This is a genomic window from Ramlibacter sp. bp-362, assembly GCF_054956735.1.
The window spans coordinates 109,928-165,754 of record NZ_JBUDXE010000010.1; the positions used below are offsets into that span (position 1 = coordinate 109,928).

Sequence of the window (55,827 nt, forward strand, 5' to 3'; positions counted from 1 at the left end):
GCTCCTCGGATAGACAAACCAGAAGCCGCCGCCGCCGCGGGCCGGCTCGAGTCCCGCCGGCGCCTTTCCAGATTCGATGAAGAAACAATTCAAGCGCTTCCGCGTGCGGGCCGTCACGGCCGTCGCCATCCTGGCCTTCGCGGCGAACACCTGGGCGGTCGAGCCCTTCACGGTGCGCGACATCCGCGTCGAGGGCCTGCAGCGGGTGGAGCCCGGCACCGTGTTCGCCTCGCTGCCGTTCCGCGTGGGCGACCAGTACAACGACGACAAGGGCTCCGCCGCGATCCGCGCGCTGTTCGCCCTGGGCCTGTTCAAGGACGTCCGGCTGGAAGTCAACGGCGACGTGCTGATCGTCGTCGTCGAGGAGCGCCCCACGGTCGCCGACGTCGACTTCGTGGGCACCCGCGAGTTCGACAAGGACACGCTCAAGAAGGCGCTGCGCGACATCGGCCTGGCCGAGGGCCGCCCCTACGACCAGGCGCTGGCCGACCGCGCCGAGCAGGAGCTCAAGCGCCAGTACATCAACCGCAGCCTGTACGGCGCCGAGGTCGTGACCACCGTCACGCCGATCGAGCGCAACCGCGTCAACCTCACCTTCACCGTCACCGAAGGCGAGCCGACGCGCATCCGCCAGCTGGACATCATCGGCAACAAGACCTACAGCGACGACACGCTCAAGGGCCTGATGGACCTGGACACCGGCGGCTGGCTGTCCTGGTACACCAAGAGCGACCGCTATTCGCGCACCAAGCTCAACGCCGACCTCGAGGCGCTGCGCTCGTACTACCTGCAGCGCGGCTTCCTGGAGTTCCGCATCGACTCCACGCAGGTCGCGATCTCGCCGAACAAGCAGGACATCAGCATCACGATCAACATCACCGAGGGCGAGCGCTACGTCGTCTCCGGGGTGAAGCTCTCCGGCGACTACCTGGGCAAGGAAGACGAGTTCAAGTCGCTGGTGAAGATCAAGCCGGGCGAGCCCTACAACGCCGACCAGGTGACGGAGACCGTCAAGGCCTTCACCGACTACTTCGGCAACTTCGGCTACGCCTTCGCGCAGGTCGAAGCGCGGCCCGAGATCGACCGCGCCAACAACCGCGTGGCCTTCACGCTGGTGGCCGAGCCCTCGCGCCGCGCCTACGTGCGCCGCATCAACATCGCCGGCAACAACCGTACGCGCGACGAAGTGATCCGCCGCGAGTTCCGGCAGTTCGAGTCCAGCTGGTATGACGCCGAGAAGATCAAGCTCTCGCGCGACCGCGTCGACCGCCTGGGCTTCTTCAAGTCGGTGAACATCGAGACCAGCGACGTCCCCGGCGCGCCCGACCAGGTGGACCTGAACCTCACCGTGGAAGAACGCCCCACCGGCAGCCTGCAGCTGGGCGCGGGCTTCTCCAGCGCCGAGAAGCTGGGACTGTCCTTCGCGATCAAGCAGGAGAACGCCTTCGGCACCGGCAACTACCTGGGCGTGGAGGTGAACACCAGCAAGTACAACCGCACGCTGGCCTTCAACACGGTCAACCCGTACTTCACGCCCGACGGCATCTCCCGCACCGTGGACCTGTACCACCGCACCTCGCGGCCGTACGACGAGCAGGGCGGCAACTACCAGCTGGTGACCTCCGGCGCCGGCCTGCGCTTCGGCGTGCCCTTCAGCGAGGTCGACACGGTGTTCTTCGGCGGCAGCGTGGAACGCACCGAGATCAAGCCCGGCACCAACATCCCGGCGGCCTACCTGCAGTACGCCGAGCGCTTCGGCTACACCAGCACCGCCGTGCCGCTGTCGATCGGCTGGTCGCGCGACGACCGCGACAGCAGCCTGGCGCCCACGCGCGGGCGCTTCCAGCGCTTCTCGGGCGAATGGGGCGTGGGCGGCGACGCGCGCTACCTGCGGGCCAACTACCAGTACCAGCAGTACCTGCCCCTCAACCGCAAGTACACCCTGGCCCTGAACGGCGAGCTGGGCTGGGGCAAGGGCCTGAACGGCCAGCCCTTCCCGGTGTTCAAGAACTTCTATTCGGGCGGCCTGGGCTCGGTGCGCGGCTTCGAGCAGGGCACGCTGGGCCCGCGCGACGTGACCGGTTCCTCCATCGGCGGCCCGCGCAAGATCACCCTGAACACGGAGCTGATCACGCCCTTCCCGGGCGCCGGCAACGACCGCACGCTGCGCATGTTCGGCTTCGTCGACATCGGCAACGTGTACGGCGAGAACGAGCCGGTGCGCTTCGACAGCCTGCGCGCGTCGGCCGGCTTCGGGGTGTCGTGGCTCTCGCCGATCGGGCCGCTGCGCATCGCCATCGCGCAGCCCATCCGCAAGGAGGCTGGCGATAGAATCCAGAGATTGCAATTCCAGATCGGAACCTCCTTCTGATGAAGTATCTGACCCGTACCTGGCTGGTGCTCCTGATGGGGGCCCTGGCGCTCGGCGCGCAGGTGCGGGCCGAGGACTTCCGCGTGGGCTTCGTCAACACCGACCGCATCTTCCGCGAGGCCAACACCGCCAAGGCGGCGCAGGCCAAGCTGGAGCAGGAATTCGCCCGCCGCGAGAAGGAGCTGAACGAGCTGGGCAGCGCGCTCAAGGCGGCCTCGGAGCGCTTCGAGCGCGAGGCGCCGACGCTCACCGAGATGCAGCGCGCGCAGCGGCAGAAGGCCCTGATCGACCAGGACCGCGAGTTCCAGCGCAAGCGCCGCGAATTCCAGGAAGACCTGAACGCCCGCAAGAACGAGGAACTGCAGCAGGTCCTGGACCGCGCCAACCGCGTCGTGCGGCAGGTCGCCGAGCAGGAGAAGTACGACCTGATCCTGCAGGAGGCGGTCTACATCAACCCCAAGCACGACATCACCGACAAGGTGATCAAGGCGCTCAACGCGTCGCGCTGACGCGCCCGCCATGGCGCTGCAACTCGGCGAGATCGTCGCGGCCCTCGGGGGCGAACTGCGGGGCGACGCCGCCCTGCGCATCGAGGGCCTGGCGCCGCTGGAGTCCGCCGGCCCCGCGCAGCTCGCCTTCCTCAGCCACCCGAAATACCGCTCCCAGCTGGATGCCTCGCGCGCCGGCTGCGTGATCGTCGCGCCGGCCCTGCGCGAGGCGGCGCTGGCGCGTGGCGCCTGCATCGTCGCCGACGATCCTTACCTCTACTTCGCCCGCGTGACGCAGCTGTGGAAGCGCGCGCACGCGCGGCCCGCCGGCCCGGCGGTCCACCCGAGCGCCGTGATCGACCCCGAAGCCGTGGTCGCGCCGGACGCCCGCATCGGCCCGCACTGCGTGGTGGAGCGGGGCGCCCGGATCGGCGCCGGCACGGTGCTCATGGCCCGCGTGCACGTGGCGGAGGACTGCGTGGTCGGCGCGCGCTGCATCCTGCACCCGGGCGTGGTGATCGGCGCCGACGGCTTCGGCTTCGCGCCGCACGCCGGCGGCTTCGAGAAGATCGAGCAGCTTGGCGCCGTGCGGATCGGCGACGACGTGGAGATCGGCGCCAACACCTGCATCGACCGGGGCGCGCTGGCCGACACGGTGGTGGAGGACGGCGTGAAGATCGACAACCTGGTGCAGGTCGGCCACAACTGCCGCATCGGCCGCCACACCGTGATCTCCGGCTGCACGGGCATCGCCGGCAGCGCCACGATCGGCGCGCACTGCATGATCGGCGGGGCGGCCATGATCCTCGGGCACCTCGCGATCGCCGACCGCGTGCACATTTCCGCGGGTTCCTTCGTGGCCCGCTCGATCGCGAAGCCCGGCCTCTATACCGGCATCTTTCCCATCGACGACAATGCGGCCTGGGAAAAGAACGCCGCGACGCTCAAGCAGCTGCACACGCTGCGCGAGAGGATCAAGGCGCTGGAAAAGAAAGCCTGAAGAACGCCTCCATGGACATCCACCAGATCCTCACCAAGCTTCCGCACCGCTACCCCTTCCTGCTGGTGGACCGCGTGCTGGCCGTCGAGCCCGGCAAGAGCATCCGGGCGCTGAAGAACGTCACCATCAACGAACCCTTCTTCACGGGCCACTTCCCGCACCGCCCGGTGATGCCGGGCGTGCTGATGCTGGAAGCCATGGCGCAGACGGCGGGCCTGCTCGCCTTCGCCGACGACACGACCACGCGCGACGCCAACTCGGTGATCTACTTCGCCGGCATCGACGGCGCGCGCTTCAAGCGGCCGGTGGAACCGGGCGACCAGCTGGTGATGGACGTGGAGATCCTGCGCCACAAGGCCGGCATCTACAAGTTCAAGGCGGTGGCGCGCGTGGGCGAGGACGTCGCCTGCGAGGCCGAGCTGATGTGCACCATGCGCAGCGTCGCCTGACGCCTTCCCCTCCCATGGCCACGATCCACCCGACCGCCATCGTCGATCCCCAGGCGGAACTGGACGCGAGCGTCACCGTCGGGCCGTACACGCTGGTCGGCCCGCACGTGAAGGTGGGCGCCGGCACCACGATCGCCGGCCACGTGGTCCTGGAAGGCCACACCACCATCGGCCGCGACAACCGCATCTGGCAGTTCGCCTCGATCGGCGCGGCCAACCAGGACAAGAAGTACCAGGGCGAGCCGACCGAGCTGGTGATCGGCGACCGCAACACGATCCGCGAATTCACGACGCTGCAGGTGGGCACGGTGCAGGACAAGGCCCGCACCACCATCGGCAGCGACAACTGGATCATGGCCTACGTGCACGTGGCGCACGACTGCATCGTCGGCGACAACGTCACGCTGGCCAACAACGCCACGCTGGCGGGCCACGTGGAGGTGGGCGACTGGGTCACGGTGGGCGGCCTGACCGGCATCCACCAGTTCGTGAAGATCGGCGCCTACGCGATGCTGGGCTTCGCGAGCGCCGTCGCGCAGGACGTCCCGCCCTTCATGCTGGTGGACGGCAACCCCCTGGCCGTGCGCGGCATCAACGTGGTGGGCCTGCGCCGGCGCGAGTTCAGCGCGGCGCGCATCGCGGCGGTCAAGCAGATGCACAAGCTGCTGTACCGCGAAGGCCGCACGCTGGAGGACGCCCGGGCGGCGATCGCCGCGCTGGCCAGCGCGACCCCGGAGGCCGCGGACGACGTCGCCCGCATGGACGCCTTCCTGGCCGCCGCCACGCGCGGCATCGCCCGCTGACGTGATGGCGGGCGCGCCGCGCGCCGCGCTGGTCGCGGGCGAAGCGTCGGGCGACCTGCTGGCGGGACTGCTGCTGCAAGGCATGCGCAGCCGCTGGCCGGAGCTGGCCGCCGCGGGCATCGGCGGGCCGCAGATGGCGGCGCAGGGCTTCGAGGCCTGGTGGCCCGCGCAGAAGCTCTCCGTCAGCGGTTATGTCGAGGTGCTGCGCCACCTGCGCGAGATCCTGGGCATCCGCGACGCGCTGCGCGAGCGGCTGCTGCGCGAGAAGCCCGACGTCTTCATCGGCGTCGACGCGCCCGACTTCAACCTGGGGCTGGAAGCGCAGCTGCGCGCCGGCGGCGTCAAGACCGTGCACTTCGTCTGCCCCTCGATCTGGGCCTGGCGCATGAAGCGCGTGGAGAAGCTCAAGCGCGCCTGCGACCACGTCCTGTGCATCTTTCCCTTCGAGCCCGAGCTGCTGGCGCGGCACGGCGTGGCCGGCACCTACGTGGGCCATCCGCTCGCGGGCGTCATCCCGATGGAGCCGGACCAGGCGGCGGCGCGGCGCGCCCTGGGCTTGCCGGCCGACGGCGAGGTGATCGCGCTGCTGCCCGGCAGCCGCGCTTCGGAAGTCGAGGCGCTCGCCGGCCGCTTCCTCGCGGCCGCGGCCTTGCTGGAGCGCACCCGCCCCGACGCGCATTTCGTGCTGCCGGCCGTGCCGGCGCTGCAGCAGCGCATCGCGGCCATCGCGGCGCGGGGGCCGGCGCCGAGACGCCTCACGATCGTCGCCGGGCAGTCGCACGCCGTGCTGGCCGCCTGCGACGTCACGCTGGTGGCCAGCGGCACGGCGACGCTGGAGGCGGCGCTCTTCAAGCGACCGATGGTGATCTCCTACCGCACGCACTGGCTCACGTACGCGCTGATGAAGCCGCGCCACCTGCAGCCCTGGATCGGCCTGCCGAACATCCTGTGCGGTGAATTCGTCGTGCCCGAGTTGCTGCAGTCCAACGCAAAACCCGAGTTGCTCCGCGGGGCGCTCGCCGGCTGGCTCGACAGCCCTGAGAAAATGCGCGCCGTGCAGGGGAAATTCCGCGACCTGCACCAACTCCTGCAGCGCGACACCGCCCGACTCGCCACCGATGCCATCGAAAAAGTCCTCGCCTCCTGAAGCGGAGGCGCGCATCCGGACCACCACGATCCGGACCCGGGCGGCCCGGCCGCGGCAGGTGCCGCTCGTGTTTCCGGAACCGGTCGGCCTGCACGCCGGCGTGGACGAGGCCGGGCGCGGCCCGCTCGCCGGTCCCGTCGTGGCGGCCGCGGTGATCCTGGACGACAAGAAGCGCATCCTGGGCCTGGCGGACTCCAAGGTGCTGACGCCGCTGCAGCGCGACAAGCTGTACGACAAGATCCGCGAGAAGGCCCTGTGCTGCGCCGTCGGCGTGGCGAGCGTCGAGGAAATCGACGGCCTGAACATCTTCCACGCCACCATGCTGGCCATGCGGCGGGCCGTGGAAGGCCTGCGGCTGAAGCCGGTGAAGGTGCTGGTGGACGGGAACCGCCTGCCCAAGCTGGACATCCTGGCCGAGGCCATCGTGGACGGCGACGCCAAGATCAAGTCCATCTCCGCGGCTTCGATCATCGCCAAGGTCACGCGCGACCGCATGCTGGTGGAACTGCACGAGCAGTTCCCGCAGTACGGCTTCGCGGCGCACAAGGGCTACAGCACGCCCGAGCACCTGGAGGCGCTGCGCGTGCACGGGCCCTGCGTGCACCACCGCAGGCATTTCGCGCCGGTGGCGGCGCAGTTCGCCATCGAACAGGGCGCGACGGTCTCCGTGCAGGTCCCGTGACGGACACGGCGCCCCAGCACATCCATTCGCGCGACAACGGCCTCCTGAAGGAGCTGCGCCGCCTCGCGCAGGACAGCAGCGCCTACCGCAAGCAGGGCCGCATCTGGCTGGAGGGCGACCACCTGTGCCGCGCCGCGCTGCAGCGGGGCGTGCATCCCGCGCAGGTGGTGTTCCAGTCCTCCTATTTCGACGCGGCGGGCCACCAGTGGGCCGACGCCGGCGGCAAGGTGGTCACGATCGAGGACGGCCTGTTCGCCACGGTGAGCGGCCTGGAGTCGCCGGCGCGCATGGGCTTCGTGCTGCCGCTGCCGGCCGCGCCGGCGATCCAGGCGGACGCGCCGACCGTGGTCCTCGACGGCCTGCAGGACGCCGGCAACGTCGGCACCATCCTGCGCAGCGCCGCGGCCTTCGGCTTCCGCCAGGTGCTGGCGATGAAGGGCACGGCCGCGCTGTGGAGCCCCAAGGTGCTGCGCGCCGGCATGGGGGCGCACTTCGGGCTGGCGCTGGTCGAAGGACTGGAGCCGGCGGCGCTGGCCGCCTTGCGGGTGCCGCTGCTGGCCACCAGCTCGCACCAGGGCGACTACCTGCACCAGGCGCAGCTGCCCTGGCCCTGCGCCTGGGTGCTGGGACACGAAGGGCAGGGGGTGAGCGCGGCGCTGTCGTCGCTGGCCCGGCAGTTCGTCCGCATCATCCAGCCGGGCGGGGAAGAATCGCTCAACGTGGCGGCGGCCGCGGCGATTTGCCTGCATGCCAGCGCGGCGGGCAGCGGGTAGAACATCCAGGACGCAAAGGTCGCAAAGGTTCCGCAAAACGAACCGCAAAAGAAAACCTTGAAAGGCTGTTCTTTTGCGACCTTTGCGAAACCTTTGCGACCTCTGCGTCCGGATGTCCGCTCCCGACTCCTCAGCCGAGCGGCACTGGCAGCGCCAAGCTATAATCAGGGGCTTTCCCGCAAACCCCAGCGTACGCCTAGCGCCGTCCAGCCACTCCCCCGACAAAAGCAACATCGAGAGTCCGCTTTCGATCGCGTCCCGGGCGTACCCGTAACCATCCGGAGAACCCAGTGCTTTCGTCGCTTCAGGGAGCTTTCCCGCCCGCCATCCTGGCGCTCGCAGACGGCACGGTCTTTCTCGGCAATTCGATCGGCGCCCCAGGCTCCACCACCGGTGAAGTCGTGTTCAACACGGCGCTGACCGGCTACCAGGAAATCCTGACCGACCCGAGCTACTGCCAGCAGATCGTCACGCTCACCTATCCGCACATCGGCAACTACGGCGTCAACGCCGAGGACGTCGAGGCCACGAAGGTGCACGCCGCCGGCCTCATCATCCGCGACCTGCCGCTGATCGCCTCCAGCTTCCGCGCCGACATGACGCTGCAGCAGTACCTGCAGCGCGAGAAGACCGTCGCGATCGCCAACGTCGACACCCGCAAGCTCACCCGCCTGCTGCGCAACAAGGGCGCGCAGAACGGCTGCATCCTGGGCCTGGAGCCCGGCCAGGAAGCGACGCCCGCGCTGGTGGACGAGGCCGTCGCCCGCGCGCGCGGCGTCCATCCGATGTCCGGCCTGGACCTCGCCAAGGAGGTCACCGTGCCCAGGCCCTACGGCTGGGACCAGACCGAATGGGAGCTGGGCGCCGGCTACGGCCAGCTGGAGAACCCGAAGTACCACGTGGTCGCCTTCGACTACGGCGTGAAGAAGAACATCCTGCGCATGCTGGCCGAGCGCGGCTGCAAGGTGACCGTGGTGCCGGCGAAGACGCCCGCCTCGGAAGTGAAGAAGCTCGATCCCGACGGCGTGTTCCTGTCCAACGGCCCCGGTGACCCGGAGCCCTGCGACTACGCGATCGAGTCGACCCGCGAGCTGATCGAGGCGGGCTATCCCACCTTCGGCATCTGCCTGGGCCACCAGATCATGGCGCTCGCCTCCGGCGCCAAGACCTTCAAGATGAAGTTCGGCCACCACGGCGCCAACCACCCGGTGAAGGACCTCGACTCCGGCCGCGTGAGCATCACCAGCCAGAACCACGGCTTCGCGGTGGACGAGAAGACGCTGCCGGCCAACCTGCGCCCGACGCACGTCTCCCTCTTCGACGGCACGCTGCAGGGCCTGGCCCGCACCGACAAGCCCGCCTTCTGCTTCCAGGGCCACCCGGAAGCCTCGCCGGGACCCCACGACATTGGTTATCTGTTCGACCGCTTCACGGGTCTGATGGACGAGAAGAAGAAGTAGATCATGCCGAAGCGTCAAGACATCAAATCGATCCTGATCATCGGGGCGGGCCCGATCATCATCGGGCAGGCCTGCGAGTTCGACTACTCCGGCGTGCAGGCCTGCAAGGCCCTGCGCGAGGAGGGCTACAAGGTCATCCTGATCAACTCCAACCCGGCGACGATCATGACGGACCCGGCGACGGCCGACGTCACCTACATCGAGCCGATCACCTGGCAGACGGTGGAGAAGATCATCGCCAAGGAGCGGCCGGACGCGATCCTGCCGACCATGGGCGGCCAGACGGCGCTGAACTGCGCGCTGGACCTGTGGCGCAACGGCGTGCTGCACAAGTACAAGTGCGAGCTGATCGGCGCCACGCCGGAAGCGATCGACAAGGCCGAGGACCGCCAGAAGTTCAAGGAGGCGATGACGCGCATCGGCCTGGGCTCGGCGCGCTCCGGCATCGCCCACACGATGGACGAGGCCTGGGAAGTGCAGCGCAACGTGGGCTTCCCCACCGTGATCCGCCCCAGCTTCACGCTGGGCGGCACCGGCGGCGGCATCGCCTACAACCCCGAGGAATTCGAGACCATCTGCAAGCGCGGCCTGGAGGCCTCGCCCACCAGCGAACTGCTGATCGAGGAGTCGCTCCTCGGCTGGAAGGAGTTCGAGATGGAGGTGGTGCGCGACCGCAAGGACAACTGCATCATCGTCTGCTCGATCGAGAACCTCGACCCGATGGGCGTGCACACCGGCGACTCGATCACCGTCGCCCCGGCGCAGACGCTGACCGACAAGGAATACCAGATCATGCGCGACGCCTCGCTGGCGGTGCTGCGCGAGATCGGGGTGGACACCGGCGGCTCCAACGTGCAGTTCTCGATCAACCCGAAGGACGGTCGCATGATCGTCATCGAGATGAACCCGCGCGTCTCGCGCTCCTCGGCGCTGGCCTCGAAGGCCACCGGCTTCCCGATCGCCAAGGTCGCGGCCAAGCTGGCCGTGGGCTACACGCTCGATGAACTGCGCAACGAGATCACGGGCGGCGCGACCCCCGCGAGCTTCGAGCCCAGCATCGACTACGTCGTCACCAAGATCCCGCGCTTCGCCTTCGAGAAGTTCAAGGACGCCGACGACCGCCTGACCACGCAGATGAAGTCCGTGGGCGAGGTGATGGCCATGGGCCGCACCTTCCAGGAGAGCTTCCAGAAGGCCCTGCGCGGCCTGGAAGTCGGCGTCGACGGCCTGAACCAGAAGACGACGGACCGCGAGGTGCTGGAGAAGGAACTGGGCGAGCCCGGTCCCGAGCGCATCTGGTACGTGGGCGACGCCTTCGGCATGGGCCTGTCGGTCGACGAGGTCTACGAGCTCACGAAGATCGACAAGTGGTTCCTGGTGCAGATCGAGGAGATCGTGAAGATCGAGCTCGAGCTGGACCAGGTCGCCGAGAAGCACGGCGCCCAGGCGCTGGAGCAGCTGGACGCCGCCACCATGCGGGCGCTCAAGCGCAAGGGCTTCTCCGACCGCCGCCTCGCCAAGCTGCTGCACACGACCGACAAGGCCGTGCGCGACCACCGCCGCAAGCTGGACGTGCGTCCGGTCTACAAGCGCGTGGACACCTGCGCCGCCGAATTCGCGACCAACACCGCCTACATGTACTCGACCTACGAGGACGAGTGCGAAGCCGAGCCGACCGACCGGAAGAAGGTCATGGTGCTCGGAGGCGGCCCCAACCGCATCGGCCAGGGCATCGAGTTCGACTACTGCTGCGTGCACGCGGCGCTCGCCCTGCGCGAGGACGGCTACGAGACCATCATGGTCAACTGCAACCCGGAGACGGTCTCGACCGACTACGACACCTCCGACCGCCTGTACTTCGAGCCGCTGACGCTCGAGGACGTGCTGGAGATCGTGGACAAGGAGAAGCCCACCGGCGTGATCGTGCAGTACGGCGGCCAGACGCCGCTGAAGCTGGCGCTGGGGCTGGAGGCCGAGGGCGTGCCGATCATCGGCACCTCGCCGGACATGATCGACGCCGCGGAAGACCGCGAGCGCTTCCAGCACCTGCTGCAGCAGCTGGGCCTGCGCCAGCCGCCGAACGCGACGGCCCGCACGGAGGCCGAGGCGCTGGAGAAGGCGCAGGCGCTGGGCTACCCGCTGGTGGTGCGTCCCAGCTACGTGCTGGGCGGCCGGGCGATGGAGATCGTCCACGAGCAGCGCGACCTCGAGCGCTACATGCGCGAGGCCGTGAAGGTGTCGAACGACTCGCCGGTGCTGCTGGACCGCTTCCTGAACGACGCGATCGAGTGCGACGTCGACTGCATCGCCGACAGCACGGGCGCCGTGTTCATCGGCGGCGTGATGGAGCACATCGAGCAGGCCGGCGTGCACTCGGGCGACTCGGCCTGTTCGCTGCCGCCTTATTTGCTGTCGAAGGCGACGGTGGACGAACTCAAGCGCCAGACCGCCGCCATGGCCCGCGCGCTGAACGTCGTGGGCCTGATGAACGTGCAGTTCGCCATCCAGGAGCAGGACGGCCAGGACGTGATCTTCGTGCTGGAAGTGAACCCGCGCGCCTCGCGCACCGTGCCCTTCGTGTCCAAGGCCACCGGCATCCAGCTGGCCAAGGTCGCGGCCCGCTGCATGGTGGGCCAGACGCTGCAGGCGCAAGGGATCCGCGAGGAGGTCACGCCGCCTTACTTCAGCGTGAAGGAAGCCGTGTTCCCGTTCGTGAAGTTCCCGGGCGTGGACACCATCCTCGGCCCGGAGATGAAGTCCACGGGCGAGGTGATGGGCGTGGGCCGGACCTTCGGCGAGGCCTTCGTCAAGAGCCAGATCGGCGCCGGCACCCGCCTGCCCAAGCCGGTCGACGCCGACGGCAAGCCGAACGGCAAGGTCTTCCTGACGGTGAAGAACAGCGACAAGCCGCGCGCCGTGGAAGTGGCCCGGCAGCTGCACGCCCTGGGCTTCCCGCTGATCGCCACCAAGGGCACGTCGGCCGCCATCAACGCCGCCGGCATCCCCTGCGAGACGGTCAACAAGGTCACGGAAGGCCGTCCCCACGTGGTGGACATGCTGAAGAACAACGAGATCGCCATGGTCGTCAACACCGTGGAGGAGCGCCGCAACGCGATCGCCGACTCCCGGGCCATCCGCACCTCGGCGCTCGCCGCCCGGGTGACGGCGACCTTCACGACCATCGCCGGGGCGGAAGCCGCCGTCGAGGGCATGAAGTGCATGGACAATCTCGACGTGATCAGCGTCCAGGAGATGCATGCGCAGCTGGCGGCCTGAGCTTCTATAATCAGGCCATCCCCATGAACCGCCGGGCGGCAACGTTCGGCGGTTTTGCTTTAGGAGACGAGAAACGATGGCCACCATTCCCATCACCACCCGCGGTGCCGAGAAGCTCAAGGCCGAACTGCACCGCCTCAAGACCGTGGACCGCCCCGGCGTGATCCAGGCGATCGCCGAGGCACGCGCCCAGGGCGACCTGTCCGAGAACGCGGAGTACGACGCCGCCAAGGACCGCCAGGGCTTCATCGAAGGCCGCATCCGCGAGCTGGAGGGCAAGCTGGCGGCCGCCCAGGTCATCGAGCCGGCGGCGCTGGACGCCGGCGGCAAGGTCGTGTTCGGCGCGACCGTGGAGCTGGAGGAGGAGACCTCCGGCGAGACCGTCAAGTACCAGATCGTCGGCGAGGACGAGGCCGACCTGAAGCAGGGCCTGATCAACGTGTCCAGCCCGATCGCCCGCGCGCTGATCGGCAAGGAAGAGGGCGATACCGCCGAGGTGCAGGCCCCCGGCGGCGTGAAGCGCTACGAGATCGTCGCCGTCCACTACGTCTGATGGACACCAAGGCGCGGCTGGCGGTGCTCGCGGCGGCCCTCTGGTGGGGCAGCCTGGGGGCGATCGGCTTCCTGGCCGTGCCGCTGCTGTTCGCCAACGCCGGCTCGCCGGCCGTCGCCGGTGCGCTGGCGGGCAAGCTGTTCAGCGCGCTGTCCTGGCTGGGCGTCGGCTGCGGCGCGGTCCTGCTCATGGCGGCCCGCAGCCGCGACGGGACGGCCACCCTGGGCTGGGCCGGCGGGGCCGTCGGTTACGTGCTGCTGGGGATGCTCGCGGCGCTGCTGCAGGAATTCGCGATCGCGCCGCGCATCCTGGCCCGCGAGAACCTCGCTGTCTGGCACAGCGCCGGCACCGCGGCGCTCGCGGTGCAGTGGCTGTGCTCGCTGGTGGTGCTGTGGAAGCTCACCACCTCGCGCGATTAGTCGGCCCGCGTCTTCTTCACCGACTTCTGCTTGGGCTTCGCCTTCTTGACCATGCCGCCCGGCGTCAAGCGCTGGTTGCCCAGCACGCGCACGCGCTTCACCTCCGGCCGCTGGCCGCCCCGGCTGGAGTTCTTGACGACCTTGAACTCGCGCGGGCCGGGCTTGCGGTCCTCGTCCTCCGCCTTCACCTTCTTCGGCTTCGGCCGCCACAGGACCAGCAGCTTGCCGATGTGCTGGATGGGCGCGGCGCCCAGGGCGTCGCACAGCTCCTGGAACATCGCCTCGCGGGCCTCGCGGTCGTCGCCGAGCACGCGGACCTTGATCAGGCCGTGCGCGTTCAGCGCCGCGTCGGTTTCCTTCTTCACCGCCGGCGTGAGGCCGTCGTTGCCGATCATCACCACCGGGTCCAGGTGGTGGGCTTCGGCCCGATGCGCCTTGCGCTCGGCCACACTCAGTTGAATCGCTGCCATCCGCCTATTATCGGTTGCACATGAAAGTCCGCACCAAGAGCAAGAAGGTCAACAAGGCATGGCTGAACGACCATGTCAACGACCCGTACGTGAAGCTGGCCCAGAAGGAGGGCTACCGCGCCCGCGCCGCCTACAAGCTCAAGGAGATCGACGAGGCGCTCGGGCTGATCAAGCCGGGGGCCCTGGTCGTCGACCTGGGCTCGACCCCGGGCGCCTGGAGCCAGTACGTGCGGCGCAAGCTGGCGCCCGAAGGCGCGGCCGCCGGCGTGCTGCAGGGGCAGATCCTGGCCCTGGACATCCTGCCCATGGAGCCGATCGAGGGCGTCACCTTCATCCAGGGCGACTTCCGCGAGCCGGAGGCGGCGCAGCAGCTGGAGCAGGCCCTGGCCGGCCGCAAGGCCGACGCCGTGGTCTCGGACATGGCGCCCAACCTCTCGGGCATCCCCTCGTCCGACTCGGCCCGGATCGCGCACCTGGTGGAGCTGGCCGTGGATTTCGCCCGGGCCCACCTGAAGCCCGAGGGCGCCCTGGTCTGCAAGGTCTTCCACGGCAGCGGCTACAGCCAGCTCGTGAAATTGTTCAAGGAACAATTCCGCACCGTGAAGCCCGTGAAGCCCAAGGCGTCCCGGGACAAGTCCGCCGAAACCTTCCTGGTCGGGATCGGACTGAAGCCCGCCCGATGAGCGGGCCCTTGTCCTATACCAATGGAGACCTTCATCCTATGGGGCCGTCGGCAAATCGGCGCCGTTCCATACCTTGAAACCCCTAGAATGGGCGTCAACTGGCCCGTACAGATGGGCCAAACCGTCCCCGGAGATTCGTTTTGAACAATCAGTGGTTTTCCAAGATCGCCGTCTGGCTGGTGATCGCACTGGTGCTATTCACCGTCTTCAAGCAGTTCGACACGCGCGGGGCCGCAGGAGCCTCGGTGGTCGGCTACTCCGACTTCCTCGACCAGGTGCGCAACCACCAGATCAAGAACGCGGTGATCCAGGAAGGGCAGGGCGGCACCGAGATCATCGCCATCACCACCGATGACCGCAAGGTGCGCACCACCGCCACCTACCTCGATCGCGGCCTCGTGGGCGACCTGATCAACAACGGCGTCAAGTTCGACGTGAAACCCCGCGAGGAGGGCTCGCTGCTCATGACGCTGCTGGTCAGCTGGGGGCCGATGCTGCTGCTGATCGGGGTCTGGATCTACTTCATGCGCCAGATGCAGGGAGGCGGCAAGGGAGGCGCCTTCAGCTTCGGCAAGAGCAAGGCGCGCATGCTGGACGAGAGCAGCAACCAGCTCACCTTCAGCGACGTCGCCGGCTGCGACGAGGCCAAGGAGGAAGTGAAGGAAGTCGTCGACTTCCTGAAGGATCCGCAGAAGTTCCAGAAGCTGGGCGGCCGCATCCCGCGCGGCCTGCTGCTGGTCGGCCCTCCCGGCACCGGCAAGACGCTGCTGGCCAAGGCGATCGCCGGCGAGGCGAAGGTGCCCTTCTTCTCGATCTCCGGCTCCGACTTCGTCGAGATGTTCGTCGGCGTGGGCGCGGCCCGCGTGCGCGACATGTTCGAGAACGCGAAGAAGAACGCCCCCTGCATCATCTTCATCGATGAAATCGACGCGGTCGGCCGCCAGCGCGGCGCGGGCCTGGGCGGCGGCAACGACGAACGCGAGCAGACGCTCAACCAGATGCTGGTCGAGATGGACGGCTTCGAGACCAACCTGGGCGTGATCGTGATCGCCGCGACCAACCGCCCGGACATCCTCGACGCCGCCCTGCTGCGCCCGGGCCGCTTCGACCGCCAGGTCTACGTGACGCTGCCGGACATCCGCGGCCGCGAGCAGATCCTGAACGTGCACATGCGCAAGATCCCGATCGGCCAGGACGTGAAGGCCGAGATCATCGCGCGCGGCACGCCGGGCATGTCCGGCGCCGACCTCGCCAACCTCTGCAACGAGGCCGCCCTGATGGCGGCGCGCCGCAACGCGCGCGTGGTCGAGATGCAGGACTTCGAGAAGGCCAAGGACAAGATCATCATGGGCCCGGAGCGCAAGTCCATGGTGATGCCGGAAGAGGAGCGCAGGAACACCGCGTACCACGAGTCCGGCCACGCCATCATCGGCAAGCTGCTGCCCAAGTGCGACCCGGTGCACAAGGTGACCATCATCCCGCGCGGCCGCGCGCTGGGCGTCACCATGAGCCTGCCCGAGAAGGACCGCTACAGCTACGACCGCGAGTACATGCTGAACCAGATCAGCATGCTGTTCGGCGGCCGCATCGCGGAAGAGGTGTTCATGAACCAGATGACCACCGGCGCTTCCAACGACTTCGAGCGGGCCACCCACCTGGCGCGCGACATGGTGATGCGCTACGGCATGACCGACGCGCTGGGCCCGATGGTCTACGCCGAGAACGAGGGCGAGGTCTTCCTCGGCCGCTCGGTCACCAAGACCACCAACATCAGCGAGCAGACCATGCAGAAGGTCGATGCGGAAGTCCGCCGCATCATCGACGAGCAGTACGCCCTGGCCCGCAAGCTGATCGAGGACAACAGCGACAAGATGCACGCCATGGCCAAGGCGCTGCTGGAGTGGGAGACCATCGACTCCGAGCAGATCGACGACATCATGGCCGGCAAGGAGCCGCGTCCGCCCAAGGACTTCATGCCGCGCTCCACGCCCGGCGGCACCGGCGGCCCGACCGTGGGTCCGGACCCGGCGCCCAACGCCGCGTAAAGCCGCGGCGAACCGTGAAAGGGGCCCTTCGGGGCCCTTTTCGTTCGCCCCGGTGACGCACAATCCGTCCATGCTCTGGCAGACCGCGCGCTACGCGATCCCGCTCGACCGTCCGCAGGTGATGGGGATCGTCAACGTGACGCCCGATTCGTTCTCGGATGGCGGGCGGTTCGTGAGCACGCGCACGGCGCTCGAACACTGCGAACAGCTGCTCCGCGACGGCGCGGACATCCTGGACCTCGGCGGCGAGTCGAGCCGGCCGGGCATCGCGCCCGTGTCGCTGGACGAGGAGCGGGCCCGCGTCCTGCCCGTGCTGCGCGAGGCGGTGCGCTTCGGCGTGCCGATCTCGGTGGACAGCTACAAGACCGAACTGATGCGCGACGCGCTGGACCTCGGCGCCGACATCGTCAACGACATCCGCGCCCTGCAGGAGCCGGGCGCGCTCGACGTGGTGGCGGCCCACCCGTCCTGCGGCGTCTGCCTGATGCACATGCACGGCGACCCGCAGACCATGCAGCAGGCGCCGATGCAGGGCGACCCCGTGCCGCAGGTGCGCGACTTCCTGCACGACCGCAGCGAGGCCTTGCGCCAGCGCGGCGTGTCGGTGGCGCGCATCGCCTGGGACCCGGGCATCGGCTTCGGCAAGACGGTGGAGCAGAATTTCGCCCTGCTGGCGCGCCAGCGGGAACTGCTGCACGACGGCTATCCGCTGCTGGCGGGCTGGTCGCGCAAGTCCTCGCTCGGCACGGTCACCGGCGCGCCGGTGCACCAGCGCGTCGTGCCCAGCGTGGCGGCGGCGCTGCTGGCGGTGGAGCGGGGGGCGGCGATCGTGCGGGTGCACGACGTCAGGGAAACGGTGGCGGCGCTCAAGGTATGGAGCGCGATGCAGGCGGCCGCGGCAGGCCAGGCAGGAAACAAGACATGAGCAGAACCTATTTCGGCACCGACGGCATCCGTGGCACCGTCGGCGAGGCGCCCATCACGCCCGACTTCGTGCTGCGCCTCGCGCACGCGGTGGGCCGCGTCCTCAAGCGCAGCGAGGAGCGCCCCACGGTGCTGATCGGCAAGGACACGCGCATCTCCGGCTACATGCTGGAAAGCGCGCTGGAGTCCGGCTTCAACTCCGCCGGCGTCGACGTCGTGCTGCTGGGGCCGCTGCCCACGCCCGGCGTCGCCTACCTCACGCGCGCGCAGCGCGCCAGCCTGGGCGTGGTGATCAGCGCCAGCCACAACCCGTACGCCGACAACGGCATCAAGTTCTTCAGCGCCCAGGGCACCAAGCTGCCCGACGAGTGGGAGGTCGACGTCGAGCGGGCCCTGCAGGAGCCGCCGCAGTGGGCCGACTCGGCCACGCTGGGCAAGACCCGCCGCCTGGACGACGCGGCCGGCCGCTACATTGAGTTCTGCAAGAGCACCTTCGCGCACGAGCTCACGCTGAAGGGCATGAAGATCGCCGTCGACGCGGCGCACGGCGCGGCCTACCACATCGCCCCCAAGGTGTTCCACGAGCTGGGCGCCGAGGTCTTCTGCATCGGCTGCGCCCCCGACGGCCTGAACATCAACGACAAGGTCGGCGCCACGCACCCGGAGGCGCTGGTGAGCGCCGTCAAGGCCAACCACGCCGACTTCGGCATCGCCCTCGATGGCGATGCCGACCGCCTGCAGATGGTGGACGCCGCCGGCCGCCTCTTCAACGGCGACGAGCTGCTGTACCTGATGGTCATGGACCGGCTGCAGCAGGGCCAGCGCGTGCCCGGCGCCGTCGGCACGCTCATGACCAACATGGCGGTGGAACTCGCCCTGAAGGCGCACGACGTGGAGTTCGTGCGGGCCAAGGTCGGCGACCGCTACGTGCTGGAGGAACTGGAGAAGCGCGGCTGGCTGCTGGGCGGGGAGGGCTCGGGCCACCTCCTGTGCCTGGACCAGCACACCACCGGCGACGGCCTGATCAGCGCGCTGCAGGTGCTCAAGGCCTGCGCCCGCAGCGGCAAGCCGCTGGCGGACCTGCTGGCCGACGTGCGGCTGTTCCCGCAGACCCTGATCAACGTGCGGCTCGCGCCCGGCCAGGACTGGAAGAAGAACGACCGCCTGTCGTCCGAATGCGAGCAACTGCAACAGGAGCTCGATGGCTCCGGCCGCGTCCTGATCCGCGCGAGCGGCACCGAGCCCGTGCTTCGCGTGATGGTGGAGGCGAGCGATGCGCAGGTGGCGCAGCGCGGCGCCGAACGGCTGGCGCAGGCGGTGCGCGCCGGCTGAATCCATTTGGTGTAAATCACACCAAATGGGGCGCCCGTACGGCGGCAAACGGCGCCCGCCCGTCGCAGCATCGCCACATAGGAAATCCGTGACTGTGCGGCGGCGCGGGCGTCCGTCTACATTGGGTTCATGCGCCGCACCGCCACCTCCCGTCTCGCCGCCTGCCTGCTGGCCGGCGCGCTCGTGGCCGGCGCCGCGCCGGCCGCGGCGCAGGTGCTGTCGCCCGACTACGCGCTGACCACGCCGGCATGGCTGGCCGAACCCGAGATCTCGCCCGGCGTGGCGCTGGCTTCCTGGGGCCCGCTGCGGCTGGCCGCCTCCGGCTCCGGCACGGGCAGCGGCCTGTCGCTGGAAGCGGGCGAGAAGTGGTTCGCCCGCGGCGGCATCGGCCGCAGCCTGGACTACGAGGTGCTGAGCGTCGGCGGCGGCTACCGCTTCCCCCGCGGCGACGCGCTGTCCATGCACGTGACGCGCCAGCTCGGGCAGGAGCGCCTGGGGCTGGCGGTGCGCTACGACTGGCAGCGCACCTGGCTGCGGTTCGCCTACGACCAGCCGCTGCGCGCGCCGGGGGCGGGCGACCGCCTGCGGTTCTCGGCGGGCGTGCGGTTCTAGCCTTCCCGTCGCCGAGCCGCGCAAGCGGGTGTCACGGAGCTGTCACGCACGCTCCCTAGAGTCCTGCGCATCCCTTCCACGAACGAGGTGCGCATGAATCTCCGCTTTCCCCTGGCCGCCATCGCCCTGTCGGCGCTGGCCTGTTCCGCCGCCGCCCAGGACGTCACCGGCGCCGGCGCCAGCTTCCCGGCCCCGCTGTACGCGAAGTGGGCCGCCGACTACCACAAGGCCACGGGCGCCAAGGTGAACTACCAGTCGGTCGGTTCCGGCGCCGGCATCAGGCAGATCGACGCCGGCACGGTGGACTTCGGCGCCAGCGACATGCCGCTCGCGGACGAGAACCTGGCGAAGAAGGGCCTGGTGCAGTTCCCCACCGTCATCGGCGGCGTGATCCCCGTGGTCAACATCCAGGGCATCGCCCCGGGCCAGCTGCGCCTCAGCGGCCAGGTGCTGGGCGACATCTACCTGGGCAAGATCAGGAAGTGGAGCGACCCCGCGATCACGGCGCTCAACCCGGGCCTGAAGCTGCCCGACGCCGCGATCGCGCCGGTGCGCCGCGCCGACGGCTCGGGGACCACCTTCCTCTTCACCAACTACCTGTCGAAGGTGAACGCGGAGTGGAAGGCCAAGGTGGGCGAGGGGACCGCGGTGAACTGGCCCGTGGGCGCCGGCGGCAAGGGCAACGAGGGCGTGGCCGCCTTCGTCGGCCGCCTGCCCAACGCGATCGGCTACGTCGAGTACGCCTACGTGAAGCAGAACAGGATGAGCTACGCCCTGATGCAGAACGCCGAAGGCAAGGTGGTGGCGCCTGACGACACCGCGTTCAAGGCCGCTGCCGCGAAGGCCGACTGGAGCAAGAGCTTCCACCAGGTCCTCACCAACCAGCCGGGCGCGCAGGCCTGGCCGATCACGGGCGCCACCTTCATCCTGATGCGCAAGGAGCCGCGCAAGCCCGCGCAGGCTGCCGCCGCCCTGAAGTTCTTCGACTGGGCCTACAGGAACGGCGACGCCACCGCCGGCGCGCTGGACTACGTGCCCATGCCCGCCGCGGTGAAGGCGCAAGTCCGCCAGCTCTGGGCCGGCCTGGCACAGTGATCCTGCGCGCGCTTCCGGATCGCCTGTTCGCCGGCGCCGCCCGCGCCGCCGCGCTGCTGACGCTGGGGCTGCTCGCCGGCATCCTGGTGTCGCTCGCGATCGGCGCCTGGCCGGCGATCGAGCGCTACGGCCTCGCCTTCCTCGCCAGCGGCGTGTGGGACCCGGTGAGCGAGGAGTTCGGCGGGGCCGTGATGATCTACGGCACGCTGGCCACCTCGCTGATCGCGCTCCTCATCGCCGTGCCGGTCAGCTTCGGGATCGCGCTGTTCCTCACGGAGCTGTCGCCGGCCTGGCTGCGGCGGCCGCTGGGTACGGCGATCGAGCTGCTGGCCGCCGTGCCCTCCATCGTCTACGGCATGTGGGGCCTGCTGGTGTTCGGGCCCCTGCTGGCCACCTGGGTGCAGCAGCCGCTGCAGTCCGCCTTCGCCGACGTGCCCATCCTGGGTGCGCTGTTCTCCGGCCCGCCGGTGGGCATCGGCCTGCTGTCGGCCGGGATCATCCTGGCCATCATGATCATCCCCTTCATCGCCGCCGTCATGCGCGACGTGTTCGAGGTGACGCCGCCCATGCTCAAGGAGTCGGCCTACGCGCTCGGCTCCACCACCTGGGAAGTCGTGTACAAGGTGGTGCTGCCCTATACCAAGGGCGGCGTGATCGGCGGGATCATGCTGGGCCTGGGCCGCGCGCTCGGCGAGACCATGGCGGTGACCTTCGTCATCGGCAACTTCAACCAGCTCGACACGCTGAGCCTGTTCGCGCCGGCCAACAGCATCACGTCGGCGCTCGCCAACGAGTTCGCCGAGGCGGGCGAGGGCGTGCACCAGGCGGCGCTGATCTACCTGGGCCTGGTGCTGTTCTTCATCACCTTCGTCGTGCTGTCCCTGTCCAAGCTGCTGCTGGCGCGCCTGCGCCGCAACGAGGGGGTGCGCGCATGACGCAGGAGCGCGAGCGCCGCTACCGCCGGCGCCAGCGCACCAACCGGGTGGCGCTGGCCCTGTCGCTGGCCGCCATGGCCTTCGGCGTGTTCTGGCTGGTCTGGATCCTGTGGGAGACGGTGCGCCTGGGCCTGGGCGGCATGGCCTGGTCCACGCTCAGCCAGATGACGCCGCCGCCGAACGAGGCGGGCGGCCTCCTCAACGCGATCTGGGGCTCGCTGGTGATGGTGCTGCTGGCCACCTTCGCCGGCACGCCGGTCGGCATCATGGCCGGCATCCACCTCGCCGAATACGACCCCAAGGGCTGGCTCGGAAACGCCACCCGCTTCGTCAACGACATCCTGCTGTCGGCGCCCTCCATCGTGATCGGCCTGTTCGTCTACGCCGTCGTCGTGGCGCGCTTCCAGCACTTCTCCGGCTGGGCCGGCGCGATCGCGCTGGCGCTGATCGTCGTCCCCATCGTGATCCGCACCACCGAGAACATGCTGCTGCTGGTGCCGCAAGGCCTGCGCGAGGCCGCCTACGCGCTGGGCGCACCGAAGTGGAAGGTGATCCTGAAGATCACGCTGCGGGCGGCCCGCGCGGGCGTCGTCACCGGCGTGCTGCTGGCCGTCGCCCGGATCGCCGGGGAGACGGCGCCGCTGCTGTTCACGGCGCTGAACAACCAGTTCTTCACCTCCGACCCGGCCGAACCCATGGCCAGCCTGCCGGTCACGATCTTCAAGTTCGCCATGAGCCCCTACGAGAACTGGCAGCAGCTCGCCTGGGCCGCCGTGTTCCTCATCACCCTGGCCGTGCTCGGCCTCAACATCCTGGCGCGCGTGCTCACGCGCAGCCGGACCTGAACCACCATGGATGCAACCCCCGCCCCCGCCAAGATCGCCGTGCGCGGCCTGGACTTCTACTACGGCGCGTTCAAGGCGCTGAAGCACATCGACCTCGACATCCCCGAGCACAAGGTGACCGCCTTCATCGGGCCGTCCGGCTGCGGCAAGTCGACGCTGCTGCGCACCTTCAACCGCATGTACGAGCTCTACCCGGACCAGCGCGCCGAGGGCCGCATCCTGCTGGACGGCGAGGACCTGCTGGCCTCGCGCAAGGACGTGGCGCTGCTGCGCGCCAAGGTGGGCATGGTGTTCCAGAAGCCCACGCCCTTCCCGATGTCGATCTACGAGAACATCGCCTTCGGCGTGCGCCTGTTCGAGCACCTCGGCGCGGCCGACATGGACGACCGCGTCGAGTGGGCGCTGCGCAAGGCGGCGCTGTGGGAGGAGGTGAAGGACAAGCTGCAACAGAGCGGCGCCAGCCTCTCCGGCGGGCAGCAGCAGCGCCTGTGCATCGCGCGCGGCATCGCCATCAAGCCGGAGGTGCTGCTGCTGGACGAACCCTGTTCCGCGCTGGACCCGATCTCCACCGCCAGGATCGAGGAGCTGATCGTGGAGCTGAAGAAGGACTACACCGTCGTGATCGTCACGCACAACATGCAGCAGGCCGCGCGCGTGTCCGACGTCACCGCCTACATGTACCTGGGCGACCTGGTCGAAGTGGGCGAGACCGAGCAGATCTTCTTCAAGCCGCGGCGCCAGGAGACCGAGGACTACATCACCGGCCGTTTCGGCTGAGGGAGGCCCCATGACGGAGAAGCACCTTTCCACCCAGTTCGACAGCGAGCTCGCCGCGCTGTCCTCGCGCGTGATGGAGCTCGGCGGCCTGGCCGAATCGCAGATCCGGCAGGCGATCCAGGCGCTGGGCGCCTTCGACGCCGACATCGCGCGCCAGGTGATCGCCACCGAGGACCGCGTGAACCAGATGGAGGTGGACATCGACCGCGAGCTGTCCACCGTGATCGCGCGGCGCCAGCCCACGGCGCGCGACCTGCGGCTGCTGATGGCCATCTCCAAGACCACGGCCAACCTGGAGCGCGTGGGCGACGAGGCCCGGCGGATCGCCCGCATGGTGCTGTCGATGCTGGAAAAGGGCGGCGCCGCGCGGGCGCTCCCGGCCGGCGAGCTGCGCAAGGCGGCGGACCTCGCCTCGGGTCAGCTGCGCAAGGTGCTGGACGCCTTCGCGCGGCTGGATACCGTGGCGGCCGTGGCCATCATGAAGGAGGACCACCTCCTGGACGACGAGTTCGACGGCTTCGTGCGCAAGCTCATCACCTACATGATGGAAGACCCCCGCACCATCTCCAGCGGCCTGGACCTGCTGTTCGTGGCCAAGGCGATCGAACGGATCGGCGACCACGCCAAGAACATCGGAGAATTCATCATCTACGTGGTCGAGGGCGCCGACGTGCGCCACAGCCCCATGGAACACATCGAGTCGGCGATCCGCCAGGGACAGGAATGAAGCAGCAGCCCCGCATCCTCATCGTCGAGGACGAGGCGGACATCGCCGAACTGGTGGCGGTGAACCTGCGCCACAACGGGCTGTCGCCCGTGTGGGCGGAGGATGCGGCCGCGGCGCAGCGCGAAGTCGATGCCGTGCTGCCCGACGCGATCCTGCTGGACTGGATGCTGCCGGGGCAGAGCGGCCTGGAGCTCGCCCGGCGCTGGCGTGGCGACGCCCGCACCCGGGCGATCCCCATCCTGATGCTGACCGCGCGCGGCGACGAGCCCGACAAGGTGGCCGGGCTGGACGCCGGCGCCGACGACTACATCACCAAGCCGTTCTCCACGCAGGAGCTGCTCGCGCGCATCCGCGCCGTGCTGCGCCGGCGCGCGCCCGAGAAGACCGACGAGAGCGTCACCCTGGGCGGCCTCACGCTCGACGCCGCGGCCCACCGCGTGAGCTGGCAGGGCCAGCCGCTGAAGGTCGGCCCGACCGAATTCCGCCTGCTGCACTTCCTGATGAAGCATCCGGAGCGGGTGCACAGCCGCCAGCAGCTGCTCGATCGCGTCTGGGGCGACCACGTGTTCCTCGAGGAGCGCACGGTGGACGTGCACGTCAAGCGCCTGCGCGAGGCGCTGGGCGCCGCCGGCGTGCTGGTGGAGACGGTGCGCGGCGCCGGCTACCGCATCACCGCGCAGCCCACGCGATGACGGCGCGCTTCGTGCTGTTCGCCTGCTGCCTGGCCGCCGGGGCGCTCGCCGGCTGGCTGCTGGAACGCCTGCCGGGGCTCGCCGCGGGTATCGCGGCCGGGGCGCTGCTGTGGTTCGTGATGGACGCCGCGCAGGCCGAGCGGGTGCTCCGTTGGCTGCGCTCCGGCCAGTTGCGCGGCGCGCCGGCGCTGCAGGGCGCCTGGGGCGAGGCGGCCGAGCGGGCCCGGCGCGCGATCGCGCAGCGCGAGCAGCGCGCGGAGGACGCCGGGCACCGGCTGGAAGCCTTCCTCGACGCGATCCGCCACTCGCCCAACGGCGTGGTGCTGCTGGACTCGCAGGGCCGCATCGAGTGGTGCAACGAGACGGCAGCCGGCCACCTGGGGCTGGACCCCGTGCGCGACCTGCAGCAGCACGTGGTCAACCTGGTGCGCGACCCCGGCTTCGCGGCCTTCTACCACGCGGGTCGCTACGGGCAGGACGTCGCGATCGAGGCGCCGGCCAGCACGCCAGCGCGGCCGCGCAAGCTGGCGCTGCACATCCATCCGTATGGCGAGGGCCGGCGGCTGCTGCTGTCGCGCGACATCACGGCGCTGGAGCAGGCCGAGGCGATGCGGCGCGACTTCGTGGCCAACGTCTCGCACGAGGTGCGCACGCCGCTCACCGTGCTGGCCGGTTTCGTCGAGACGTTGCAGTCGCTGGATCTCACGAAGGAGGAGCAGTCCCGCTACCTCGCCATGATGGGCCAGCAGGCGAAGCGCATGCAGGCCCTGGTGGAGGACCTGCTGACGCTCTCGCGCCTGGAAGGCAGCCCGCCGCCGGGCGCGCAGGAGTGGACGCCGCTCGCGAGCCTGATGGCGCAGGGCGAGCAGGAGGCCATCGCGCTGGCGCGCGCCGCGGGCAAGGACCTGCGTCTGCGCTTCACGCAGGCCGGGCCGCTGGAGGTCGCGGGCGCGGCCGGCGAGCTGCAGAGCGCGCTGTCCAACCTGGTGGGCAACGCCGTGCGCTACACGCCCGACGGCGGCAGCGTGGAGGTGCGCGCGCAGGCGGCCGGCGGCGCGCTCGAGATCGCGGTGCAGGACAGCGGGCCGGGGATCGCCCCCGAGCACCTGCCGCGGCTGTCGGAGCGCTTCTACCGCATCGACCGCAGCCGCTCGCGCGAGAGCGGCGGCACCGGCCTGGGGCTGGCGATCACCAAGCACGTGGTGCAGCGCCATGGCGGCGAGCTGCGGATCGCGAGCACGCCGGGCGCGGGCTCGACCTTCACCATCGTGCTGCCGGCCGCGCGGGTGCGTCCGCTCACGCCGGCCGGTAGCGCCGCACCGAGCGCCACACGATCAGCGGCAGGATGAGCGCGAGCAGCGCCAGGGCGAAGCTGCTCGCGATCCAGAACGCCGCCGGCGTGTGCAGGGCCGGCCAGGCGCCGATGCCGCGGTAGGCGAGCAGGTAGCCGCCCAGCACGCCGATGCCCCACAGAAGGACGCAATAGGCCACCAGCGGCGCGATCGTGACGCGGTAGGAGCGCAGCACGAACACCGACAGCGCCTGCGTCGCGTCGCCCAGGTGGTAGGCCGCCACCAGGGCCAGCAGGCCGGAGGCGACGGCGGCGACCTGCGCGTCGGCGGAGTAGAGCGAGGCGATGCCGCCGCGCGCCGCGAGCATGGTCGCGGCCATCAGGATCGCCAGCGAGAAGCCCATGCGGAAGCCGGTGCGGATGCTGCCGCGGGCCCGCGCCGGATCGCCCGCGCCCAGCCAGAAGCTCACGCGAGCGCTGGTGGCGATCGCGATCGAGAGGGGCACCATGTACATCACGGCGGCGAGGTTCGCCGCGATCTGGTGCGCGGCGGCGGCCAGCGTGCCCTGCCGCGCGATGAACAGCGACATGAGCGTGAACGAGGTGACTTCCACCGTGATCGCCAGCGCCGCCGGCACGCCCAGGCGCGCGAACTCCAGGATGGTCGGCCAGTGCGGCGCTTCCAGCGGCCGCCAGATCGCGTAGGGCCGGTACAGCGGATCGGTGCGCACCAGCCAGGCCGCGACGCCCAGGAACAGCCAGTTCACGACCACCGTCGCCCAGGCGCAGCCGACCACGCCCATCGCCGGCACGCCGGCGCCGCCGAACGCGAACCAGATCGTCAGCGGCACCTTCACCACGAGCGAGGCGAGCTGCAGCCAGGTCACCAGCTGCGGCTTGCCCAGGCCCTGGTTGAGGGTGCTGTACATGCGGAACAGCAGCGCCGGCGGCAGCGCCAGCGCGAGCACCGCGAGGTATTCGCGCACCGCCTGCTGCAGCGCCGCCGGGACCTCGGTTCCCTGCAGCAGCGGGTCGGGGAACAGCAGGCCCAGCACGCCGGCCAGCGTCGCCATGAAGGCGAGGTACAGCGCCTGGCGCACCGAGCGGCCGACGTCCACGTGGCGCCGCGCGCCGTGCAGTTCCGCCCAGACCGGCAGCAGGGCCTGCAGCACGCCCATCAGCGCGACGAAGACGGTGATGTAGACGGCGGCGCCCACCGACAGCGCCGCCAGCGCCTGCTGCGAATAGCGCCCCGCCACGATCGTGTCCGTCACGCCGAAGGCCATCGTGGCCAGCTGGCCGGCCAGCACGGTGCCGGCGTGGCGCGCGATGATGCCGCGTTCGCTCAAGGCTTCTTCTGGTACAGCAGCAGGTTCTCGCGCGCGTCGGTCGGCCGCGGGATCTTGGCCACCAGCTTCCAGCGGCGCGCGTCGAAGGCCATGGGCACCGACTGCTCCAGGTCCGCGGCGGCCACGAGCCAGGGGCAGGCGCTGGGCGCGGTGGCGATGCGCAGGTCCAGGCGGCCGTGGAAGCGCAGCGCGGCGATCTGCGGGCGCGTGAGGCCGAACACCTCGACGCAGCCGGGCTTGTCGATGTGCGGCACGAGCCGCTGCACCACCGCGGTGTAGCTGCGCGCGTAATCGAGCACCGGCAGCCACAGCGTCATCACCAGCAGCCAGCCGAGGGCGGCGCCGCCGGCCGGCAGCACCACGCTCTTCCAGATCGCCTGGCGGTTCCGCATGGTGCGCCAGCGCACCAGCGCCACCCAGGCGACGGTGGCGGCGAGCGCCACGAGGAAGGGCAGCAACGAGAAGCTCGGGACGAAGCCGGGCGCCAGCTTGGCCACGTTGGCGGCGGGCTTGGCCGGCACGCCGGTCTGCAGCGAGATCCAGATCACCCAGATCACCAGCGCGCAGCTGCTGAAGAACAGCAGCGTGAACCAGTCGATCAGCGCGGAGAGGCTGCGCCCCAGCGTGGGCAGCGCGAAGGCCGCGAGCGTCGCCAGGGCCGGCAGGCTCAGCAGCAGCGCGCGGTCGGGGTTGGGCGAAAGGACAGCGGTGAGCACGCCCACCACCGTGAACCACAGCGGCAGGGCCACGTGGCGACGTCCCAGCTGGCGGCGCCAGCGCCACACCGTCCACAGCGCCAGCGGCCAGGCGGGCCAGGTGAACCACACCAGCAGGCGGGCGATGGAGCGCCATTCGCGCTGCGCGCCGAAGGGCCCCGTGCCCAGGCGCCATTCCCACATGTGCAGGCCCGCGGCGATGCCGGCGGCCGCCAGCGCCACGCCGACGATGATCGCCGCGCCCGGGCCGCCGCGTGCCTGGGGCAGGCCGTCGTCCGGTCCGTCGCCGAGGTGCAGCACCACGCCGCCCGCGGCGAACAGCGCCGCCATGGCGGGCGCGCCGCTGAGGCCCAGCCCCACCAGGCCCCCGGCGAGGCACAGCGTGGGCAGGGCGAGCCGGTAGGGCAGCGCCGCCAGGCCGAAGAAGGTCAGCGCCGTGAATCCCAGCTGCGCGAGGGCCGGCGTCGTCTCGTGCGACAGCTGCATCAGGCCCAGGCAGGCAATCAGGGCCAGCAGGCCGCCGTCGGCGATGGCGCGGGCGTAGTCGGACGGGTGCGCCTCGCCGCCGAACGCGAAGGGCACGGGCTGCGCGCCCGGCGTGCGCGCGAGGTAGTACACGCCGTACCAGGCGGCCACCAGGCTCAGCACCAGCAGCGCGATGAAGGGGATGCGGGCGGCGAAGTCGGGCGGCATCCATGCCGGCGCGAGCCGCATCGCCCAGGCGCCCATCCAGTAGGGCAGCAGGGCCTCGAACTCCGGCGGCTGGCCGAGCACTTCGGGGCGCAGCCAGGCCGAATGGCCCAGGGCCAGCTCGTTCATGTAGCCCAGCGCCATGATGTCCGCGTTCTTCCACGGGGCGCGGCCCACGAAGCCGGCCAGGACGTAGGCCGCGCACAGGAGCAGCAGCGCGAGGCGCGGCAGGCGCCGCACGGCGCTCTGGGCCACGATCGCGGGGGTCGGCTGGTTCACGCGCGGGAGTGTGTCAGATTCGACGGCACCAAGAAAAAAGGCAGCCTGCGCTGCCTTTGTCCTGGGTTGACCGGTTCTTCTTACTTGCCGGCGGGCTTGCCGAACTTCTTGAAGAACTTGTCGACGCGGCCGCCCATGTCGTTCACCGACTTCTGGGTGCCCGTGTAGAACGGGTGCGACTCGCTGGAGGTGTCCAGCTTGAACAGCGGCAGCTCGCGGCCGTCGTCCATCTTCACCGTCTCGCGGGTCGCCGCGCAGGAACGCGTGACGAACTTGAAGCCGTTGGACAGGTCCACGAAGCAGACTTCGCGGTAGTTGGGGTGGATGCCTTCTTTCATGGTGTCCTCGTCAGGTTGCGGCAGCCGCGCCAGGCGTTCTGGCGTACTTTCCGGGAAGCCCGCCATTATAGCTGCCGGGCGGGGGTAGTGCTTAGGTCGGATTCAGAACGCAGAGGACGCAGAGGTTTCGCAGAGGACGCAAAGAACAGCCAGATTCCTGTCTTCTCTGCGTCCTCTGCGTGACCTTTGCGTCCTCTGCGTTCTTCATCTCGGCGAGCCAGCCCCGTCGATCTCAGCCGCCGCGCCGCATCATGTCGAAGAACTCCACGTTGGTCTTGGTGGCCTTCATGGACTTCAGGACCATCTCCATCGCCTCGATCTCGTCCATGTTGTACATGAACTGGCGCAGGATGCGGGTCTTCTGCAGGATCTCGGGGGCCAGCAGCAGCTCCTCGCGGCGGGTGCCCGAGCGGTTCAGCTGGATCGAGGGGAACACGCGCTTCTCGTAGAGGCGGCGGTCCAGGTGCAGTTCGCAGTTGCCGGTGCCCTTGAACTCCTCGAAGATCACTTCGTCCATGCGCGAGCCGGTGTCGATCAGCGCGGTGGCGATGATGGTCAGCGAGCCGCCTTCCTCCACGTTGCGCGCGGCGCCCAGGAAGCGCTTGGGCCGCTGCAGCGCGTTGGCGTCCACGCCGCCGGTGAGCACCTTGCCCGAGGAGGGCACGACGTTGTTGTAGGCGCGGGCCAGGCGGGTGATCGAGTCCAGCAGGATCACCACGTCCTTCTTCAGTTCGACCAGGCGCTTGGCGCGCTCGATCACCATCTCGGCGACGTGCACGTGGCGGGCGGCCGGCTCGTCGAAGGTGGAGGCGATCACCTCCGCCTTCACCGAGCGCTGCATGTCGGTCACTTCCTCGGGGCGCTCGTCCACCAGCAGCACCATCATGTAGCTGTCCGGGAAGTTGGCGGCGATGGCGTGCGCGATGTGCTGCATCATCACCGTCTTGCCGCTCTTGGGCGGCGCCACGATCAGCGCGCGCTGGCCCTTGCCGATGGGCGCGATGATGTCGATGATCCGCCCGGTGATGTTCTCGTCGCCCTTCAGGTTGTCGCGTTCGAGCTTCATCTGCTCCCGCGGGAACAGCGGGGTCAGGTTCTCGAACATGATCTTGTGCTTGTTGGCCTCGGGCGCGTCGCCGTTGACCTTGTCGAGCTTGGTCAGCGCGAAGTAGCGCTCGCCGTCCTTGGGCGTGCGGACCTCGCCCTCGATCATGTCGCCGGTGTGCAGGTTGAAGCGGCGCACCTGCGAGGGCGAGATGTAGATGTCGTCGGTGCTCGCGGTGTAGCTGGTGTCCGGGCTGCGCAGGAAGCCGAAGCCGTCCGGCAGGATCTCCAGCACGCCGTCGGCGAAGACCTGTTCGCCGGCGCGGGCGCGCTTCTTGATGATCGCGAACATCAGCTCCTGCTTGCGCATGCGGGCAGGGTTCTCGATCTCGAGCTCTTCGGCCTGCTTGAGGATTTCGGAGACGTGCAGCGCCTTGAGTTCGTTCAGGTGCATGGGGGACCCTTCGGGGGAGTGTTCTTGAAGGTCTTTGGGGGAAGGTTCGTTGCCGGGCGAGAGCTGCCCTGCGAACCGGATCTCGAACTGCCCGCCTGGGTGGGCGGATCAGTGATGGGGCGGATTATGCAGCAAAACCGCGGCGGCGGGGTTTCGCGGGATCGGGGTCAGGATTCGGGGGCAAGGACGCAAAGGTCGCAAAGGATACGCAAAGGTCGCAAAAGACATCCAACAAAGGATTCCCTTTTGGCTTCCTTTCGCGAAACCTTTGCGTCCGGTATCCGGCTTCAGGCGAGCTGCTGGTCGATGAACGCGGTGAGCTGCGCCTTGCTCATGGCGCCCACCTTGGTGGCGGCGAGCTGGCCGTCCTTGAACAGCATCAGCGTGGGGATGCCGCGGATGCCGAACTTCGCGGGGATGTCGCGGTTGTCGTCGACGTTCATCTTGGCCACCTGCAGCTTGCCCTTGTAGGTCTCGGAGACCTCGTCGAGGATGGGCGCGATCATCTTGCACGGGCCGCACCACTCCGCCCAGTAGTCCACCAGGACCGGCGTCTCGGCCTTCAGGACGTCGGATTCGAAGGAAGCGTCGGAGATGTGCTTGATCAGGTCGCTAGCCATGGTTTTCCTCTCGGTGCGGGGGCCTCCCCGCAGCAGCTACAGTCAGGGCATTGTGACAGAAACGATGACCCCTCGCCGGGTGCGGTCCGGGCCCGCGATGCTATGGATGCGATAGCAATTTCCCATCCTGCGGCGCGGCACTGGGAGGAACTCATGCAAGCCCTGCGGGCGGCCATCGCCGCCCGCGGCGCGCATCCGGCACGCACCGTCGTGCTGCTGCCCTACGCGCAGCTGATGCCCGTGGCCCGCCGTGCCTGGGCCGCGCTGGCGCCCGATGGCTTCGCGCCGCGGTTCGAGACCACGATGAACTGGGCACGCCAGCTCGCCTGGGCGCCGGGCGAGGCGGACCTCTCCTTCGAGATCGGCCGCGACCTGCTGGCCGCGCGCGGCTGGCTCGAGCAGGGCGGGCTGCGCGCCCAGGCCGATGCCCTGGCGGGCACGCTGGTGGACGCCGCCTGGCAGGCCGCCGAGGCGGCCCGCGCCGTGCCGCCGGGCCAGCGCGCCGCCTGGGCCGCGCGGCTGCGCCCCCAGCTGCTGCAAGGGATGGAGGCCGCTGCGCTCGCCACCGAGGCCGCCATCGCCCGCATCGCCTTCGAGTGGGCCGTGGCCTCGGGCTACGCGACCGATGCCCTGCTCGATGGCCGCCTGACGCAGGACCTGGACCTGCTGGTGGTGCTGCGGGGATTCCAGGAAGAGGCCGTGCCCCGCGCGCTGGCGCAGCAACTGGGCGACCGCGCGCTCACGCTGTCGCTGCCCGTGCAGGCGCGGCGCGGCGCGATCGCGCTGCATGCGGCCGCGGACGCCAGCGAGGAAGCGGAACGCGCGGCCACCTGCGTCCTGGAGCGCCTGCGCCAGCAGCAGGTGCCGGTGGCCCTGGCCGCCACCGACCGCGTGCTGACGCGGCGCATCGGCGCGCTGCTGTTCACGCGCGGTGTGGCCGTGCACGACGAGACCGGCTGGAAGCTCTCCACCACGCGCGCCACGGCCAACCTGATGGCGGCCCTGCGCGCCTGCGCCTGGGACGCCCCGGCCGACGCCGTGCTGGACTGGCTGAAGAACGTGCCGGCGCTGGGCTCCGGCACCGTGCAGGCGATGGAGCGGCGGGTGCGCCGCGCCGGCCAGCGCGAATGGCGCGGGCTGCGCGAAAGCGACTGGGGCGAATCGGAAGGCCTGCGCGCCGCCGTGCAGAAGGTCGACGCCTGGCGCGCCGGCCTGCAGGCGACGCGCACGCTGCTGGAGTGGCTGGCCGCCGTGCGCGAACTGCTGCAGCAGTGCGGCCAGTGGGAAGCGCTGCGCGCCGACGCGGCGGGCCTGAAGACGATCGAAGCCCTGCACCTGGATGCCGCGGCCGCCGCCGACTGGGCGGGCTGGCGCGAGGCGCAGCGGCGCCTGGGCCTGCGCGAGTTCACGGCCTGGGCCAGCGACGTGCTGGAAAGCGCCAGCTTCGTGCCGCCGCACACCGGCGAGGAGCCGGTCGTCGTCCTGCCCCTCAGCCAGTTGCTGGGCCATCCGTTCGCGGCGCTCGTGCTGCCCGGTTGCGACGAGCGCAGCCTGCCCGCGGCGCCCGAGCCGCCCGCCGGCTGGACGCAGGCGCAGCGCAAGCTGCTGGGGCTCGCGTCGCGCGAGGAACTGGAGGCGGCCCAGCGCGCCGCGTGGGACTACGCCTTGCAGTCGCCGCAAGCCGACGTGCTCTGGCGCGCGAGCGACGACACGGGCGAGCGCAGCCTGGCGAGCCCGCTGGTGCAGGCGCTGCGCCTCGAAGGCGCCGCGCCGCTGGCAGACGACCCGCGCACGCCGCGCGAGGAAGAGGCGCAACCGGTGCGGCCGCCCGCCATCGCCGCGGCCGGACTCGTGCCCACGCAGCTCTCCGCCAGCAGCTACGAGGACCTGCGCCGCTGCCCCTATCGCTTCTTCGCCCTGCGCATGCTGGGCCTGAAGGAAGCCGACGAGATCGAGGCCGAGGTCGACAAGCGCGACTTCGGCACCTGGCTGCACGGCGTGCTGAAGACCTTCCACGAGGCGCTCGCCGAACGCGGCGCGCTGCCGCTGCCGGAACGCACGGCGCTGCTCGATGGGATCGCGCGCGACGCCATGGAGGCGCAGCGCCTGGGCGAGGGCGAGTTCCTGCCCTTCGCGGCGGGCTGGCCGGCGCTGCGCGACGGCTACCTGCAGTGGCTGCAGAAGCACGAGGCCGCGGGCGCGAGCTTCGCCGCGGCCGAGAGCGAGCACAAGGTGCAGCTCGGCACCCTGACGCTGGAAGGGCGCATCGACCGCATCGACGCGGTGTCCGGCGGCGGCACGCTGGTCATGGACTACAAGACCGAGGGCGTGCAGGCCACGCGCGCGCGCATGGCCGCGCCGCTGGAAGACACGCAGCTGGCCTTCTACGCGGCGCTGCTGCCTGGCCGCGAGCCGCAGGCCGCCTATCTCAACATCAGCGAGCGCGGGGAGGTCACCGAGGTGAAGCACCCGTCGCTCGCCCAGGCCGCGCACCTGCTGCAGGAAGCCGTGCAGGCGGAACTGCGCCGCATCGCGCAGGGCGCGCAGCTGCCCGCGATCGGCGAGGGACGGGCCTGCGAGTTCTGCGCCGCGCGCGGCCTGTGCCGCAAGGATGGCTGGAGTGATTGAGCCCGCCTACGAACACAACGGCCGCGCCGTCACGCGCGAGCAGTTCTATGCCATCGCCTGCGACCCGCGGCGGCACGTGGCGGTGGAAGCCTGCGCCGGCGCCGGCAAGACCTGGATGCTGGTGTCGCGCATCCTGCGCGCGCTGGTGGCCGGCGCGCAGCCGCACGAGATCCTGGCGATCACCTTCACACGCAAGGCGGCCGGCGAGATGCGCCAGCGCCTGCAGGACTGGCTGGCCCAGTGGAGCGAGGCGCCCGACGAGGTGCTCGCGGAGCAGCTGCGTGCCCGCGGCCTGCCGCAGGCCGATGCCGCCACCCGCGCGGCATTGCGCGGCCTGTACGCTCGACTGCTGGCGGCCGGGCGGCCGGTGCAGATCCGCACCTTCCACAGCTGGTTCGCGGCGCTGCTGCGCGGCGCGCCGGTGGCGGTGCTGCAGCAGCTGGGCCTGCCGACGCGCTTCGAATTGCTGGAGGACGACCAGGAAGCGGTGGCGCGCGTGTGGCGCCGCTTCCATGCGGCCGTGGAGCGCGACCCCGAGGCGCGCGCCGACTACGAAGCCTCGGTCGCCGCCTTCGGCCGCTTCAACACGCTGAAGGCGCTGGACTCCGCGCTGGCCAAGCGCGTGGAGTTCGCGATGGCCGACGCCGCCGGCGTGGTGGACGAGTCCGTGCGGCCCTTCGGCGAGCTGTTTGAGGAATTCCAGGGCGCCGAGCATCCCGAGGCGATGCTGGCGCAGGAGTGGGTGCGCAACGCGCTGTACGAAGCCTCGCGTGCGCTCGGCCGCGCCTCCGCGCCCACCTTCTCGGCCAAGGGGCGCGAGCTGGAGCAGGCCACCACCGCCGGCGACTTCGCCGGCGTCGCCGCCGCGCTGCTGACCAAGGAGCAGGCGCCGCGCAAGTTCAACGACAAGCTCGCCGGCATCGACGACGTGCGCGGCGCCCAGGAGCTGGTGCAGCGCCTGTGCGCCGCCAGCCACCAGCACGAGGCCTGGCTGCACCACCGGCGCATCGCGCGCCTGGCGCGCCGGCTGCTGGAGTCGTATGCCGCGCTCAAGCGCGAGCAGGGCTGGGTGGACATGAGCGACGTGGAGCGCACGGCCCACGTGCTGCTGTCCGACGAGGTGCTGGCCGGCTGGGTGCAGGAGCGCCTGGACCAGCGCGTGCGCCACCTGCTGATCGACGAGTTCCAGGACACCAATGCCCTGCAGTGGCAGGCGCTGAACGCCTGGCTCTCCAGCTATGCGGGCGCGGGCGGCGACGGGCCCAGCGTGTTCATCGTCGGCGATCCCAAGCAGAGCATCTACCGCTTCCGCCGAGCCGAGCCGCAGGTGTTCCGGGCGGCGCAGGAGTTCATCGCGCAGGAGCTCGGGGGCGACCGCCTCGCCTGCGACCACACGCACCGCAACGCGCCGGACGTGCTGGCGGCGGTGAACACGGTGATGCAGGCGGCGCAGCAGGAAGGCCTGTACACCGGGTTCCGCGCGCACACGACGCAATCCGAGGCGGCGGGCGCCGTGCTGGCGCTGCCGCCGATCCCGCGCCCGGACAAGCCCGCGCAGGCGGAGGACGAACCGCTGGACTGGCGCGACAGCCTCACGGTGCCCCGCGAGCTGCCCGAGGAGCGGCTGGTGACGCTGGAGTGCCGCCAGGCCGCCGCCTGGATCGCGCAGGAGCTGCGCGCCGGCCTGCGGCCCGGCGACGTGATGGTGATGGCGCGCAAGCGCGAGCGGCTCGCCGCGATGGAAGAGGAGCTGCGCGCGCTGCACATCCCGGCGCAGCAGCCGGAGAAGACGGACCTGTGCGAGGCGCCGGAGATCCAGGACATCGCCGCCTTGCTCGACGTGCTGGTCTCGCCCGGCCACGACCTCTCGCTGGCGCGCGCGCTGAAGTCGCCGCTGTTCGGCTGCGGCGACGATGCGCTGGTGGCGCTCGCGCTGCGCGCCCGCGCCGCCGCCGCCGAAGGACCGCCGCGCGCCTGGTCCGAGCTGCTGCAGCAGGACGGGCTGCCCGAGCCGCTGCCCGCCATCGCGCAGACGCTGCGCCGCTGGCAGCGCTGGCTGCAGGCCCTGCCGCCGCACGACGCCCTGCAGGCGATCTACGACGATGGCGACGTGCTGGCGCGCTTCGCCCGCAACGCGCCGGCGCCGCTGCGCGCCGGCGTGCTGGCCAACCTGCAGGCGCTGCTCGGCGCCGCGCTGCAGGTCGGCGGCGGCCGCTGGCTCACCCCCTATGCCTTCGTGCGCGCGCTCAAGGCCGGCGGCATCCGCGGTCCCGCCGTCGCCGCCGAGGGCGTGGTGCGCCTGCTGACCGTGCACGGCGCCAAGGGCCTGGAGGCGCCGGTGGTTCTGCTGCTCGACACCGACGGCGCGCCGCCGCGCGCCGAGACCATGGGCGCGCTGTGCGAGTGGCCCGGCGAGGCGCCCAATCCCTGGCGCTTCGCCTTCATCGCCAGCGAGACGCGGCCGCCGGCCTGCAGCGCGGAGGCGCTGGCGATCGAGCAGGCCGCCCGCGCGCGCGAGGAGCTCAACGCGCTGTACGTCGCGATGACGCGGGCCGAGCGCCGGCTGGTGATCTCCTCGGTGGTGCCGTCCAGCGCGGCCGCGGGCAGCTGGTGGCAGCGGCTGCTGCCCTGTGCCACGCCGCTCTCGGCGCCGCAGCCGGCCGCGGCCTTCGGGGACGCCGATGCCGCCGCGCGCTTCACGCTGCGCGTGGTCCCCGGCGCCGCGCAGCCCGCCAGCATGGAGTGGCTGCGGCCCGCGCAACCCGAAGGCAGCGACAAGTCGCGCCTGGGCGAGGCCATGCACCGGCTGCTGGAGACGTGGCGGCCGGGCGCGGTGATGGGCGCGGCGCAATTGCGCGAAGTGGAGCGCCTGTTCGCGCTGGATGCCGAAGCGGCGCAGCAGGCCGCCGCGATGGCGCAGCGCATCCTGCACGGCGAGGGCGCCTGGGCCTGGGACCCGGCGCAGGTGGACTGGCAGGGCAACGAGGTGGAACTGCACGCCGGCGGCGAACTGCTGCGGCTGGACCGCCTGGTGCGCCGCCGCGACAGCGGCGAGTGGTGGGTGCTCGATTACAAGTCGGCGCCGGACCCGGAGCGGCGGGCCGACCTGCTGGCGCAGATGCGGCGTTATCGCGAGGCGGTGGCCGCGGCGCATGCGGGCCGTGCCGTGCGCGCCGCCTTCCTCACCGCGGAGGGCGCGCTGGTGGTGCTGCCCTGAACCTTCAGAAGGTCGTGCGGTAGTAGATCATCGGCCGCCCGTCCTTGCGCTTGAACGTGATGCGGGCGCCGCTTTCCAGCTGGAAGCCGATGAAGCCGCGGTCGAAGGCGAAACCGGGCTTGGGCGGGGCCTTGGCGGACAGGTTCATCTCGACCCGCGCGCCGTACACGGGCTCGTGCATCTGGATCAGGCTGTAGGCGTCGTCGGGGGTGTTCATGCGGCGCCAGGCCGTGATGTCGATCTGGCGCTGGCCTTCCAGGCGGTGGCTCCAGCGCAGGCCGAGGTCGATGCTGGTGCGCTGCGGCTGCAGTCCGGGCAGCTGCCGGTTCTGCGAGAAGCCGCTCACGCCGATCACGGGACCGAGGCCGAGCGCGTTGCGCGGCACCAGCGACAGGTCCACGCGCGGGGCCTGGAAGCCCGTGTCCTGCGCGTCCATGCGGGGCAGGGTGCTGGTCTGCACCTCCAGCCGCAGCGCAGGCTCGTCCGTGCGGGCCTGCGCGACGATGACATCGGCAGGCGGCGAGGCGTCTTCCTGCGCCTGCACGGCCGGGCTGCACAAGCACGCCACCAGGGCCGCGACGGTGCACGGCCCCAGGGCGGACTCCCGACGAGAACCGGCTTTCCTGCCGGTGACAGCGGCCTTCTCCATGGCTCACCTCCCAAGATGCGAGGCAGTCTGGCGCGTCAGCAGGCGGAAGTTTGTGGGAGCCCGGGACCGGGCCGTGTAAGAAGGAAGCCGGGCAGCCCGGTGAAGGCGGCGGACAGGGCCGTAGGCGGCGTGTCGCGCGGGCACCGCGTGGGCGCCGGAAAGGCTACTCGCCGATGTGGTGCCAGCGGTTCTCGGGCAGCTTCTTCAGCGCCTCGTACACCTGGCGCAGCACGCCCTGGCTCGCGGCCCATTCGATGTGTTCGCGCAGGCGCGCGCGCTTCTGCAGCGGCGGCACCTGCGCCCACTCGGCGTGCGTGGCCGGCACCTTGGCCAGGTGCGGACCGGTGTTGGGAAGGTAGGCGTAGAGGCGCTGCCAGATCGCGGGCAGGGGGCAGACGCGGTTGTTGCGGCGCGCTTCCACGAGCACGTCGTCCACGGTGAGGTCCTCGGCGGCGGCGGGCTGCGCCGCGGCCTCGCTGGCGAGCTTCGTCGGGCGCGTCTTCTCGAAGCCGCGCTGCTGCTGGCCCTGGAGCGCGTGGAACAACGCCCACGACGTATCGGTGTTCTTTTCGACCACGTCCACCTGCGGCACATCGTCGATGCGCAGCGGAACGCGGGCCGGCTTCGCCTTGCTCACGGAATGGTCCCCAAACCCTCTCTGCCCTGTTTGTGTACAAATGTAGCGCACCGGCGGCCCGCCTGTGAATGGCCCGAATGGGGAATGCGTGCCAAATCCCACACAGTGGGGCGGCCTCTCAGGCGACGGGCAGGGGAACCTGTTGCGCGGGATCGCAGGCGCCATGGGCGTACAGGTCGCGGGCGGGCAGGCGGACCAGGGCCGCGGCCTCCGCCGGCGTGCCGTGCAGCCAGCGCTCCCAGTCCGCGCGCTCCAGGGCCACCACCGTTCGCTTGTCTTGCAGGGGGTCGGGCAGCGGCCGGCCATCCGGCCCGAGGTCGGGCCGGTGCATCAGGCGCAGCAAGGGATGCGCGTTGCAGTTGATGGTGAGCATGGTGTAGCTCGGGACCACCTCGCCGGTCTGCGGGTCCGTCCATTCGTTCCAGAGCCCCGCGAGCGCGAGCGGCTGTCCGTCCGCGCGCCGGAAGCGCCACCAGATGCACTTGCTGCCACCATGGCCCCAATACGGCTCGTCGAAGTCGTCGACGGGCACGATGCAGCGCTGGCCGCGGCTCCATGGGCCCTGGAAGGTGCGCGCCTCGGGCTGCATGCGCGCGGGGTCCCAGCGGGCGTTGTTGGTGCTGAGGGGGCGGCCGGTGCGCTGGTTCTTCGGTTGCAGCGTGGGGCTGCCGTCCGGCGTCAGGCCCCACTGGCCGATGGCGAGCCCGCCGCGATGCACGAAGGGGCCGGGCTGCAGCGGCCCGATGCCGGTGGTCTTGTAGCGCTCCTGCAGGGGCGGCCCGGATTCGATGTAGGTGAAGCCGAACACGTCCCGGATGCTCACGACGCTGCTCGCTCGGTAGCGGTTGCACATTTGGGGGGAAATCGAGGAAGGAGGCGCTACGGAATGGCCTCACATCTCCTGATTGTCTCCGAATGTAGCGGACCCTGGCCTCACGGCGGGCTTGCTGGTACCATTTCTTATCAGCAGATGATAGGGTCGGATCGTTGATTCCAACGGATCACTCCATCGCAACGCTCCTCGATCTGGACGGAAGCATCCTCGAACAGGAGGGTGATTGCCTCTGCGACGCAGGGAAGTTGACATGAAGACCATCGTGATCGGCGTGATGCCGCAAGACAAGATCCGGGCCCGGGCGATTGCCATTGCCAAGGGTGAGTACAAGCCAAGGCCCGGCGAGCCCAAGATCTGGTTCACGTCCATGCGCTCGGTGGCAGAGGTTCTGAGCGATTCGAACCGCGCCTTGCTCAAGGTGATCCAGGAGACCGCGCCGCAGTCCATGGCGGAGCTGGCACAGGTCACGGGCCGGCAGCCGAGCAACCTCTCTCGCACGCTCAGGACGATGGAGCGGTACGGCCTGGTTTCATTGCGCCGTGAAAAACAGCAGGTGCGTCCGGTCGCCAACGCTACGGAGTTCAAGATCTGGGCGACGGCTTGACCATGCCGATGGTCACGATCCCCCACAGATCGGGCCGGGCGCGCGATGAATGAAGTTGACGAGCCTTACCCCCGGCACTGGCTCCACAGTTAGGGCTGCTTGGTTCCCCACCTGACCCGGTTGGCCGCTTCACCATGCGGGGAGGCCCGTCACCCCGTATTGTAGGCGAGGTGCACGGACGAGTTCGCCGGACGCCACCTTAGAATCGAGCGGATATGTCGTACCTCGTGCTCGCCCGGAAGTACCGGCCCCGGACCTTCAGCCAGATGGTGGGGCAGGAGCACGTGGTGCAGGCGCTGACGAATGCGCTGCAGCAGCAGCGGCTGCACCACGCCTACCTCTTCACCGGCACGCGCGGCGTCGGCAAGACGACGGTCTCGCGGATCCTGGCCAAGTCGCTGAACTGCCAGGGCCCGGACGGGCAGGGCGGCATCACGTCCGAGCCCTGCGGCGTCTGCCAGGCCTGCACCGACATCGACAGCGGCCGCTTCGTGGACTACACGGAGCTCGACGCCGCCTCCAACCGCGGCGTCGACGAAGTGCAGTCGCTGCTGGAGCAGGCGGTCTACAAGCCGGTGCAGGGTCGCTTCAAGGTCTTCATGATCGACGAAGTGCACATGCTCACGGGCCACGCCTTCAACGCGATGCTGAAGACGCTGGAGGAGCCGCCCGAGTACCTGAAGTTCGTGCTGGCGACGACCGATCCGCAGAAGGTGCCGGTGACCGTGCTTTCGCGCTGCCTGCAGTTCAACCTGCGGCCCATGGCGCCCGAGACCGTGCAGGCGCACCTGGCGCACGTGCTCGACGCCGAGGGCGTGGCCGCCGATCCGCAGGCGCTGCGGCTGCTCGCGCGCGGCGCGCGTGGTTCCATGCGCGACGCGCTGTCGCTCACCGACCAGGCCATCGCCTTCGGCGGCGGCCAGCTGCAGGAAGCGGCCGTGCGCCAGATGCTGGGCAGCGTCGACCGCAGCCACGTGTTCCGCCTGGTCGAGGCGCTGGCGCAGGGCGACGGCAAGGCGGTCGTCGAGACCTCCGAGGCGCTGCGCCTGCACGGCCTGAGCGCCGGCGCGGCGCTGGAGGAGATGAGCCTGGTGCTGCAGCGCATGGCGGTGCTGCAGGCGGTGCCCGACGCGGCGCAGGGCGCGGACCCGGGCGACGACGAGGCGGCGGCGATCGCGCGGCTGGCGGCGCTGATGCCGGCGGACGAGACGCAGCTTCTCTACAGCATCTGCCTGCACGGGCGGGCGGAGCTGGGGCTGGCGCCGGACGAATACGCCGGGTTGACCATGGTGTTGCTGCGGCTGCTGGCGTTCAAGCCGGGGGTGCAGGAAAAAAAAACTTTGAATGAAGGCGGGGGTGGTGCTGGGGTTCGCCTGGCGGCTCACCACCAGCCTACGGCGGCGGGTGCCGCCGGCGGTGGGGTTCCTGCGTCACCCCACCCTACGAAGCCCACGAACCCCACCACGAACGCCACCTCGCACCCCGACGCATCCCGTAGGGTGGCGGTGAGCGAAGCGAACCCCACCGCCAACCCCGTCCCCCAACCCGACCCCCGTAGGCTGGCGGTGAGCCCGCAGGCGAACCCCAGCAACGCCCCGGCGCGTCCCACCGCCCCGCCCGGCCACGTCCTCCCGGTGGTCGAACCCCGCCAAACCCCGCCCCGCCAGGCCGCCCCCGCGCGCGCCAACGGCGACGTCATGGGCGTGCCCGTGCGCGTGCAGCCCGAACCCTTGCGCGAAGCGCCCGCCGGCGTGCCCACGGTCGTCCCCACGCCCGATGGCGACTTCTGGCAGGCGACCGTGCAGCAGCTGGTCGAGCGCGAAGCGATCACCGCGCTCGTGCGCGAGCTCGCGCTGCAGGCGCAGCTGGTCGCCCGCGACGAGGGCCACTGGATGCTGCGCGTCGAGCGCGAGTCGCTGAACCAGCCCGCGAGCCGCGAGCGGCTGCGCGCCGCGCTGCAGGCGGCCGGCCATGCGGTGGACCTTTCGGTCGAGGTCGGGCCCATCACCGACAGCCCCGCCCGCCGCAACGCGGCCGCCGCGGCCCAGCGGCAGCAGGCGGCGGAGCAGATCATCCTCAACGACCCCTTCGTGCAGCGGATGCAGCGCGAGTTTGGGGCGAGAATCGTTCCCGGCAGCATCAAACCGATCGCCAAACACTAGAGAGAGCAACCATGTTCAACAAGGGACAGCTGGCCGGCCTGATGAAGCAGGCGCAGGCAATGCAGGACAACCTGAAGAAGGCGCAGGAAGAGCTGGCCACGATCGAGGTGAGCGGCGAGTCGGGCGCCGGCCTGGTGAAGGTCGTCATGACCTGCAAGCACGACGTCAAGCGCGTCACCATAGCCCCGGAGCTGCTCGGGGACGACAAGGACATGCTGGAGGACCTGGTGGCCGCCGCCTTCAACGCCGCCGTGCGCAAGGCCGAAGAGACCACGCAGGAGAAGATGGGCAAGCTCACCGCGGGCCTGCCCCCCGGCATGAAGCTGCCCTTCTGAGCCCTTGGCCGAAGCCTCCCTCCAGGCCCTGGTCGAGGCCCTGCGGCGCCTCCCCGGCGTGGGGGTGAAGTCCGCCTCGCGCATGGCCTTCCACCTGCTGCAGCACGACCGCGAGGGCGCCCACGTGCTCGCGCGCGCGCTGGAGCAGGCGGCCACCCGCGTGCGCCACTGCAGCGAGTGCCACACCTTCACCGAGGACGAGGTCTGCGCCACGTGCCGCAGCCCGCAGCGGGACCGCAGCAAGCTGTGCGTCGTCGAGACGCCGGCCGACCAGGCGGCCATGGAGCGCACGCAGGCCTTCAACGGCCTGTACTTCGTGCTGATGGGAAAGCTCAGCCCGCTCGACGGCATCGGCCCCAGGGACATCGGCCTCGCCAAGCTGTTCGCGCGCGCCACCAACGGCGAGGTGCAGGAGGTGATCCTCGCCACCAACTTCACCGCCGAAGGCGAGGCCACGGCGCACGTGATCGCCGAGGCGCTGAAGCAGAAGGGCCTCAAGGTCACGCGGCTCGCCCGCGGCGTGCCGGCGGGCAGCGAACTCGAATACGTGGACCTGGGGACCATCGCGCACGCGCTGGTGGACAGGAGGACCCAATGAACTACGCGCGCTTCACGGTGGCGTACTGGTGCGTGCTGATCGCGGCGCTGCTGCCTTACGCCTGCGCCTACCTCGCCAAGTTCCGCGGCCTCGGCCGCCCGCGCAGCCAGGGCGGCTTCGACAACGCCGACCCGCGCGGCTGGCTCGCGCGCCAGCAGGGCTGGCAGGCGCGCGCCAACGCGGCGCAGGCCAACAGCTTCGAGGCGCTGCCCTTCTTCATCGGCGCGGTGATCATCGCGCCCCAGCTGGGCGCGCCGCAAACGCGGCTGGACATCCTGGCGGTGCTCTTCGTCACGCTGCGCGTCATCTACATCGCCATGTACGTCGCCGGGCTGCCCACCACGCGCTCGGCGATCTGGGGCCTCGCCTTCCTCGTCAACATCGCCATCTTCGTCAGCGGCTGGCACTAGGCGAACGCCTCCGCCCCCGTGTTACGGTGGAAACCCGCAGGGGGATCGTCCCGATGCGGCGTCGCAGCACGGTGGCTAAGCTCCCGGCAGTCCAAAAAAAGTCCAAAGAGAGGTCCGCCATGACGACAACTTCCCTCACGCGGCGCCGCTTCGCCGCGCTCGCCGCCGCCACCGTGGCCGTGCCAACGCTCCGCGCGCAAGGCAAGCTGGAAAAGAGCAAGGTCTCCATCGCCGTCGGCGGCAAGGCGGCGTTCTACTACCTGCCGCTCACGATCTCCGAGCAGCTGGGCTACTTCAAGTCCGAGGGCCTGGACGTCGAGATCTCCGATTTCTCGGGCGGCTCCAAGGCGCTGCAGGCGCTGATCGGCGGCTCGGCCGACGTCGTGAGCGGCGCGTACGAGCACACCATCAACATGCAGTCCAAGAACCAGGCGATCCAGTCGATCGTCCTGATGGGACGCGCGCCGCAGATCGCCGTGGGCGTGTCCACCAAGACCATGCCCCGCTACAAGGGCCTGGCGGACCTGCGCGGCAAGAAGATCGGCGTCTCGGCCCCGGGCTCGTCCACCAACATGGTCTCCAACCTGGTGCTGGCGCGCGCCGGCCTGAAGGCCACCGACGTGAGCTACGTCGGCGTGGGCGTGTCCGCCGCCGCGCTGGCGGCCCTGCGCTCCGGCCAGATCGATGCCATCAGCAACACCGACCCGGTGATGACCATGCTGGAGCAGAAGGGCGACGTGCGCATCATCAGCGACACGCGCACGCTCAAGGGCACGCAGGAGGTCTTCGGCGGCCCCATGCCCGCCGCCTGCTTCTACACGCACTCGGACTTCGTCAAGGCCAACCCGAACACCTGCCAGGCGCTGGCCAACGCGATCGTGCACGGCCTGAAGTGGCTGCAGACGGCCGGCCCGAGCGACATCATCAAGACCGTGCCGGAAACCTACCTGCTGGGCGACCGCGCGCTGTACCTCGCCTCCTTCAACAAGGTGCGCGAAGCGATCGCGCTCGACGGCATCTTGCCGGACGAGGGCGCCAAGACGGCGCTGCGCGCGCTGGCGAGCTTCATCCCGACGATCAAGCCGGAGAAGATCGACCTGGCCAAGACCTACACCAACGAGTTCGCCCGCCGGGCCAAAGAGAAGTACAAGGCGTGAACGCCGGGGCGGAGGGCGCCCACGCCCTCGAACTCGACGACATCACCGTCACCTTCCGCTCGCGCGAGGAGCGCGATGCGCGCTACACCGCCGTCGCCCACACCACGCTGCGGGTGGGGGCCGGCGAATTCGTGTCGGTGGTGGGCCCCACGGGCTGCGGCAAGTCCACGCTGCTGAACATCGGCGCCGGCCTGCTGGAGGCATCGTCCGGCCAGGTGCGCGTGTTCGGCGAACCCCTGGTGGGCATCAACCGCCGGGCGGGCTACATGTTCCAGTCCGAGGCGCTGATGCCCTGGCGCAGCGCGCTGCAGAACGTGATGGTGGGCCTGCAGTACCGCGGCGTTCCCGAGGCGCAGGCACGCGCGCAGGCCGAAGGCTGGCTGTCGCGCGTGGGGCTGGGCGGCTTCGGCGACCGCTACCCGCACCAGCTCTCCGGCGGCATGCGCAAGCGCACGGCGCTCGCGCAGGTGCTGGCGCTCGACCCCGACATCATCCTCATGGACGAACCCTTCAGCGCGCTGGACGTGCAGACGCGGCAGCTGATGGAGAACGAGGTGCTGGAGCTGTGGGCGGCCAAGCGGAAGGCGGTGCTGTTCATCACGCACGACCTCGATGAGGCGATCGCCATGAGCGACCGCGTCGTCGTGCTGTCGGCGGGCCCGGCGACGCGGCCGATCGGCGAGTTCGCCATCGACCTGCCGCGTCCGCGCGACGTGGCGGAGGTGCGCAACGACCCGCGCTTCGTCGAGCTGCACCGCCGGATCTGGGCCGTGCTGCGCGACGAGGTGCTCAAGGGCTACGCGCAGCAGCTGCAGAGGGCCGCCGGATGAAGTGGCAACCGAGCGATCGCAGCCTGCGCGCCTGGCAGATCGTGCTGCTGGTGCTGCTGCTGGTGGGCTGGCACCTGGTCTCGCGCAACGAGCAGACGGCCTTCTTCCTCGGCGAGCCGATCAAGGTGGCCGGCCGGGTCTGGTCCTGGTTCGTTCCCGTGGACGTCGCGCCGAACGCGCTGTTCCCCGAAGGCCTCTCCGGCCGCGCCGACGTCTACATCCACCTGGGCGTGACGCTGCTGGAGACCATGCTGTCCTTCGGCATCGGCACCGTGCTGGGGCTGGCGGTCGGGCTGTGGCTGGCGCTCGCGCCGCTCGCCAGCGCGCTGCTCGACCCGTACATCAAGGCCGCGAACTCCATGCCGCGCGTGATCCTCGCGCCGATCTTCGCGATGTGGTTCGGGCTGGGCATCTGGAGCAAGGTCGCGCTGGCCGTGACGCTGGTGTTCTTCATCGTGTTCTTCAACGTCTACCAGGGCGTGCGCGAGGTCAGCCCGGTCGTGCTGGCGAACGCCCGCATGCTGGGCGCGAACCAGAAGCAGCTGCTGCGCACGGTCTACATGCCCAGCGCGACGAGCTGGGTGTTCTCGAGCCTGCACACCTCGGTGGGCCTGGCCTTCGTCGGCGCGGTGGTCGGCGAATACCTGGGCTCGGCGCGCGGCGTGGGCTACCTGATCCTGCAGGCCGAAGGGGTGTTCGACGTGAACACCGTCTTCGCCGGCATCGTGGTGCTCACCGCCTTCGCCCTGGCGCTCGACGGCCTGGTGGGGACCATCGAGCGGCGGCTGATGAAGTGGCAGCCGCGGCAGGGCGAGACGGAAAAGCTCTGAAAGCCCTGGGTCCCCGCCTGCGCGGGGATGACGGCGATCAGCTCCGGTTCTTGTTGTCCGGGAAGTGGTCGCGGGCGTTCGCCACGCCGTCGCCGTCACGGTCGCGGTCGTAGCGGTTCTGGATGCCGTCGTGGTCCTTGTCGCCGCGCGACTTGCTGGCCACGCGCGGCGCGTCCCAGCGGTCGGGATGCCTGTCGCGGGCGTTGGCGATGCCGTCGCCGTCGCGGTCCCTGTCGTAGCGGTTCTGGATGCCGTCGCGGTCCAGGTCGCCGCGCGGGCCGGTGCGGGCATAGCGGCGGCCGTCCGGGCGGTCCGGATGGGCGTCGCGCGCATTGGCGATGCCGTCGCCGTCACGGTCGCGGTCGCTGCGGTCGGCGATGCCGTCGTGGTCCATGTCGCGCGCGTGCGGCGCCGGCCGGGTCTTGTTCCAGATGTTGGGCTGCGGGTCGCTCTTGTTGGCGATGCCGTCGCCGTCGCGGTCCTTGTCATAGCGGTTCTGGATGCCGTCGTGGTCCAGGTCCTGGCGGGGACCGGTCTGCGCCGCCTGGGCGGCCGTGCCGAACACGAGCAGGGTGGCGGCCAGCGCCGCGCCGAGAACAGACTTCTTGTGCATGTGAAACTCCTTGGTTGTTCGGGGGAAGGCGTCGATCAGCCGCGGCGCGGGTTGTCGGGATGGCGGTCGCGCGAATTCCGGATGCCGTCGCCGTCGCGGTCGCGGTCGTAGCGGTTCTGGATGCCGTCCCGGTCCATGTCGCCGTAGGGGCCGAAGCGCCGGTTGTCGGCGTCGTAGCGGTTGGCGATGCCGTCGCGGTCACGGTCGCCATAAGGGCCGCGGCGTTCCCAGTTGTTGCCCACCAGGATCCATTCGCCGTTGGCGCGCTGCACCCAGCGCGGCTCGCGGTACTCGTAGCCCGGGCGGTCACGCATCCAGTGGCCTTCCACCCAGGCGAATTCGCCGCCGCGCCACTCGTAGTGGCCGGGCGCCCACACCATGCCGGCACGCGGGGCGGGCACGGCTTCGTAGCGGGCGGTCGGAGGGGTCGCGACGATCGCGGTGTAGGCCTGGGCTGCGATCCCGAAGCCCATCAGGGCGCCTGCGAGCGCGGCACCCAGTACGGTCTTGTTGCGCATGGTCATTTCTCCATTTCGGATTCAATGACCACACTGTCGGGTCGGTCGGGTGTGCCCGGGATCAGCCCGGGGCCCCAGCGGCCGTGGGAGCGGTCCTGCACGCGCAGGACCGCGGCGCGTGGCTCAGCGGCGCTTCTTCGCCGGCGCGCGCTTCGGCGCCGCCTTGGCGGGATGCGACGACACCTGCTTCACGCCCTTGCGCACGCGCACGGCGGCGCGCCGGGTGGCGCGGACCGGCAGGTGCAGCACGACCTTCTGGCCGGGCTTGAAGGAGGCGTTGTTGCCGACGTCGTTCCAGTGCGCGACCTGCGCCGGGCTGAGCTTGTAGCGGCGGGCGATGCTCGCCACGGTGTCGCGCTTGCCGGCGCGGACCACGGTGCGGCGGGTGGCGACCTCGGGGGCCAGGCTCAGCTGCGCGTTGTCGGCCACGTGACTCGCCACGTCGTGCTCGGTGCCGGCGCGGCGCGGCACGATCAGCACCGAGCCCGCCTTGATCAGCATGCGCGGCGGGATGCTGTTGACGGTGCGCAGGTCGTTCTCGTCCATGCCCACGCGGCGGGCGGCTTCGGCCACGCTCATGGTCTTCGGCGCGCTCCAGGCCGTCCACGAGGCGAGCTTGCCCTCGTTGTAGGCGTCGAAGTTGCGCTTGAAGACCGTGGCGTTGTCCCAGGGCAGCAGGATCTGCGGCGTGCCGGCCGCCAGGATCACCGGGCGCTTCAGCTGCGGGTTGAGCGCCTTGAAGTCCTCGATCTCCACGTCGGCCAGTCGGGCCGCCAGGGCGACGTCCATGTCGCGCTCGATCGCGACGCTCTGGAAGTAGGGGTGGTTGTCGATCAGCGGCAGGTCGGCCCCGAACTGCTCGGGGGCGGCGATCAGGTTCTTCACCGCCTGCAGCTTCGGGACGTAGTTGCGCGTCTCGTTGGGCATGACCAGGTCGGTGTAGCCGGTGCCCCGGCCGGCGCGCTCGTTGCGGGCGATGGCGCGGCTCACGTTGCCTTCGCCCCAGTTGTACGCGGCCAGGGCCAGGTGCCAGTCGCCGAACATGCCGTACAGCTTCTGCAGGTAGTCGAGCGCCGCGCGGGTGGAGGCCAGCACGTTGCGGCGGTCGTCGCGGAAGACGTTCTGCTTGAGGTCGTAGTCCTTGCCGGTGGCGGGCATGAACTGCCACATGCCGGCGGCGCGCGCGCTGGAGACGGCCTGCGGGTTGAACGCGCTCTCGATGAAGGGCAGCAGCGCCAGCTCGGTGGGCATGTTGCGCCGCTCCAGCTCCTCGACGATGTGGAACAGGTACTTGCGCGAGCGGTCGGTCATGCGCTCGATGTAGTCCGGCCGCGAGGCGTACCACTGCTCCTGCTGGTGCACCAGCTCGTTCTCGAGGTTGGGCATGGCGAAGCCGCGGCGGATGCGCGCCCACAGGTCGGGCGGCGGCTCCAGGGTCTTGATGGCCTGCGAGCTGAGCTCGGACGGTTCGATCGCGCTGAGGGGCCCCTGGGGGATGAAGGCGGGCAGCGGCGCCGCCTCGGCTGCCTTCACCTCGCGGTCTTCGACGGTCGCCTGCGGTCCCATGGTGGTCGCGCAGCCCGAAAGGGCCAGGAGGGCGGCGAGGGCGAGCAGCTCGTACTTCTTCATCTGAACTCGTTCTTCCATTGGCGCAGGGCCGCGAACACCGCGACCGGGTCTGCGAGGTCCGCCCCGCCATGCGCGTGGGCTGCCTGCGCCACGGCCGGCTGGCGCGTGCGCAGGAAGGGATTGATCGCCTGCTCCACGGCGATGGTGGAGGGCAGGGTGGGCTCGCCGCGCGAGCGCCTTGCCTCGCATTGTTGCCGGTAATGGCTCAGCTGGGAATTCCCCGGCTCGACCGCTGTGGCAAATTTCAGGTTCGAGAGGGTGTATTCGTGCGTGCAGCAGACACGCGTGGCGCCGGGCAGGGCCGCCAGCTTCGAAAGCGAGTCCAGCATCTGCGCCGCCGTGCCCTCGAACAGGCGGCCGCAGCCGCCGGAAAAGAGCGTGTCGCCGCAGAAGAGGAGCGGCGCCCCTTCGAAGTCGGCGCAGTAGTAGGCGATGTGGCCGGCCGTGTGGCCCGGCACGTCGAAGACCTCGAAGGGCAGGCCCAGGACCTCGATGCGGTCGCCTTCGGACAGGCGCGTGAGCGGCTCGGGGACGCGCTCGCGCGCCGGCCCCCAGACGCGGGCGCCGGTCGCCTCGCGCAACGCATCGACGCCGCCGGTGTGATCGGCGTGGTGGTGGGTGACTAGAATCGCGTCCAGTTGCAGGCCATGCGCGGCGAGATACGCCTGCACCGGCGCGGCATCGCCAGGGTCGACGACCAGCGCCCGCTGTCCGTCGTGGAGCAGCCACAGGTAGTTGTCCTGGAAGGCGGGCAGCGGGATCAACTTCATGAGCGACCGGATTATAGGAATGCAGCAGTGGTTCGAGACACCGCCTGGCAGGTACCTGCTGGCGTGGGAGCGGGCCGAGTTCGACCGGGCCGTCGGCGACATCTTCGGCTACCACGCGCTGCAGCTCGGGCTGCCGGCGCTGGACGCGCTGCAGGCCAACCGCATGCCGCACAAGTGGCTGGCGCTCGGCGAGGCCGAGGCCGCCGAGGCCGCCGCCGAGGGCTCGGTGCGGCCGCACCTGGTGACCGACTTCAGCGCGCTGCCCTTCGAGGAGAACAGCCTCGACCTCGTCGTGCTGCCGCATTCGCTGGAGCTGAACGTCGATCCGCACGCGACGCTGCGCGAGGTCGAGCGCGTGCTGGTGCCCGAGGGCAAGGTGGTGGTCTGCTGCCTGAACCCGGCGAGCCTCTGGGGCCTGCGCCAGCGCCGCGCCCACGTCTACCGTCGCCTCGGCTTCGGCGAGCTGTACCTGCCGGACGCGGGCGAGTTCATCGGCTACTGGCGCCTGCGCGACTGGCTGCGGCTGCTCGGCTTCGAGGTCGAGACCAGCAGCTTCGGCTGCTGGCGCCCGGCCATGTCCAGCGAGAAATGGCTGGAACGCTACGCCTGGGTCGACGCGCTGGGCGAGCGCTGGTGGCCGATCTTCGGCGCCCTCTATTTCATCGTCGCCGTCAAGCGCGTGCGCGGGGCCAAGTTGATCGGCCCGGCCTGGAAGAAGCGCAAGCGCATCGCCACCGCGCCGGTGCCGATCGCCAACCGCAGCACGCAGCGCGAGGCGCGCGACCTCACCACCATCGAATGAACCACGTAGAGATCTACACGGACGGGGCCTGCAAGGGCAATCCCGGTCCGGGCGGCTGGGGCGTGCTCCTGCGCTCGGGCCCGACCGTCAAGGAAATGCACGGCGGGGAGCGCAGCACCACCAACAACCGCATGGAGCTGATGGCGGTGATCCAGGCGCTGCAGGCGCTCAAGCGCCCCTGCCAGGTGACGCTCTACCTGGACAGCCAGTACGTGCTCAAGGGCATCACCGAATGGCTGCCAGGGTGGAAGGCCAAGGGCTGGAAGACGGCGAGCAAACAGCCGGTGAAGAACGCGGACCTGTGGCGGCAGCTCGACGAGCTGGTCGCCACCGGCGGCCACGAGATCGACTGGCGCTGGGTCCGCGGCCACAACGGCGACCCCGGCAACGAGCGCGCCGACGCCTTGGCCAACATGGGGGTGGAGAGCGCACAGCGCGGGTCGGCCCCGCATGTAAAGACCGCGTAAAAGACACGCGGCACCCCACGGATTCCGTCTTTTGTGGCAATGCCGGATGCCGCCCGGCTTGCGGACTGTTACATTGCGGCGTTTGCCCGGAAAAAGGCCGGCAAGCCCCTGCGCACCAGCACATTCGACGGATCAGCTTCCATGGGATCGAAGTCCATCTACAGCGTCGTAGCCATCGCGGGCATCGCGGCCGCATCCGGTGCGGCCTGGTGGTTCCAGCACCAGCCCCGCAGCGCCGATGCGGCGGGCGCCGTGGCCACGGAAGCACCGGCGCGGCAGGCCGGCGGCGGCGCGTCCGCCGTCCCGGCCGTCGAAGTGGCCCGGGTGGAAACGATGCGGCTGACGGACGACGCCCAGGCGGTCGGCAGCCTGCGTTCGCGCCAGAGCGTGATGCTGCGCCCGGAGGTGTCGGGGCGCGTCACGCAGATCAACTTCCGCGACGCCCAACGCGTGCGGCGCGGCCAGCTGCTGGTGCAGCTCGACGACCAGCTGCCGCTCGCCCAGGTGAAGCAGGCCGAGGCCGAACTGTCGATCGCGCGCGCCAACCACCGGCGCAACCAGGAGCTGGTGGAGCAGAAGTTCATCGCCCAGCGCGCCGTGGACGAGAGCGCCGCCAACCTGCAGGTGGCCGAGGCCAAGCTGGCCCTGGCCAAGGCGACGCTGGCGCGCCTGAAGATCGTCGCGCCCTTCGACGGCATCGCCGGCATCCGCAACATCAGCGTGGGCGACTACCTCAAGGACGGGGCGGACATCGTGAACATCGAGGACCTCGATGCGATGTACGTGGACTTCCGCCTGCCCGAGCGCTTCCAGACCAAGATCCGCCCGGGCCTCACGGCGGTGGTGGAGGTCGACGCGCTGCCCGGGCAGCGCTTCGCGGCGCTGGTGCAGGCGGTGGACCCGCTGGTGGACGCCAATGGCCGCTCCATCGGCGTGCGCGGCTGCATCGACAACCGCCGGCTGCAGCTGCGCCCGGGCATGTTCGCCCGCGTCACGCCGGTGTTCGGCGTGCGCGAGGACGCGCGCATCATCCCCGAGGAGGCGATCGTCCCGCAAAGCGGCCGCCAGTACGTCTACAAGCTGGTGGACGGCCCCGACCAGGACACGCGCATCGCCCAGCGCGTCGAGGTGAAGGTCGGCATCCGCCAGCCGGGCAAGGTGGAGATCACCCAGGGGCTGCAGCCGGGCGACGTGGTCGTGACGGCCGGGCACCAGCGCATCCGCAAGGACAACACGCCCGTGCGCGTGCTGGACCTGCGCGGCAACGGCAACGCCACGGCCGCCGCGGGCGCGGCGCCCGAGGGCGGTCCGCGCCGTGCGCCGGCGCCGCTGATGGCGCCGGTCGTGGCCGCCAAGGGCAATCCCTGCGGCAGCTTCGCGCTGTCGACGCCGCGCGGCCGGGGCGCGCACCCGGCGCCGGCGCCGCGCGCCGGCACCGCGGGCTGAGCCGGAGGCTTCCATGCAACTGCCCGAGATCGCGATCCGCCGGCCGGTGTTCGCCACGGTGCTGTCGCTGCTGGTCGTGCTGATCGGCCTGGTCAGCTTCGACCGACTGCCGGTGCGCGAGTACCCGAAGATCGACGAGCCCGTCGTCACCGTGCGCGTCAAGTACGCCGGCGCCTCCTCCGAGGTGATCGAGTCGCAGGTGACCAAGCCGCTGGAGGACTCCATCGCCGGCATCGACGGCGTGGACGTCATCACGTCCATCAGCCGGCCTGAGGAGACGCAGATCTCCGTGCGCTTCCGCCTGGAGAAGGACGCCGACGCCGCGGCCGCCGAGGTGCGCGACCGGACCTCGCGCGTGCGCAACAAGCTGCCGCAGGAGATCGACGAGCCCGTGATCGCCAAGGTGGAGGCCGACGCCTTCCCGGTGATGTGGCTCGCCTTCACCAGCGACAGCCGCTCGCCGCTGGAGATCAACGACCTGGTCAACCGCATCGTCAAGCCGCGCCTGCAGACGGTGACGGGCGTCGCCGACGTGCGCATCTACGGCGAACGCAAGTACGCGATGCGCGTCTGGCTCGACCCGGACAAGCTCGCCGGCTACCGCCTGACCACGCAGGACGTGGAGGACGCGATCCGCCGCAGCAACCTCGAGGTGCCGGCCGGGCGCATCGAGTCGCAGCAGCGCGAGTTCAGCGTCACCTCCGACACCAACCTCGTGCACCCGGCGCAGTTCCGCGAGATCGTGGTGCGCAACGTCAACGGCTTCCCGGTGAAGATCCGCGACGTCGCCCGCGTCGAGGAGGCGCCGGCCGACGTGCGCAGCGGCATGCGCCTGAACGGCAAGCCGGCCATCGGCACCGGCGTGATCCGCCAGGCGACGGCCAACCCGCTGACGCTGGCGCAGGGCGTGCGCGAGATCATCCCCAAGCTGAAGGCCGACCTGCCGCAGGACATCAGCATCGACGTCGCCAACGACAACTCGCTGTTCATCGACCGCTCGGTGCGCAACGTGTACCGCACCATCGCCGAGGCCATCGGGCTGGTGGCGCTGGTGATCTTCGTGTTCCTGCGCACCTTCCGGGCCTCGATCATCCCGATCGTCACGATCCCCGTCAGCCTGATCGGCACCTTCGCGATGATGGCGCTGGCCGGCTTCACCATCAACACGCTGACGCTGCTGGCGCTGGTGCTGGCCATCGGCCTGGTGGTGGACGACGCGATCGTGATGCTGGAGAACATCTTCCGGCACATCGAGGAGGGGCTGGACCCGTTCTCGGCAGCGATCAAAGGGTCGCGAGAGATCGGCTTCGCGGTCATCACGATGACCATGACGCTGGTGGCCGTGTACGCGCCGCTGGCCTTCACGCCCGGCCGCACGGGCCGGCTGTTCGTCGAGTTCGCGCTGGCGCTGGCCGGCTCGGTTCTGGTGTCCGGCTTCGTGGCGCTGACGCTCACGCCCATGCTGTGCTCCAAGCTGCTGCGCCACAACCCCAACCCGACCTGGTTCGACAGCCACATGGAGCGCTGGCTGACGGCGCTGCAGGACGGCTACGCGCGCGTGCTGCGCTGGGTGGTGACGGCGCGCTGGCGGCCGGCGGGCGGCGCGCAGGGCGGCTGGAGGGGCAAGCTGGTGCAGGCGCGCTGGATCATCGTGGCCGTGATGGTGCTCAACGCTGTACTGATCGCGCTGGTCTGGCCGACCATGAAGTCCGAGCTGTCGCCGCTGGAGGATCGCGGCACCATCCTCGCGAGCATCAACGCGCCGGACGGCGCCACGATGGAGTACACGGACCGCTACGCGCGCGAGCTGGAGCGCATGGGCCAGAAGTACCCCGAGTTCGACCGCATCTTCGCGAGCCTGGGCAACCCGACGGTGTCGCAGGGCAGCGTGGTCTACCGCACGATCGACTGGGACGAGCGCAAGCGCACCACGCTGGAGATCGCCCGGGAGCTGGGGCCGCAGTTCAACGCGCTGCCGGGCGTGAACGCCTTCCCGGTGACGCCGCCCTCTCTGGGGCAGGGCTTCCGCGAGCGGCCGCTGAACTTCGTGATCCAGACTTCCGACAGCTACGAGAACCTGAACCGCGTGACGCGCCAGATCCTCGACGAGATCGCGAAGAACCCGGGCATCCAGGGCGTCGACGTCGACCTGCGCCTGAACAAGCCGGAGCTGCGCATCGACGTGGACCGCACGAAGGCGGCCGACCTGGGCGTCGGCGTCGACGTGGTGGCCCGCGCGCTCGAGACGATGCTGGGCGGCCGGCAGGTCACGCGCTACAAGCGTGACGCCGAGCAGTACGACGTGATCGTGCAGACCGAGGCGAGCGGCCGCACGACGCCGGAGGACATCGACCGCATCTACGTGCGCGGCCGCGACAACACGATGATCCCGCTGTCGGCGCTGGTGACCACGCGCGAGAGCGTGAGCCCGCGCGAGCTGAACCACTTCGGCCAGCGGCGCGCGGTGGCGATCACCGGCAACCTGGCGCCCGACTATTCGCTGGGGCAGGCGCTGAAGTTCATGGACGAGACGGCGGCCAAGGTGCTCAAGACGGGCTACACCACGGACCTGAACGGCACCTCGCGCGAGTTCCGGAATTCGCAGGGCGCGCTCGCCATCGTGTTCGTGCTGGCGCTGCTGTTCATCTTCCTGGTGCTGGCGGCGCAGTTCGAGAGCTTCGTCGACCCGCTGGTGATCATGCTGTCCGTGCCGCTGTCGATGATCGGCGCGCTGCTGGCGCTGAAGTGGTCGGGCGGGTCGCTGAACGTCTATTCGCAGATCGGCCTGATCACGCTGGTGGGCCTGATCACCAAGCACGGCATCCTGATCGTGGAGTTCGCCAACCAGCTGCGCGAGCAAGGCATGGAGATGGTCGACGCGCTGGTGAAGGCCGCCTCGCAGCGCCTGCGCCCGATCCTGATGACCACGGGCGCGATGGTCCTGGGCGCCGTGCCGCTGGCCCTCGCCCGCGGCGCGGGCGCCGAAAGCCGCACCCAGATCGGCTGGGTGATCGTGGGCGGCATGTCGCTCGGCACGCTGCTGACGGTGTTCGTGGTGCCGACCATGTACACGCTGCTGGCGCGCAAGGAAGTGCCGGGGGCGAACAAGGCGGTGGCGAAGGAAGAGCCGGCGCACCTGCCGCACGACCTGGTCGCCAAGTAAAGCGGGAACCGGCTGTTCGGCTGTTGACCAGATGCTCCGCCCGGTGTGCAATCCCCCTCCCATGCCCACCGTCGAATTCGCCCCCGCGCTCACGCGCCACGTCGCCTGCCCGCGGCAGGACGTGCCGGCGGCGTCGCTCGCCGATGTGCTGGATGCCGCTTTCGCCGCCGCGCCGGCGCTGCGGCCCT

General features: G+C 70.2%; 53 protein-coding genes and 1 other RNA gene (2 of these 54 only partly in view). 40 read left to right on the forward strand and 14 right to left on the reverse strand.

Features of this window, described 5'->3' with window-relative positions:
* From rseP to ACY0MJ_RS15730, 13 genes are all read left to right on the forward strand, one after another.
* Positions 1-13, forward strand: partial view of an RIP metalloprotease RseP gene (rseP, locus tag ACY0MJ_RS15670; protein WP_462639429.1) — the 3' end only. The gene continues 1,358 nt to the left of window position 1, outside the view; 13 of the gene's 1,371 nt are visible here — the last part of the coding sequence; the start codon falls outside the window, past its left edge; the stop codon is at positions 11-13.
* 63 nt (positions 14-76) lie between these two features.
* The gene (bamA, locus tag ACY0MJ_RS15675; RefSeq protein WP_462639430.1) at positions 77-2,371 is read left to right on the forward strand and encodes an outer membrane protein assembly factor BamA; all 2,295 of its coding nucleotides are present in this window, start codon (positions 77-79) and stop codon (positions 2,369-2,371) included.
* Positions 2,371-2,880 (forward strand): OmpH/Skp family outer membrane protein, encoded by a 510-nt coding sequence (locus tag ACY0MJ_RS15680; RefSeq protein WP_462639431.1) that lies wholly within the window; start codon positions 2,371-2,373, stop codon positions 2,878-2,880. The genes bamA and ACY0MJ_RS15680 overlap by 1 nt, the downstream gene beginning before the upstream one ends.
* Positions 2,881-2,890: 10 nt before the next feature.
* Positions 2,891-3,859: a UDP-3-O-(3-hydroxymyristoyl)glucosamine N-acyltransferase gene (lpxD, locus tag ACY0MJ_RS15685; protein WP_462639432.1), complete on the forward strand. Its 969-nt coding sequence runs from the start codon at positions 2,891-2,893 to the stop codon at positions 3,857-3,859.
* A gap of 11 nt (positions 3,860-3,870) precedes the next feature.
* The gene (fabZ, locus tag ACY0MJ_RS15690; protein ID WP_462639433.1) at positions 3,871-4,308 is read left to right on the forward strand and encodes a 3-hydroxyacyl-ACP dehydratase FabZ; all 438 of its coding nucleotides are present in this window, start codon (positions 3,871-3,873) and stop codon (positions 4,306-4,308) included.
* Between the two features lie 14 nt (positions 4,309-4,322).
* The gene (gene lpxA / locus ACY0MJ_RS15695) at positions 4,323-5,111 is read left to right on the forward strand and encodes an acyl-ACP--UDP-N-acetylglucosamine O-acyltransferase (RefSeq protein WP_462639435.1); all 789 of its coding nucleotides are present in this window, start codon (positions 4,323-4,325) and stop codon (positions 5,109-5,111) included.
* A 4-nt stretch (positions 5,112-5,115) separates the two neighbouring features.
* Positions 5,116-6,258 (forward strand): lipid-A-disaccharide synthase, encoded by a 1,143-nt coding sequence (lpxB, locus tag ACY0MJ_RS15700; protein WP_462639436.1) that lies wholly within the window; start codon positions 5,116-5,118, stop codon positions 6,256-6,258.
* 28 nt (positions 6,259-6,286) lie between these two features.
* The gene (gene rnhB / locus ACY0MJ_RS15705) at positions 6,287-6,940 is read left to right on the forward strand and encodes a ribonuclease HII (protein WP_462639520.1); all 654 of its coding nucleotides are present in this window, start codon (positions 6,287-6,289) and stop codon (positions 6,938-6,940) included.
* The gene (locus ACY0MJ_RS15710; RefSeq protein WP_462639437.1) at positions 6,937-7,713 is read left to right on the forward strand and encodes a TrmH family RNA methyltransferase; all 777 of its coding nucleotides are present in this window, start codon (positions 6,937-6,939) and stop codon (positions 7,711-7,713) included. The genes rnhB and ACY0MJ_RS15710 overlap by 4 nt, the downstream gene beginning before the upstream one ends.
* A 290-nt stretch (positions 7,714-8,003) precedes the next feature.
* The gene (carA, locus tag ACY0MJ_RS15715) at positions 8,004-9,173 is read left to right on the forward strand and encodes a glutamine-hydrolyzing carbamoyl-phosphate synthase small subunit (RefSeq protein WP_462639438.1); all 1,170 of its coding nucleotides are present in this window, start codon (positions 8,004-8,006) and stop codon (positions 9,171-9,173) included.
* A 3-nt stretch (positions 9,174-9,176) separates the two neighbouring features.
* Positions 9,177-12,449: a carbamoyl-phosphate synthase large subunit gene (gene carB / locus ACY0MJ_RS15720; RefSeq protein WP_462639439.1), complete on the forward strand. Its 3,273-nt coding sequence runs from the start codon at positions 9,177-9,179 to the stop codon at positions 12,447-12,449.
* A 76-nt stretch (positions 12,450-12,525) separates the two neighbouring features.
* Positions 12,526-13,002, forward strand: coding sequence for a transcription elongation factor GreA (gene greA, locus ACY0MJ_RS15725; RefSeq protein ID WP_462639441.1), 477 nt, complete (start codon positions 12,526-12,528; stop codon positions 13,000-13,002).
* A complete protein-coding gene (locus tag ACY0MJ_RS15730; RefSeq protein WP_462639442.1) occupies positions 13,002-13,421 on the forward strand; it encodes a DUF4149 domain-containing protein in 420 nt (139 codons plus the stop codon). Before greA ends, ACY0MJ_RS15730 begins: the two co-directional genes overlap by 1 nt.
* On the opposite strand, the gene ACY0MJ_RS15735 is transcribed toward ACY0MJ_RS15730, so the two are convergent.
* Positions 13,418-13,891: a YhbY family RNA-binding protein gene (locus tag ACY0MJ_RS15735; RefSeq protein WP_462639443.1), complete on the reverse strand. Its 474-nt coding sequence runs from the start codon at positions 13,889-13,891 to the stop codon at positions 13,418-13,420. The two genes, ACY0MJ_RS15730 and ACY0MJ_RS15735, sit on opposite strands and share 4 nt — an antisense overlap.
* A gap of 20 nt (positions 13,892-13,911) precedes the next feature.
* On the opposite strand from ACY0MJ_RS15735, the gene ACY0MJ_RS15740 reads away from it, so the two are divergent.
* The 12 genes from ACY0MJ_RS15740 (at position 13,912) to phoR (ending at position 25,907) form a co-directional block, all read left to right on the forward strand.
* Positions 13,912-14,574 carry an RlmE family RNA methyltransferase gene (locus ACY0MJ_RS15740; protein WP_462639444.1) on the forward strand — a complete coding sequence of 221 codons (663 nt, stop codon included), beginning with the start codon at positions 13,912-13,914 and terminating at the stop codon, positions 14,572-14,574.
* A gap of 140 nt (positions 14,575-14,714) precedes the next feature.
* Complete coding sequence (gene ftsH, locus ACY0MJ_RS15745) at positions 14,715-16,619, forward strand: ATP-dependent zinc metalloprotease FtsH (RefSeq protein ID WP_462639446.1); 1,905 nt, start codon at positions 14,715-14,717, stop codon at positions 16,617-16,619.
* A gap of 70 nt (positions 16,620-16,689) precedes the next feature.
* Complete coding sequence (gene folP, locus ACY0MJ_RS15750) at positions 16,690-17,544, forward strand: dihydropteroate synthase (RefSeq protein ID WP_462639447.1); 855 nt, start codon at positions 16,690-16,692, stop codon at positions 17,542-17,544.
* Positions 17,541-18,875: a phosphoglucosamine mutase gene (gene glmM / locus ACY0MJ_RS15755; RefSeq protein WP_462639448.1), complete on the forward strand. Its 1,335-nt coding sequence runs from the start codon at positions 17,541-17,543 to the stop codon at positions 18,873-18,875. Before folP ends, glmM begins: the two co-directional genes overlap by 4 nt.
* 129 nt (positions 18,876-19,004) lie before the next feature.
* A complete protein-coding gene (locus ACY0MJ_RS15760; protein ID WP_462639449.1) occupies positions 19,005-19,487 on the forward strand; it encodes a hypothetical protein in 483 nt (160 codons plus the stop codon).
* Positions 19,488-19,580: 93 nt separating this feature from the next.
* A complete protein-coding gene (gene pstS, locus ACY0MJ_RS15765) occupies positions 19,581-20,582 on the forward strand; it encodes a phosphate ABC transporter substrate-binding protein PstS (protein ID WP_462639450.1) in 1,002 nt (333 codons plus the stop codon).
* Complete coding sequence (gene pstC, locus ACY0MJ_RS15770; protein WP_462639521.1) at positions 20,561-21,517, forward strand: phosphate ABC transporter permease subunit PstC; 957 nt, start codon at positions 20,561-20,563, stop codon at positions 21,515-21,517. Before pstS ends, pstC begins: the two co-directional genes overlap by 22 nt.
* On the forward strand, positions 21,514-22,362 hold the full coding sequence (gene pstA / locus ACY0MJ_RS15775; protein ID WP_462639451.1) for a phosphate ABC transporter permease PstA: 849 nt from the start codon (positions 21,514-21,516) through the stop codon (positions 22,360-22,362). Before pstC ends, pstA begins: the two co-directional genes overlap by 4 nt.
* Positions 22,363-22,368: 6 nt before the next feature.
* On the forward strand, positions 22,369-23,139 hold the full coding sequence (gene pstB, locus ACY0MJ_RS15780) for a phosphate ABC transporter ATP-binding protein PstB (RefSeq protein ID WP_462639452.1): 771 nt from the start codon (positions 22,369-22,371) through the stop codon (positions 23,137-23,139).
* Between the two features lie 10 nt (positions 23,140-23,149).
* Positions 23,150-23,866: a phosphate signaling complex protein PhoU gene (gene phoU / locus ACY0MJ_RS15785; RefSeq protein WP_462639453.1), complete on the forward strand. Its 717-nt coding sequence runs from the start codon at positions 23,150-23,152 to the stop codon at positions 23,864-23,866.
* A complete protein-coding gene (gene phoB / locus ACY0MJ_RS15790; protein WP_462639454.1) occupies positions 23,863-24,558 on the forward strand; it encodes a phosphate regulon transcriptional regulator PhoB in 696 nt (231 codons plus the stop codon). The genes phoU and phoB overlap by 4 nt, the downstream gene beginning before the upstream one ends.
* Positions 24,555-25,907 carry a phosphate regulon sensor histidine kinase PhoR gene (phoR, locus tag ACY0MJ_RS15795; protein WP_462639455.1) on the forward strand — a complete coding sequence of 451 codons (1,353 nt, stop codon included), beginning with the start codon at positions 24,555-24,557 and terminating at the stop codon, positions 25,905-25,907. Before phoB ends, phoR begins: the two co-directional genes overlap by 4 nt.
* Here phoR and ACY0MJ_RS15800 read toward each other — a convergent pair.
* The 5 genes from ACY0MJ_RS15800 to trxA form a co-directional block, all read right to left on the reverse strand.
* On the reverse strand, positions 25,855-27,198 hold the full coding sequence (locus ACY0MJ_RS15800) for an MATE family efflux transporter (protein ID WP_462639456.1): 1,344 nt from the start codon (positions 27,196-27,198) through the stop codon (positions 25,855-25,857). The two genes, phoR and ACY0MJ_RS15800, sit on opposite strands and share 53 nt — an antisense overlap.
* Positions 27,195-28,883: a hypothetical protein gene (locus ACY0MJ_RS15805; RefSeq protein WP_462639457.1), complete on the reverse strand. Its 1,689-nt coding sequence runs from the start codon at positions 28,881-28,883 to the stop codon at positions 27,195-27,197. The genes ACY0MJ_RS15800 and ACY0MJ_RS15805 overlap by 4 nt, the downstream gene beginning before the upstream one ends.
* A gap of 80 nt (positions 28,884-28,963) precedes the next feature.
* Positions 28,964-29,221, reverse strand: coding sequence for a type B 50S ribosomal protein L31 (locus tag ACY0MJ_RS15810; RefSeq protein ID WP_462639458.1), 258 nt, complete (start codon positions 29,219-29,221; stop codon positions 28,964-28,966).
* Between the two features lie 232 nt (positions 29,222-29,453).
* On the reverse strand, positions 29,454-30,719 hold the full coding sequence (gene rho / locus ACY0MJ_RS15815; RefSeq protein WP_462639459.1) for a transcription termination factor Rho: 1,266 nt from the start codon (positions 30,717-30,719) through the stop codon (positions 29,454-29,456).
* 287 nt (positions 30,720-31,006) lie between these two features.
* A complete protein-coding gene (trxA, locus tag ACY0MJ_RS15820; protein WP_462639460.1) occupies positions 31,007-31,339 on the reverse strand; it encodes a thioredoxin TrxA in 333 nt (110 codons plus the stop codon).
* Positions 31,340-31,492: 153 nt separating this feature from the next.
* Here trxA and ACY0MJ_RS15825 point away from each other — a divergent pair, with 153 nt between their 5' ends.
* Positions 31,493-33,967, forward strand: a complete 2,475-nt coding sequence (locus ACY0MJ_RS15825; protein WP_462639461.1) for a PD-(D/E)XK nuclease family protein — start codon at positions 31,493-31,495, stop codon at positions 33,965-33,967.
* On the forward strand, positions 33,960-37,184 hold the full coding sequence (locus tag ACY0MJ_RS15830) for a UvrD-helicase domain-containing protein (protein ID WP_462639463.1): 3,225 nt from the start codon (positions 33,960-33,962) through the stop codon (positions 37,182-37,184). Before ACY0MJ_RS15825 ends, ACY0MJ_RS15830 begins: the two co-directional genes overlap by 8 nt.
* A gap of 4 nt (positions 37,185-37,188) precedes the next feature.
* On the opposite strand, the gene ACY0MJ_RS15835 is transcribed toward ACY0MJ_RS15830, so the two are convergent.
* The 3 genes from ACY0MJ_RS15835 to ACY0MJ_RS15845 form a co-directional block, all read right to left on the reverse strand.
* Positions 37,189-37,833: a hypothetical protein gene (locus tag ACY0MJ_RS15835; protein WP_462639464.1), complete on the reverse strand. Its 645-nt coding sequence runs from the start codon at positions 37,831-37,833 to the stop codon at positions 37,189-37,191.
* A 163-nt stretch (positions 37,834-37,996) separates the two neighbouring features.
* The gene (locus ACY0MJ_RS15840) at positions 37,997-38,470 is read right to left on the reverse strand and encodes a hypothetical protein (RefSeq protein ID WP_462639465.1); all 474 of its coding nucleotides are present in this window, start codon (positions 38,468-38,470) and stop codon (positions 37,997-37,999) included.
* Between the two features lie 118 nt (positions 38,471-38,588).
* On the reverse strand, positions 38,589-39,323 hold the full coding sequence (locus ACY0MJ_RS15845; protein WP_462639466.1) for an SOS response-associated peptidase family protein: 735 nt from the start codon (positions 39,321-39,323) through the stop codon (positions 38,589-38,591).
* Positions 39,324-39,555: 232 nt separating this feature from the next.
* On the opposite strand from ACY0MJ_RS15845, the gene ACY0MJ_RS15850 reads away from it, so the two are divergent.
* A complete protein-coding gene (locus ACY0MJ_RS15850) occupies positions 39,556-39,909 on the forward strand; it encodes an HVO_A0114 family putative DNA-binding protein (RefSeq protein WP_462639467.1) in 354 nt (117 codons plus the stop codon).
* A 54-nt stretch (positions 39,910-39,963) separates the two neighbouring features.
* On the opposite strand, the gene ffs is transcribed toward ACY0MJ_RS15850, so the two are convergent.
* Positions 39,964-40,060: signal recognition particle sRNA small type (ffs, locus tag ACY0MJ_RS15855), an RNA gene on the reverse strand.
* A gap of 64 nt (positions 40,061-40,124) precedes the next feature.
* Between ffs and dnaX the strand changes: the two genes are divergently transcribed.
* From dnaX to ACY0MJ_RS15890, 7 genes are all read left to right on the forward strand, one after another.
* Positions 40,125-42,071, forward strand: coding sequence for a DNA polymerase III subunit gamma/tau (gene dnaX, locus ACY0MJ_RS15860; protein ID WP_462639468.1), 1,947 nt, complete (start codon positions 40,125-40,127; stop codon positions 42,069-42,071).
* Between the two features lie 11 nt (positions 42,072-42,082).
* Positions 42,083-42,406 (forward strand): YbaB/EbfC family nucleoid-associated protein, encoded by a 324-nt coding sequence (locus ACY0MJ_RS15865; protein WP_462639470.1) that lies wholly within the window; start codon positions 42,083-42,085, stop codon positions 42,404-42,406.
* 4 nt (positions 42,407-42,410) lie between these two features.
* On the forward strand, positions 42,411-43,004 hold the full coding sequence (gene recR / locus ACY0MJ_RS15870; RefSeq protein ID WP_462639471.1) for a recombination mediator RecR: 594 nt from the start codon (positions 42,411-42,413) through the stop codon (positions 43,002-43,004).
* Positions 43,001-43,414, forward strand: coding sequence for an MAPEG family protein (locus ACY0MJ_RS15875; RefSeq protein ID WP_462639472.1), 414 nt, complete (start codon positions 43,001-43,003; stop codon positions 43,412-43,414). The genes recR and ACY0MJ_RS15875 overlap by 4 nt, the downstream gene beginning before the upstream one ends.
* Positions 43,415-43,533: 119 nt before the next feature.
* Positions 43,534-44,571: an ABC transporter substrate-binding protein gene (locus ACY0MJ_RS15880; protein ID WP_462639473.1), complete on the forward strand. Its 1,038-nt coding sequence runs from the start codon at positions 43,534-43,536 to the stop codon at positions 44,569-44,571.
* Entirely contained in the window at positions 44,568-45,401 is an 834-nt protein-coding gene (locus tag ACY0MJ_RS15885) for an ABC transporter ATP-binding protein (RefSeq protein ID WP_462639474.1), read from the forward strand. The genes ACY0MJ_RS15880 and ACY0MJ_RS15885 overlap by 4 nt, the downstream gene beginning before the upstream one ends.
* Positions 45,398-46,231, forward strand: a complete 834-nt coding sequence (locus tag ACY0MJ_RS15890; protein ID WP_462639475.1) for an ABC transporter permease — start codon at positions 45,398-45,400, stop codon at positions 46,229-46,231. Before ACY0MJ_RS15885 ends, ACY0MJ_RS15890 begins: the two co-directional genes overlap by 4 nt.
* Positions 46,232-46,268: 37 nt before the next feature.
* Here the strand turns inward: ACY0MJ_RS15890 and ACY0MJ_RS15895 are convergent, their stop codons facing one another.
* From ACY0MJ_RS15895 to gloB, 4 genes are all read right to left on the reverse strand, one after another.
* Entirely contained in the window at positions 46,269-46,844 is a 576-nt protein-coding gene (locus tag ACY0MJ_RS15895; RefSeq protein WP_462639476.1) for a hypothetical protein, read from the reverse strand.
* A gap of 35 nt (positions 46,845-46,879) precedes the next feature.
* Positions 46,880-47,362 (reverse strand): YXWGXW repeat-containing protein, encoded by a 483-nt coding sequence (locus ACY0MJ_RS15900; protein ID WP_462639478.1) that lies wholly within the window; start codon positions 47,360-47,362, stop codon positions 46,880-46,882.
* A gap of 123 nt (positions 47,363-47,485) precedes the next feature.
* A complete protein-coding gene (locus ACY0MJ_RS15905) occupies positions 47,486-48,991 on the reverse strand; it encodes a transglycosylase SLT domain-containing protein (RefSeq protein ID WP_462639479.1) in 1,506 nt (501 codons plus the stop codon).
* A complete protein-coding gene (gene gloB / locus ACY0MJ_RS15910) occupies positions 48,988-49,761 on the reverse strand; it encodes a hydroxyacylglutathione hydrolase (RefSeq protein ID WP_462639480.1) in 774 nt (257 codons plus the stop codon). Before gloB ends, ACY0MJ_RS15905 begins: the two co-directional genes overlap by 4 nt.
* On the opposite strand from gloB, the gene ACY0MJ_RS15915 reads away from it, so the two are divergent.
* The 5 genes from ACY0MJ_RS15915 to ACY0MJ_RS15935 form a co-directional block, all read left to right on the forward strand.
* A complete protein-coding gene (locus ACY0MJ_RS15915; protein ID WP_462639481.1) occupies positions 49,760-50,563 on the forward strand; it encodes a class I SAM-dependent methyltransferase in 804 nt (267 codons plus the stop codon). The two genes, gloB and ACY0MJ_RS15915, sit on opposite strands and share 2 nt — an antisense overlap.
* Positions 50,560-51,030, forward strand: a complete 471-nt coding sequence (rnhA, locus tag ACY0MJ_RS15920) for a ribonuclease HI (RefSeq protein WP_462639482.1) — start codon at positions 50,560-50,562, stop codon at positions 51,028-51,030. Before ACY0MJ_RS15915 ends, rnhA begins: the two co-directional genes overlap by 4 nt.
* A 141-nt stretch (positions 51,031-51,171) precedes the next feature.
* The gene (locus tag ACY0MJ_RS15925) at positions 51,172-52,476 is read left to right on the forward strand and encodes an efflux RND transporter periplasmic adaptor subunit (protein ID WP_462639483.1); all 1,305 of its coding nucleotides are present in this window, start codon (positions 51,172-51,174) and stop codon (positions 52,474-52,476) included.
* A gap of 13 nt (positions 52,477-52,489) precedes the next feature.
* Positions 52,490-55,639 (forward strand): efflux RND transporter permease subunit, encoded by a 3,150-nt coding sequence (locus ACY0MJ_RS15930; protein WP_462639484.1) that lies wholly within the window; start codon positions 52,490-52,492, stop codon positions 55,637-55,639.
* A 61-nt stretch (positions 55,640-55,700) separates the two neighbouring features.
* A protein-coding gene (locus ACY0MJ_RS15935) for a MoaD/ThiS family protein (protein ID WP_462639485.1) crosses the window boundary here: on the forward strand, positions 55,701-55,827 show its beginning. Its footprint extends 143 nt past the window's final position; the window shows 127 of its 270 coding nt (coding positions 1-127); its start codon is at positions 55,701-55,703; the stop codon falls past the right edge of the window.

Coding starts and splice junctions, on each gene's coding strand:
- ACY0MJ_RS15905 (WP_462639479.1), bottom strand. CDS start 48,991: ATGAAGAAGTACGAGCTGCTCGCCCTCGCCGCCCTCCTGGCCCTTTCG.
- lpxA (WP_462639435.1), top strand. CDS start 4,323: ATGGCCACGATCCACCCGACCGCCATCGTCGATCCCCAGGCGGAACTG.
- lpxD (WP_462639432.1), top strand. CDS start 2,891: ATGGCGCTGCAACTCGGCGAGATCGTCGCGGCCCTCGGGGGCGAACTG.
- ACY0MJ_RS15740 (WP_462639444.1), top strand. CDS start 13,912: ATGAAAGTCCGCACCAAGAGCAAGAAGGTCAACAAGGCATGGCTGAAC.
- pstS (WP_462639450.1), top strand. CDS start 19,581: ATGAATCTCCGCTTTCCCCTGGCCGCCATCGCCCTGTCGGCGCTGGCC.
- ACY0MJ_RS15845 (WP_462639466.1), bottom strand. CDS start 39,323: ATGTGCAACCGCTACCGAGCGAGCAGCGTCGTGAGCATCCGGGACGTG.
- pstA (WP_462639451.1), top strand. CDS start 21,514: ATGACGCAGGAGCGCGAGCGCCGCTACCGCCGGCGCCAGCGCACCAAC.
- gloB (WP_462639480.1), bottom strand. CDS start 49,761: ATGAAGTTGATCCCGCTGCCCGCCTTCCAGGACAACTACCTGTGGCTG.
- ACY0MJ_RS15925 (WP_462639483.1), top strand. CDS start 51,172: ATGGGATCGAAGTCCATCTACAGCGTCGTAGCCATCGCGGGCATCGCG.
- ACY0MJ_RS15680 (WP_462639431.1), top strand. CDS start 2,371: ATGAAGTATCTGACCCGTACCTGGCTGGTGCTCCTGATGGGGGCCCTG.
- ACY0MJ_RS15735 (WP_462639443.1), bottom strand. CDS start 13,891: ATGGCAGCGATTCAACTGAGTGTGGCCGAGCGCAAGGCGCATCGGGCC.
- greA (WP_462639441.1), top strand. CDS start 12,526: ATGGCCACCATTCCCATCACCACCCGCGGTGCCGAGAAGCTCAAGGCC.
- ACY0MJ_RS15825 (WP_462639461.1), top strand. CDS start 31,493: ATGCAAGCCCTGCGGGCGGCCATCGCCGCCCGCGGCGCGCATCCGGCA.
- ACY0MJ_RS15930 (WP_462639484.1), top strand. CDS start 52,490: ATGCAACTGCCCGAGATCGCGATCCGCCGGCCGGTGTTCGCCACGGTG.
- lpxB (WP_462639436.1), top strand. CDS start 5,116: ATGGCGGGCGCGCCGCGCGCCGCGCTGGTCGCGGGCGAAGCGTCGGGC.
- ACY0MJ_RS15850 (WP_462639467.1), top strand. CDS start 39,556: ATGAAGACCATCGTGATCGGCGTGATGCCGCAAGACAAGATCCGGGCC.
- ACY0MJ_RS15875 (WP_462639472.1), top strand. CDS start 43,001: ATGAACTACGCGCGCTTCACGGTGGCGTACTGGTGCGTGCTGATCGCG.
- phoB (WP_462639454.1), top strand. CDS start 23,863: ATGAAGCAGCAGCCCCGCATCCTCATCGTCGAGGACGAGGCGGACATC.
- ACY0MJ_RS15835 (WP_462639464.1), bottom strand. CDS start 37,833: ATGGAGAAGGCCGCTGTCACCGGCAGGAAAGCCGGTTCTCGTCGGGAG.
- ACY0MJ_RS15895 (WP_462639476.1), bottom strand. CDS start 46,844: ATGCACAAGAAGTCTGTTCTCGGCGCGGCGCTGGCCGCCACCCTGCTC.
- ACY0MJ_RS15890 (WP_462639475.1), top strand. CDS start 45,398: ATGAAGTGGCAACCGAGCGATCGCAGCCTGCGCGCCTGGCAGATCGTG.
- dnaX (WP_462639468.1), top strand. CDS start 40,125: ATGTCGTACCTCGTGCTCGCCCGGAAGTACCGGCCCCGGACCTTCAGC.
- phoR (WP_462639455.1), top strand. CDS start 24,555: ATGACGGCGCGCTTCGTGCTGTTCGCCTGCTGCCTGGCCGCCGGGGCG.
- carB (WP_462639439.1), top strand. CDS start 9,177: ATGCCGAAGCGTCAAGACATCAAATCGATCCTGATCATCGGGGCGGGC.
- phoU (WP_462639453.1), top strand. CDS start 23,150: ATGACGGAGAAGCACCTTTCCACCCAGTTCGACAGCGAGCTCGCCGCG.
- ACY0MJ_RS15810 (WP_462639458.1), bottom strand. CDS start 29,221: ATGAAAGAAGGCATCCACCCCAACTACCGCGAAGTCTGCTTCGTGGAC.
- glmM (WP_462639448.1), top strand. CDS start 17,541: ATGAGCAGAACCTATTTCGGCACCGACGGCATCCGTGGCACCGTCGGC.
- folP (WP_462639447.1), top strand. CDS start 16,690: ATGCTCTGGCAGACCGCGCGCTACGCGATCCCGCTCGACCGTCCGCAG.
- ACY0MJ_RS15900 (WP_462639478.1), bottom strand. CDS start 47,362: ATGCGCAACAAGACCGTACTGGGTGCCGCGCTCGCAGGCGCCCTGATG.
- pstB (WP_462639452.1), top strand. CDS start 22,369: ATGGATGCAACCCCCGCCCCCGCCAAGATCGCCGTGCGCGGCCTGGAC.
- fabZ (WP_462639433.1), top strand. CDS start 3,871: ATGGACATCCACCAGATCCTCACCAAGCTTCCGCACCGCTACCCCTTC.
- bamA (WP_462639430.1), top strand. CDS start 77: ATGAAGAAACAATTCAAGCGCTTCCGCGTGCGGGCCGTCACGGCCGTC.
- trxA (WP_462639460.1), bottom strand. CDS start 31,339: ATGGCTAGCGACCTGATCAAGCACATCTCCGACGCTTCCTTCGAATCC.
- ACY0MJ_RS15865 (WP_462639470.1), top strand. CDS start 42,083: ATGTTCAACAAGGGACAGCTGGCCGGCCTGATGAAGCAGGCGCAGGCA.
- ACY0MJ_RS15730 (WP_462639442.1), top strand. CDS start 13,002: ATGGACACCAAGGCGCGGCTGGCGGTGCTCGCGGCGGCCCTCTGGTGG.
- ACY0MJ_RS15880 (WP_462639473.1), top strand. CDS start 43,534: ATGACGACAACTTCCCTCACGCGGCGCCGCTTCGCCGCGCTCGCCGCC.
- rnhA (WP_462639482.1), top strand. CDS start 50,560: ATGAACCACGTAGAGATCTACACGGACGGGGCCTGCAAGGGCAATCCC.
- ACY0MJ_RS15760 (WP_462639449.1), top strand. CDS start 19,005: ATGCGCCGCACCGCCACCTCCCGTCTCGCCGCCTGCCTGCTGGCCGGC.
- ACY0MJ_RS15915 (WP_462639481.1), top strand. CDS start 49,760: ATGAGCGACCGGATTATAGGAATGCAGCAGTGGTTCGAGACACCGCCT.
- rho (WP_462639459.1), bottom strand. CDS start 30,719: ATGCACCTGAACGAACTCAAGGCGCTGCACGTCTCCGAAATCCTCAAG.